55 protein-coding genes and 4 pseudogenes (1 of these 59 cut by a window edge) are annotated in these 56,263 nt (G+C 59.1%); 40 read left to right on the top strand and 19 right to left on the bottom strand.

What is annotated here, in order from left to right:
• Positions 1 to 63: 63 nt before the first annotated feature.
• From AC1Q5O_RS25635 to repC, 6 genes are all read left to right on the top strand, one after another.
• Positions 64 to 1,212, top strand: coding sequence for a tyrosine-type recombinase/integrase (locus tag AC1Q5O_RS25635; protein ID WP_492566982.1), 1,149 nt, complete (start codon positions 64 to 66; stop codon positions 1,210 to 1,212).
• A 204-nt stretch (positions 1,213 to 1,416) separates the two neighbouring features.
• A complete protein-coding gene (locus AC1Q5O_RS25640; protein ID WP_082129065.1) occupies positions 1,417 to 2,028 on the top strand; it encodes a helix-turn-helix domain-containing protein in 612 nt (203 codons plus the stop codon).
• Positions 2,029 to 3,381, top strand: a complete 1,353-nt coding sequence (locus tag AC1Q5O_RS25645) for a HipA domain-containing protein (RefSeq protein ID WP_046802262.1) — start codon at positions 2,029 to 2,031, stop codon at positions 3,379 to 3,381.
• A gap of 394 nt (positions 3,382 to 3,775) precedes the next feature.
• Positions 3,776 to 4,990, top strand: coding sequence for a plasmid partitioning protein RepA (repA, locus tag AC1Q5O_RS25650; protein ID WP_046802261.1), 1,215 nt, complete (start codon positions 3,776 to 3,778; stop codon positions 4,988 to 4,990).
• Positions 4,987 to 5,952 (top strand): plasmid partitioning protein RepB, encoded by a 966-nt coding sequence (gene repB, locus AC1Q5O_RS25655; protein WP_046802260.1) that lies wholly within the window; start codon positions 4,987 to 4,989, stop codon positions 5,950 to 5,952. The genes repA and repB overlap by 4 nt, the downstream gene beginning before the upstream one ends.
• A 152-nt stretch (positions 5,953 to 6,104) precedes the next feature.
• Positions 6,105 to 7,316 carry a plasmid replication protein RepC gene (gene repC, locus AC1Q5O_RS25660; RefSeq protein WP_046802259.1) on the top strand — a complete coding sequence of 404 codons (1,212 nt, stop codon included), beginning with the start codon at positions 6,105 to 6,107 and terminating at the stop codon, positions 7,314 to 7,316.
• Positions 7,317 to 7,343: 27 nt separating this feature from the next.
• On the opposite strand, the pseudogene AC1Q5O_RS25665 reads toward repC, so the two are convergent.
• Positions 7,344 to 8,103 (bottom strand): annotated as a pseudogene (locus AC1Q5O_RS25665) (integrase core domain-containing protein).
• A 355-nt stretch (positions 8,104 to 8,458) separates the two neighbouring features.
• Positions 8,459 to 9,597, bottom strand: a protein-coding gene (locus AC1Q5O_RS25670) for an IS3 family transposase (RefSeq protein ID WP_479341649.1) whose coding sequence is annotated in 2 segments (ribosomal slippage) — positions 8,459 to 9,339 and positions 9,339 to 9,597 — 1,140 coding nt in all. Because the reading frame shifts where the segments join, the coding sequence is not laid out codon by codon here.
• Between the two features lie 157 nt (positions 9,598 to 9,754).
• Here AC1Q5O_RS25670 and AC1Q5O_RS25675 point away from each other — a divergent pair.
• Positions 9,755 to 10,255 carry a hypothetical protein gene (locus AC1Q5O_RS25675; protein WP_492566930.1) on the top strand — a complete coding sequence of 167 codons (501 nt, stop codon included), beginning with the start codon at positions 9,755 to 9,757 and terminating at the stop codon, positions 10,253 to 10,255.
• A 1,188-nt stretch (positions 10,256 to 11,443) separates the two neighbouring features.
• Here AC1Q5O_RS25675 and dinB read toward each other — a convergent pair.
• Positions 11,444 to 12,420 (bottom strand): annotated as a pseudogene (gene dinB / locus AC1Q5O_RS25680) (DNA polymerase IV).
• A 499-nt stretch (positions 12,421 to 12,919) separates the two neighbouring features.
• On the opposite strand from dinB, the gene AC1Q5O_RS25685 reads away from it, so the two are divergent.
• Both AC1Q5O_RS25685 and AC1Q5O_RS25690 read left to right on the top strand, forming a co-directional pair.
• On the top strand, positions 12,920 to 13,576 hold the full coding sequence (locus AC1Q5O_RS25685; protein WP_046802257.1) for an MreC domain-containing protein: 657 nt from the start codon (positions 12,920 to 12,922) through the stop codon (positions 13,574 to 13,576).
• Between the two features lie 109 nt (positions 13,577 to 13,685).
• Complete coding sequence (locus AC1Q5O_RS25690) at positions 13,686 to 14,165, top strand: hypothetical protein (RefSeq protein WP_245423627.1); 480 nt, start codon at positions 13,686 to 13,688, stop codon at positions 14,163 to 14,165.
• A 457-nt stretch (positions 14,166 to 14,622) separates the two neighbouring features.
• Here AC1Q5O_RS25690 and AC1Q5O_RS25695 read toward each other — a convergent pair whose 3' ends face one another.
• A complete protein-coding gene (locus AC1Q5O_RS25695; RefSeq protein ID WP_245423628.1) occupies positions 14,623 to 14,904 on the bottom strand; it encodes a hypothetical protein in 282 nt (93 codons plus the stop codon).
• Positions 14,905 to 15,244: 340 nt separating this feature from the next.
• Positions 15,245 to 16,188, bottom strand: a protein-coding gene (locus AC1Q5O_RS25700) for an IS630 family transposase (RefSeq protein WP_492566932.1) whose coding sequence is annotated in 2 segments (ribosomal slippage) — positions 15,245 to 15,852 and positions 15,852 to 16,188 — 945 coding nt in all. Because the reading frame shifts where the segments join, the coding sequence is not laid out codon by codon here.
• Positions 16,189 to 16,802: 614 nt separating this feature from the next.
• Between AC1Q5O_RS25700 and AC1Q5O_RS25705 the strand changes: the two genes are divergently transcribed.
• From AC1Q5O_RS25705 to AC1Q5O_RS25745, 9 genes are all read left to right on the top strand, one after another.
• Positions 16,803 to 17,777 (top strand): DUF3991 and toprim domain-containing protein, encoded by a 975-nt coding sequence (locus tag AC1Q5O_RS25705; protein ID WP_046802254.1) that lies wholly within the window; start codon positions 16,803 to 16,805, stop codon positions 17,775 to 17,777.
• Between the two features lie 128 nt (positions 17,778 to 17,905).
• Complete coding sequence (locus AC1Q5O_RS25710) at positions 17,906 to 18,511, top strand: DUF1419 domain-containing protein (RefSeq protein ID WP_046802253.1); 606 nt, start codon at positions 17,906 to 17,908, stop codon at positions 18,509 to 18,511.
• An 11-nt stretch (positions 18,512 to 18,522) separates the two neighbouring features.
• Positions 18,523 to 19,551, top strand: a complete 1,029-nt coding sequence (locus AC1Q5O_RS25715) for a DUF1419 domain-containing protein (protein ID WP_052760285.1) — start codon at positions 18,523 to 18,525, stop codon at positions 19,549 to 19,551.
• A 95-nt stretch (positions 19,552 to 19,646) separates the two neighbouring features.
• Positions 19,647 to 20,066, top strand: a complete 420-nt coding sequence (locus AC1Q5O_RS25720; protein WP_046802252.1) for a hypothetical protein — start codon at positions 19,647 to 19,649, stop codon at positions 20,064 to 20,066.
• On the top strand, positions 20,060 to 20,719 hold the full coding sequence (locus AC1Q5O_RS25725; protein WP_046802251.1) for a hypothetical protein: 660 nt from the start codon (positions 20,060 to 20,062) through the stop codon (positions 20,717 to 20,719). Before AC1Q5O_RS25720 ends, AC1Q5O_RS25725 begins: the two co-directional genes overlap by 7 nt.
• Positions 20,716 to 21,354: a hypothetical protein gene (locus tag AC1Q5O_RS25730; RefSeq protein WP_479341287.1), complete on the top strand. Its 639-nt coding sequence runs from the start codon at positions 20,716 to 20,718 to the stop codon at positions 21,352 to 21,354. Before AC1Q5O_RS25725 ends, AC1Q5O_RS25730 begins: the two co-directional genes overlap by 4 nt.
• A complete protein-coding gene (locus AC1Q5O_RS25735) occupies positions 21,344 to 21,532 on the top strand; it encodes a hypothetical protein (RefSeq protein ID WP_147182085.1) in 189 nt (62 codons plus the stop codon). Before AC1Q5O_RS25730 ends, AC1Q5O_RS25735 begins: the two co-directional genes overlap by 11 nt.
• A gap of 453 nt (positions 21,533 to 21,985) precedes the next feature.
• On the top strand, positions 21,986 to 22,387 hold the full coding sequence (locus AC1Q5O_RS25740; protein WP_055971803.1) for a DUF3085 domain-containing protein: 402 nt from the start codon (positions 21,986 to 21,988) through the stop codon (positions 22,385 to 22,387).
• A gap of 103 nt (positions 22,388 to 22,490) precedes the next feature.
• Positions 22,491 to 27,599: a helicase-like domain-containing protein gene (locus AC1Q5O_RS25745; protein WP_055971807.1), complete on the top strand. Its 5,109-nt coding sequence runs from the start codon at positions 22,491 to 22,493 to the stop codon at positions 27,597 to 27,599.
• Between the two features lie 155 nt (positions 27,600 to 27,754).
• Here AC1Q5O_RS25745 and AC1Q5O_RS25750 read toward each other — a convergent pair whose 3' ends face one another.
• Complete coding sequence (locus AC1Q5O_RS25750) at positions 27,755 to 28,492, bottom strand: NYN domain-containing protein (protein ID WP_055971810.1); 738 nt, start codon at positions 28,490 to 28,492, stop codon at positions 27,755 to 27,757.
• A 268-nt stretch (positions 28,493 to 28,760) separates the two neighbouring features.
• Between AC1Q5O_RS25750 and AC1Q5O_RS25755 the strand changes: the two genes are divergently transcribed.
• The 14 genes from AC1Q5O_RS25755 to AC1Q5O_RS25820 all read left to right on the top strand — a co-directional run bounded on the left by AC1Q5O_RS25755 (position 28,761) and on the right by AC1Q5O_RS25820 (position 39,774).
• Positions 28,761 to 29,015, top strand: a complete 255-nt coding sequence (locus tag AC1Q5O_RS25755; protein WP_055971985.1) for a type II toxin-antitoxin system Phd/YefM family antitoxin — start codon at positions 28,761 to 28,763, stop codon at positions 29,013 to 29,015.
• Entirely contained in the window at positions 29,015 to 29,440 is a 426-nt protein-coding gene (locus tag AC1Q5O_RS25760; RefSeq protein WP_479341284.1) for a type II toxin-antitoxin system VapC family toxin, read from the top strand. Before AC1Q5O_RS25755 ends, AC1Q5O_RS25760 begins: the two co-directional genes overlap by 1 nt.
• Before the next feature lie 685 nt (positions 29,441 to 30,125).
• Positions 30,126 to 31,916, top strand: coding sequence for a ParB/RepB/Spo0J family partition protein (locus AC1Q5O_RS25765; RefSeq protein WP_055971816.1), 1,791 nt, complete (start codon positions 30,126 to 30,128; stop codon positions 31,914 to 31,916).
• A 91-nt stretch (positions 31,917 to 32,007) separates the two neighbouring features.
• On the top strand, positions 32,008 to 32,481 hold the full coding sequence (locus AC1Q5O_RS25770; RefSeq protein WP_055971819.1) for a UCP036055 family protein: 474 nt from the start codon (positions 32,008 to 32,010) through the stop codon (positions 32,479 to 32,481).
• A gap of 98 nt (positions 32,482 to 32,579) precedes the next feature.
• Complete coding sequence (locus AC1Q5O_RS25775) at positions 32,580 to 33,053, top strand: UCP036055 family protein (protein ID WP_055971821.1); 474 nt, start codon at positions 32,580 to 32,582, stop codon at positions 33,051 to 33,053.
• On the top strand, positions 33,050 to 33,940 hold the full coding sequence (locus AC1Q5O_RS25780) for a DUF7007 domain-containing protein (RefSeq protein WP_055971824.1): 891 nt from the start codon (positions 33,050 to 33,052) through the stop codon (positions 33,938 to 33,940). Before AC1Q5O_RS25775 ends, AC1Q5O_RS25780 begins: the two co-directional genes overlap by 4 nt.
• Positions 33,937 to 34,272: a hypothetical protein gene (locus AC1Q5O_RS25785; RefSeq protein ID WP_055971827.1), complete on the top strand. Its 336-nt coding sequence runs from the start codon at positions 33,937 to 33,939 to the stop codon at positions 34,270 to 34,272. The genes AC1Q5O_RS25780 and AC1Q5O_RS25785 overlap by 4 nt, the downstream gene beginning before the upstream one ends.
• A gap of 410 nt (positions 34,273 to 34,682) precedes the next feature.
• Positions 34,683 to 35,282, top strand: coding sequence for a hypothetical protein (locus tag AC1Q5O_RS25790; protein WP_055971830.1), 600 nt, complete (start codon positions 34,683 to 34,685; stop codon positions 35,280 to 35,282).
• 111 nt (positions 35,283 to 35,393) lie between these two features.
• Positions 35,394 to 35,855, top strand: a complete 462-nt coding sequence (locus tag AC1Q5O_RS25795; protein ID WP_278556184.1) for a ProQ/FINO family protein — start codon at positions 35,394 to 35,396, stop codon at positions 35,853 to 35,855.
• 301 nt (positions 35,856 to 36,156) lie between these two features.
• Positions 36,157 to 37,083: an ArdC family protein gene (locus tag AC1Q5O_RS25800; protein WP_055971832.1), complete on the top strand. Its 927-nt coding sequence runs from the start codon at positions 36,157 to 36,159 to the stop codon at positions 37,081 to 37,083.
• Positions 37,083 to 37,628: a hypothetical protein gene (locus AC1Q5O_RS25805; protein ID WP_055971835.1), complete on the top strand. Its 546-nt coding sequence runs from the start codon at positions 37,083 to 37,085 to the stop codon at positions 37,626 to 37,628. Before AC1Q5O_RS25800 ends, AC1Q5O_RS25805 begins: the two co-directional genes overlap by 1 nt.
• Positions 37,628 to 38,569, top strand: coding sequence for a hypothetical protein (locus AC1Q5O_RS25810; protein WP_055971837.1), 942 nt, complete (start codon positions 37,628 to 37,630; stop codon positions 38,567 to 38,569). The genes AC1Q5O_RS25805 and AC1Q5O_RS25810 overlap by 1 nt, the downstream gene beginning before the upstream one ends.
• Entirely contained in the window at positions 38,562 to 38,801 is a 240-nt protein-coding gene (locus AC1Q5O_RS25815) for a hypothetical protein (protein WP_492566942.1), read from the top strand. Before AC1Q5O_RS25810 ends, AC1Q5O_RS25815 begins: the two co-directional genes overlap by 8 nt.
• Before the next feature lie 658 nt (positions 38,802 to 39,459).
• Positions 39,460 to 39,774, top strand: a complete 315-nt coding sequence (locus AC1Q5O_RS25820; RefSeq protein WP_035226669.1) for a DUF736 domain-containing protein — start codon at positions 39,460 to 39,462, stop codon at positions 39,772 to 39,774.
• Positions 39,775 to 39,884: 110 nt separating this feature from the next.
• Here AC1Q5O_RS25820 and AC1Q5O_RS25825 read toward each other — a convergent pair whose 3' ends face one another.
• Positions 39,885 to 40,163: an HU family DNA-binding protein gene (locus AC1Q5O_RS25825; protein WP_055971840.1), complete on the bottom strand. Its 279-nt coding sequence runs from the start codon at positions 40,161 to 40,163 to the stop codon at positions 39,885 to 39,887.
• A 344-nt stretch (positions 40,164 to 40,507) separates the two neighbouring features.
• Here AC1Q5O_RS25825 and tnpA (AC1Q5O_RS25830) point away from each other — a divergent pair, with 344 nt between their 5' ends.
• The 5 genes from tnpA (AC1Q5O_RS25830) to AC1Q5O_RS25850 all read left to right on the top strand — a co-directional run bounded on the left by tnpA (AC1Q5O_RS25830) (position 40,508) and on the right by AC1Q5O_RS25850 (position 44,153).
• Complete coding sequence (gene tnpA / locus AC1Q5O_RS25830; protein WP_162244898.1) at positions 40,508 to 40,990, top strand: IS66-like element accessory protein TnpA; 483 nt, start codon at positions 40,508 to 40,510, stop codon at positions 40,988 to 40,990.
• Positions 40,983 to 41,336 (top strand): IS66 family insertion sequence element accessory protein TnpB, encoded by a 354-nt coding sequence (gene tnpB, locus AC1Q5O_RS25835; RefSeq protein WP_055971843.1) that lies wholly within the window; start codon positions 40,983 to 40,985, stop codon positions 41,334 to 41,336. The genes tnpA (AC1Q5O_RS25830) and tnpB (AC1Q5O_RS25835) overlap by 8 nt, the downstream gene beginning before the upstream one ends.
• Before the next feature lie 85 nt (positions 41,337 to 41,421).
• On the top strand, positions 41,422 to 43,074 hold the full coding sequence (gene tnpC / locus AC1Q5O_RS25840) for an IS66 family transposase (RefSeq protein WP_235916843.1): 1,653 nt from the start codon (positions 41,422 to 41,424) through the stop codon (positions 43,072 to 43,074).
• Between the two features lie 97 nt (positions 43,075 to 43,171).
• Positions 43,172 to 43,726, top strand: a complete 555-nt coding sequence (locus AC1Q5O_RS25845) for a GNAT family N-acetyltransferase (RefSeq protein ID WP_082496420.1) — start codon at positions 43,172 to 43,174, stop codon at positions 43,724 to 43,726.
• A 256-nt stretch (positions 43,727 to 43,982) separates the two neighbouring features.
• Positions 43,983 to 44,153, top strand: coding sequence for a hypothetical protein (locus tag AC1Q5O_RS25850; RefSeq protein WP_011982966.1), 171 nt, complete (start codon positions 43,983 to 43,985; stop codon positions 44,151 to 44,153).
• Between the two features lie 634 nt (positions 44,154 to 44,787).
• Here the strand turns inward: AC1Q5O_RS25850 and AC1Q5O_RS25855 are convergent.
• Both AC1Q5O_RS25855 and AC1Q5O_RS25860 read right to left on the bottom strand, forming a co-directional pair.
• Positions 44,788 to 45,048 (bottom strand): annotated as a pseudogene (locus AC1Q5O_RS25855) (WGR domain-containing protein); the annotation flags it as partial.
• Positions 45,049 to 45,057: 9 nt separating this feature from the next.
• A complete protein-coding gene (locus AC1Q5O_RS25860; RefSeq protein WP_284727932.1) occupies positions 45,058 to 45,513 on the bottom strand; it encodes a thermonuclease family protein in 456 nt (151 codons plus the stop codon).
• 555 nt (positions 45,514 to 46,068) lie between these two features.
• Here AC1Q5O_RS25860 and AC1Q5O_RS25865 point away from each other — a divergent pair.
• Entirely contained in the window at positions 46,069 to 46,503 is a 435-nt protein-coding gene (locus AC1Q5O_RS25865; protein WP_055971850.1) for a DUF3846 domain-containing protein, read from the top strand.
• Between the two features lie 394 nt (positions 46,504 to 46,897).
• The gene (locus AC1Q5O_RS25870; RefSeq protein WP_055971852.1) at positions 46,898 to 47,221 is read left to right on the top strand and encodes a hypothetical protein; all 324 of its coding nucleotides are present in this window, start codon (positions 46,898 to 46,900) and stop codon (positions 47,219 to 47,221) included.
• A gap of 1,352 nt (positions 47,222 to 48,573) precedes the next feature.
• On the opposite strand, the gene AC1Q5O_RS25875 is transcribed toward AC1Q5O_RS25870, so the two are convergent.
• On the bottom strand, positions 48,574 to 48,987 hold the full coding sequence (locus tag AC1Q5O_RS25875) for a winged helix-turn-helix transcriptional regulator (RefSeq protein ID WP_055971855.1): 414 nt from the start codon (positions 48,985 to 48,987) through the stop codon (positions 48,574 to 48,576).
• Positions 48,988 to 49,077: 90 nt separating this feature from the next.
• Here AC1Q5O_RS25875 and AC1Q5O_RS25880 point away from each other — a divergent pair, with 90 nt between their 5' ends.
• The gene (locus AC1Q5O_RS25880) at positions 49,078 to 49,917 is read left to right on the top strand and encodes an NmrA/HSCARG family protein (RefSeq protein WP_055971858.1); all 840 of its coding nucleotides are present in this window, start codon (positions 49,078 to 49,080) and stop codon (positions 49,915 to 49,917) included.
• Here AC1Q5O_RS25880 and AC1Q5O_RS25885 read toward each other — a convergent pair.
• The 9 genes and pseudogenes from AC1Q5O_RS25885 to AC1Q5O_RS25925 all read right to left on the bottom strand — a co-directional run.
• A pseudogene (locus AC1Q5O_RS25885) lies at positions 49,905 to 50,138 on the bottom strand (transposase domain-containing protein); the annotation flags it as partial. The gene AC1Q5O_RS25880 and the pseudogene AC1Q5O_RS25885 sit on opposite strands and share 13 nt — an antisense overlap.
• Positions 50,139 to 50,167: 29 nt before the next feature.
• A complete protein-coding gene (locus AC1Q5O_RS25890; RefSeq protein ID WP_055971996.1) occupies positions 50,168 to 50,467 on the bottom strand; it encodes a hypothetical protein in 300 nt (99 codons plus the stop codon).
• Positions 50,467 to 52,104 carry an IS66 family transposase gene (tnpC, locus tag AC1Q5O_RS25895; protein WP_055971861.1) on the bottom strand — a complete coding sequence of 546 codons (1,638 nt, stop codon included), beginning with the start codon at positions 52,102 to 52,104 and terminating at the stop codon, positions 50,467 to 50,469. Before tnpC (AC1Q5O_RS25895) ends, AC1Q5O_RS25890 begins: the two co-directional genes overlap by 1 nt.
• Positions 52,105 to 52,163: 59 nt before the next feature.
• Entirely contained in the window at positions 52,164 to 52,514 is a 351-nt protein-coding gene (tnpB, locus tag AC1Q5O_RS25900; RefSeq protein WP_055971864.1) for an IS66 family insertion sequence element accessory protein TnpB, read from the bottom strand.
• The gene (gene tnpA / locus AC1Q5O_RS25905) at positions 52,511 to 52,879 is read right to left on the bottom strand and encodes an IS66-like element accessory protein TnpA (protein WP_492566948.1); all 369 of its coding nucleotides are present in this window, start codon (positions 52,877 to 52,879) and stop codon (positions 52,511 to 52,513) included. The genes tnpB (AC1Q5O_RS25900) and tnpA (AC1Q5O_RS25905) overlap by 4 nt, the downstream gene beginning before the upstream one ends.
• A 372-nt stretch (positions 52,880 to 53,251) precedes the next feature.
• Positions 53,252 to 54,166 carry a nucleotidyl transferase AbiEii/AbiGii toxin family protein gene (locus AC1Q5O_RS25910; protein WP_244487767.1) on the bottom strand — a complete coding sequence of 305 codons (915 nt, stop codon included), beginning with the start codon at positions 54,164 to 54,166 and terminating at the stop codon, positions 53,252 to 53,254.
• Complete coding sequence (locus AC1Q5O_RS25915) at positions 54,156 to 54,566, bottom strand: DUF6088 family protein (RefSeq protein ID WP_052820911.1); 411 nt, start codon at positions 54,564 to 54,566, stop codon at positions 54,156 to 54,158. The genes AC1Q5O_RS25910 and AC1Q5O_RS25915 overlap by 11 nt, the downstream gene beginning before the upstream one ends.
• A gap of 404 nt (positions 54,567 to 54,970) precedes the next feature.
• Positions 54,971 to 56,092 (bottom strand): SAVED domain-containing protein, encoded by a 1,122-nt coding sequence (locus AC1Q5O_RS25920; RefSeq protein WP_156381130.1) that lies wholly within the window; start codon positions 56,090 to 56,092, stop codon positions 54,971 to 54,973.
• A gap of 11 nt (positions 56,093 to 56,103) precedes the next feature.
• Positions 56,104 to 56,263: the final stretch of a Mov34/MPN/PAD-1 family protein gene (locus AC1Q5O_RS25925; protein ID WP_197283355.1), read on the bottom strand. It continues 302 nt past the right edge of the window; 160 of the gene's 462 nt are visible here — the last part of the coding sequence; its start codon lies beyond the right edge, outside the window; it ends in the stop codon at positions 56,104 to 56,106.

Consider the following 56,263-nt stretch of genomic DNA (forward strand, 5'->3'; position numbering starts at 1 on the left):
AGCGGGTGCAGAGCTTCTCAGAGCGCGGATGATGCCCATCCAATTGTCCGATCTCCACACAAAGTGAGGCAGACCCCGAAAAACGGTCAACTGACACAGAACACCGAAAATCACGTCGAGGAGACCTCAGCGCCGTCTCTCAGCACAGCCTCCGGCGGTGATGTTTCCACGCCGGAGGTGTCGGACGGAAGCCCCCTCCCCCCTCTTGTCGGCGAGGACCAGACATCAGCTCACCTCGCCACTCTTGCCGATCGTGCCCGGGGCTACGTGGAGGCGGCCAGTTCCGCCAATACGCGAAAAGCCTATGCCTCCGACTGGAAGCATTTTGGGGCCTGGTGCCGTCGGTCGGGTCTTACCCCCCTTCCGCCGCATCCGCAGACTGTCGGCCTCTACATCACCGCCTGCGCTTCCGGCACGGCCGAGCGCGGCACCAAGCCGAATTCCGTATCGACGATCGAGCGGCGCCTCTCCTCCCTTTCATGGAACTACGCTCAACGCGGGCTGACGCTTGATCGCAAGGATAGGCATATCGCCACCGTCATGGCCGGCATCCGCAACAGCCACGCCCGCCCCCCGGTGCAGAAGGAAGCGGTCATGGCGGAAGACATTATCGCAATGATCGAGACGCTCGAGCGCGGCACCCTGCGCGGCATGCGTGACCGCGCCATGCTGCTGATCGGCTATGCCGGCGGCTTGCGCAGATCTGAAGTCGTTGGCCTCGACCTCAAGGCGGACCAGACGGAAGACGGTCGCGGTTGGATCCAGATCCTTGACAAGGGCATGCTGATTACCCTGCGCGGTAAAACCGGATGGCGGGAGGTGGAAATCGGCCGAGGTTCCTCCGACGCCACATGCCCCGTCGCTGCTATTGAGACCTGGATGAAGTTCGCGAAGCTCGCTCATGGCCCCCTTTTTCGCCGCATGACCGGGCAAGGGAAAGCTGTTGGGTCGGAGCGGCTGAACGACAAGGAGGTCGCTCGGCTTGTGAAACGGACGGCCATGGCCGCCGGCGTCCGGGGCGATCTGAGCGAGATCGAGCGCGCCTTCAAGTTCTCCGGTCATTCCCTTCGTGCTGGCTTGGCCTCGTCCGCCGAAGTTGATGAGCGGTACGTCCAGAAACAACTTGGTCATGCATCTGCAGAGATGACCCGGCGATATCAACGCCGACGCGATCGGTTCCGTGTGAATCTGACCAAAGCGTCGGGTCTTTAAGACACCCTCCTCTGTTACCTGTTACGGCACCTCAATATCTGGGCGCACGCTGCTCCCGAACGGTAACGAGCGGACCTAAATGTAGGGGGGGCGTCGTCCCGGTGATCCTGTACAGGATCATCACACCTGCCCTGCTCCCGTAAGGGTGCAGGAGAGCTTGAAACGATCCTCTAATATTGATATGTTCCCGATCGGGAGCAAAGGATGATGACATTGCCAAAGAAACCGCTCGATTCGCTAGTCGACATCCAGAAGTTGGTCAAACAAACTAGTCCGGCAATTGATCTGGCTCGGACTCTGGCTTCGATCGAAGCGCCTGCGAAAACTTTACGTGATCTCGGCAAGACATTAACTGTAAACTCTGATCTTATGAAGTCGATCGAGTCTGCCTCTGACATTGCTAGGCGATTGATGCAGCATTCGGATCTGGCGGCCAAGCTGACGGAAGGGTTGCCGAAGATTGATCTAAACCTTCCTGATATCTCCACCTCGATAAAGGCGTCCTTGCCCAAGCAATTGCCGGATTTTTCAGCTCTCCCGCCTGCGCCTTCCCCGGTCGCTATGCCAAAAGCAAGTCCAGAGACTTTTGTACAAGCGGATTTTCAAATCGACAGCATCGCAGATTTGGGACGCATGGTCCGTCGCCTACGAGAGCGCCGAAAACAGTCGCAGCAGGAATTCGCAGATCTGGCAGGCGTGGGACGCAGGTTTATCTCTGAACTCGAAAACGGCAAGCCGACGCTGGAATTTGCAAAAGTTCTCCAGGTCGCTCGAGCGGCCGGCATTTCCTTTATCGCGCGCGACCGGTCACTGTAAATGGAAGTGCTAGCTCTCGATGTCCGCCTTGACACATCCCCCGACCCGGTGGGAGTTCTCGTGCGAGATCAACGCGGCGGTCTGGCATTCGCCTATAGCGAATCTTATGTCTCGCAACCTGGTGCCATAACTTTGTCGCTGTCCCTGCCCTTGACACCAGAGCCGTTCGAGGAGGCCGTGACCCGTCCCTTCTTTGACAACCTGCTCCAAGAGCGGGATGGCGCGCTTTCCGACATTATGGCTCGCGAGGGCATCGCTCGTGACGATATTGCGAGCTTGTTGTTTCATCTCGGCAAGGATTGCGCAGGTGCCATCTCGGTTCTACCCTCTGGCTCACCTCCGACCAAGGTGCCCGGCGATTATCAGAAAGACTACCAGCGCATCGACGACGACCGACTGATCGCGATCGTTGACTCGCTCCACAAGCGACGGCGGCTGCCTCCGGGTACGGATGACCCCTCCCCTCTTGCAGGCATGCAGAGCAAAATCGCTCTTACTCTCCTGCCGGACGGCTCTCTGGCCGAGCCGATACCAGGTACTGGCGCGCCGACGACGCATATCCTGAAAGTTCCTGACCAGGACCATATCCACGACGGGACTCTCGAACATGAGGTAATGCGACTTTCTCAGGAGGTAGGGTTTTCGACCGCTGATGTCTCGCTCCTCCCAATCGCTGGCGTCAACGTCCTTCTGGTCACGCGGTTCGATCGTGCTCGCGACAGAGACGGCCGCATCGTGCGAATTCATCAGGAGGATTTCGCGCAGGCCCTTGGCCTGCCGTCGGCGCTCAAATACGAACGCCGAGGAGTTCCCGGCCGGCGTTTCGACGTTGATGCGGTCCGGCGAATACTCGATGCAACAGTTGATCCCGCCGTAGAAAGAGAACTCTTCATTCAAGCGACACTTTTTGACTTGTTCGTCGGCAATGTGGATGCCCACGCAAAGAACTTCGCGCTTCTCCATGAGCCAGGTGTGAGGATCCGTACTTCACCCCGTTACGACATTCTCCCTACGCGCCTCGACGATACACTCACAGATGAACTCGCTTACCGAATTGGTGATGCCACGACCCTGGACGAGATAAGTGGAGAAGACTTTGATCTCTTCCTCCAGACTGTTGGCATTTCGAGCGCCGCGGCGCGCCAGCGCCTTTCGAAAAGATACGCCACAGAGATTGCCGCCAAGCTTGCCGGACATTTGGACCGACTTGGTAGGGGTGGGCAAAAGCCGCTCGCCGATCTCATTGCATCCAACATGCGCACACTTCTAGGTGCACTGGATATCGAAGTCCCCGGTCCAGCGAAAGACCGTGACGCGTACATCGGACGAGCCGGTGGATGGCTGTTGAGTTAAGCGTATCCAGAGAGGTGGGTCGAAAGATCAGGTTCATAGTCGAACCGATAAGCGCCGCGAAAGCTGCCCCCCGTTGCTCAAATCGGGAAAAGCAACGAGCGATTCTATTCGTCTGGCTCGCGTAATTGATCGCGAGCACGTGAATTTAGACCCCCTAATGGATGTTTTCGACTCTTATTTTCCCTAACCGCGCGAACGAGGTCCTTCGACAGGAAGTCGCTAGCCCATTGCATTTCCAGTATGTTTTGGGGCCAGGCCCTTGGCTTCCGTTTTTCGGTAAGGGTTTGTTAACCTTAAAGAGCTTGCCCAATGGCCAGAATCGAGGCTTATTGCAACAGCGGTTGAAAAAGGGTTTTGCCGCGTTGAACCGCTGTTACTGAATTTTGGGTTAGGCATGAAAACCAAAGCTGACGCGCAGGCATCATCACGAGAAACACTCGTAAGCCTTATAGACCGGCATTCGTCGGCTCTTGCTGTTCAGTTACAAGCGCATCATGTGAGCACGTTCCCGCCGACGGCGCAAAAGGGAATACGCCATTTCCAACCGTCAGAAGCTGCGAAACTCGTGGGTGTGAAGGAAGTCTATCTTCGTCAGGTCTCTAACGACATAGACAATCTAGAGGTAAGCACGACACCTGGCGGTCGACGCTCCTATTCCGTCGTTGATATCGACAAGATCCGCCGGCATCTCGACAAGGTCGGCAGAGCAGACCGTAGATATTTGCCTCACCGCCGCGACGACGAAGAACTGCAGGTTATTTCCGTCATGAACTTCAAGGGTGGTTCGGGCAAAACGACCACGTCCGTTCACCTCGCCCAATACCTGGCGTTAAAGGGCTATCGCGTACTCGCTATCGATCTTGATCCGCAGGCAAGTATGTCAGCCTTGTTCGGGCATCAGCCCGAAATCGATGTGCACCCGAACGACACGATGTACGGCGCAATACGGTATGACGACGGGCGTCGGCCGGTGAAAGACATCATCCGGAGAACCTACATTCCGGGACTGGACCTTGTCCCCGGAAACCTCGAACTGATGGAGTTCGAACATGACACCCCTCGCGCGCTGATGACGCGGCAGCCGGGCGATGTGATGTTCTTTCAACGTCTCAGCGGTGCAATCGATGATGTTAGTGATAACTACGATGTCGTCATCATCGATTGCCCTCCTCAGTTGGGCTACCTCACGCTCTCCGCCCTCACCGCGGCGACATCGGTTCTCGTGACGGTCCATCCGCAAATGCTGGATGTCATGTCGATGAATCAGTTTCTCGCAATGGTCGCTGATCTGCTGCGAGAAGTCGCCGCCGCCGGCGGCAATGTTGATTTTGCCTGGCTGCGTTACCTCATCACTCGGTTTGAGCCGTCCGACGGACCTCAAAATCAGATGGTCGGCTATCTTCGTTCTATTTTCGGCGCCCATGTGCTGAATTTCCCGATGCTGAAGTCGACCGCCGTGTCAGATGCGGGGCTTACGAATCAAACTCTTTATGAAGTCGAACGCGGCCAGTTCACACGCAGCACCTATGACCGAGCCATTGAGTCGATGAACAGCGTCAATGACGAGATTGAAACCCTGATCAAGAGAGCTTGGGGACGAGCGACATGAGCAGAAAGAACCTCCTGAACTTAATCCAGGTCGATGCCGACATGCCCGGAAAGGTTGCCACATCCGACAACAAGCTTGTCGGGCAAGTCGCCAGCACAATGCGAGAAGAGAAAGCCCGGCAGGCACGCGCCGACGACATCGAGCGGCGGCTTGGTGAGGGTCAGTCTGTCATCGACTTGGACACCGCTCTCGTCGAGCCCTCTTTCGTTCGTGACCGGATGCCTGGCGATATCGATGGTCTGCTTTCGTCGATTCGCGAGCAGGGTCAGCAGGTGCCAATCCTGGCACGTCCCCATCCTGAGAAACCGGGACATTATCAGGTCGCCTTCGGTCATCGTCGTCTGCGCGCGCTCCAACAACTCGGCTTGCAGGTAAAGGCGGTTATCCGTGCCTTGACGGACGAGGAACTGGTGATCGCCCAAGGGCAAGAAAACAACGAACGCGAGGACCTCACCTACATAGAGAAGGCACGGTTCGCTCAGCGACTGAAGGAGCGTTTTGCCCGCGAAGTGATCACATCGGCGATGTCTGTCGACAAGGCCGAGTTGTCGCGAATGCTTTCCGTAGTTGAAGCTATTCCCGCCGATCTGATCGATGCTATCGGACCTGCCCCCGGCGTTGGACGGCGAAGCTGGCAAGAGTTGGCGGATTTGATCCATAAGGACGAAAACAAGAATCGTCTGGAACTGGCGCGATCGGACGAGTTGCAGAGCATGACTTCGCAGGATCGCTTTAAGGCGCTTCTTAGCGCCTTAAAGCCCCGCCGTGTTGTTCGTGGTTTGCCTGAAGTTCTCTCGACGTCGTCCGGTCAGCGACTGGGCCACGTCAAACAGAGCAAGTCAAAAATCGAAATTACACTCGACAGGAAGGAAGCGGGGGAGTTCGCGGCCTTCCTGCTCAATGACGCGGTTGCTCTTTTCGAAGAACGCCGTGCGAAGTCCACTGGAAAAGAGGAAGCATAACCGCAAAAGAAAAGAGCCCCCAAAACGTCGCCGTCTCGGAAGCCCCTATCTGTCTAAGCATCAGTAGAATCGCATTTCCGGGATTCATCGTCAAGAGTCTAGGCGCCGTTTCGGCGAACGAATTTCTTTTGCCTGTTAGAAGGTGAAGAACGATGCGTACGGAAAGTGTGACGACGCCTTTTGGGCGGCGGCCGGCAACGCTTGCCCTTGTCAGGCGGCAACAGGCGGCCGGCGAAATACCGACAAGCAAATCTGCTGACAAGTGGAGGGTCTTCCGCGATGCGTCTGCAGCGATGGAACTGCTGGGGCTGCAGTCGAATAGCCTGTCTGTCCTCGACGCGCTGTTGAGCTTCTTCCCCGAAAAAGAACTGCGAGGGGATGCGCAGTTGGTGGTTTTCCCGTCGAACATGCAACTGTCACTGCGAGCGCACAGCATGCCTGGATCGACCTTACGGCGCCATTTGGGTGCGCTGGTTGATGCCGGTCTGATCATCCGCAAGGATAGCGCCAACGGCAAACGCTTTGCGCGCAAGGGTGCTGACGGGGATGTTGAAAGCGCGTTTGGCTTCGATCTCTCTCCTTTGCTCGCCCGTGCGGAAGAACTCGCGCTTCTGGCGCAGCAGGTGATCGCGACGCGTGCAGAGTTCAGGAAAGCCAAAGAGAAGCTCACAATTTGCCGACGAGACACCCGCAAGCTCCTAACGGCTGCCATCGAGGAGGGCGCTGATGGTGATTGGCAGGCGATCGAGGAGGTCTACGTCGGACTGATCGGCAACCTCCCGAGGACGCCAACACTCGTTGAGGTGAGGAAAGTACTTGAAAGCATGGAAATGCTGAAGGAAGAAATCCTCAATCGCTTGGAAACAAACGGAAAAGCAGAAAATAATAGCACCAATGATGCTCAAAATGAGCGCCACATACAGAATTCAAACTCCAACTCCACTACTGTATTTGAACCTCGCTCTGAAAAAGAGCAGGGCGAAAAGTTGAGCAAGCCAGCAAAGCCGAGCGAGCCGCTAAAGGTCTTCCCCCTCTCCGTTGTGCTGAGGGCTTGCCCGCAAATCTCCGATTATGGCCCGGGCGGAGCCATCGGGAACTGGCGCGATCTCATGTCTGCGGCCGTGGTGATCCGCTCGATGCTCGGCGTGAGCCCCTCGGCCTATCAGGAGGCCTGTGAAATCATGGGACCCGAAAATGCAGCGGTGGCAATGGCCTGCATCTTCGAACGGTCGAATGTGATCAATTCTGCCGGCGGCTATCTGCGCGACCTTACACGACGCACCGAGCAGTCGGAATTCTCGCTCGGTCCGATGATCATGGCGCTTTTGAAGTCGAACGCTGGCGGGCAACTGAAAGCCGGATAAGGCGACGCGTCTTCCCTGAGGCTTGTTTTAGCTGTGGAGCCTCAACAGGTTATCCGCGGTTAGGCCGAGACGGCTGATTGGGGTTTTGGACTTTAGGCTGCTGTGAGGGCGATGCCAATTGTAGCGGTGGGGCCAGATTGGCAGTTCTGCAGCGCGGCGCTCCGAGGTTGGATAGGCGACAGCGTAGGCCCATTCGCGCAGCGCCGTCTGGATGAAGCGCTCCGCCTTTCCAATGGTCCTGGGCGTGTAGGGCTTTGTTCTGACATGCCTGAGGCCGAGCTTGCGGCAAGCCTTTCCAAACGCTTTCGATCGGTAGCATGAGCCGTTGTCGGTCATAACGCGGGTGACGGTGACGCCGAGGCTGGCATAGTAGGCGATTGCGGCGCCGAGGAAGGCGACGTGGGCCAGCCGGCGCCACGCGACTTGCCCTTTTATGGATCGCCCGTGCTGCGGTGTCCGACGCGGTCGGCGCGATATCCTTCAGGCGCGACAGCCCGGCACTCCTGAGCACCCGGCTGACGGTGGCCGGCGAGACGCCGACCTCGAGCGCGATGTGCTGGCCGGTCCAGCGCTGACGGCCCAAAGCAACCACACGCGCGGCAACCACCGGATCGGTCATGCCTGCGCGACCATGGGCCTTGAAGCGCTCGACCCAGCGCGCCACGATCTTCGCCGATACACCAAAGAGCCGTGCTGCCTGGACTTGGGAAAGACGACCCGCAATCACCGACAACGCCATCTCCTCTCGACGCAAAGGCGTCAGACGGGCATTCTTATGGATGTTCATTCAGACCCTCCGATGGATACTGAAGCTTGGTAACTCCAGTCTCCCCGGTCCAGTCCGAATGGACAACCTCCTGAGAGCTTACACTTAGCAAACATCCAATCTGTGAGTGGCACTCAGTTTGCTCATAATTTGGGGGTCCATCCCGGCTAAGACCGTCTTCCGACGTACACTATCGACGTGACCCAGGATCCTGTTTGCGCTGGGGTCTGATTAAAAATCTGAGAGATCCTGTTTCACCAAGATCTCAAGGCGGTCATCGCCTCTTTTGGTAGCGCTCTGCGATTGAATGCCGACAGAGGTGGCTCGGTTTGTCTGAACAGTTTCGGGCGTTTTGTTAAGTGGATTTCCGCCTCGATTATGCTGCCACCATCATTGGTGCCAGCGCGTTGAAGTAGGCCTGATCCGGCGTCTGCCGGTCAAGGGATGAATGTGGGCGTCGGCTATTGTAAAAAGTCAGATATCGGCCAATGCCGATGCGGGCCTCCGACACGGTCTTGTAGGCGTGGAGGTAGACCTCCTCATATTTGATCGACCGCCAGAGGCGTTCAACGAAGACATTGTCCCGCCAAGCGCCCTTGCCATCCATCGAGATGGCGATTTCCGCCTTCTTCAGCAGCGCCGTGAAGTCCATCGAGGTGAACTGCGAGCCCTGATCCGTGTTGAAGATGTCGGGCTTGCCATAGCGGGCGAGCGCTTCCTCGACCGCTTCGATGCAGAAGGCCGCTTCCATCGTGATCGACAGCCGCCATGACAGGACCTTCCGGCTGAACCAGTCGACGACGGCACAGAGATAGACGAAGCCCCGCGCCATGGGAATGTAGGTCAGGTCCATCGCCCAGACCTGGTTGGGTCGGGTGACCGCCAGCTTTCGCAGGAGGTAGGGATAGATTTTGTGCCCGGGTGCCGGTTTCGATGTGTTCGGGCGACGATAGATCGCCTCGATGCCCATCTTCTTCATCAGCGTGGCGACGTGCAGCCGCCCAGCCTCCAGCCCTTCTCCTCTCAAGAGCCCTTGCAACATCCGACTTCCCGCGAACGGGTAGTCGAGGTGCAGTTCGTCGATCCGCCGCATCAAGGCCAGATCGCCGTCGGACACTGGACGAGGCAGATAATAGACGCTTCCACGGCTGAAGCCGAGAAGCTTCGCCTGACGCACGACGGATAGCTTGTGCTCGCGGTCGATCATTTCTTTCCGCCCAGCAATCCCGCCTTGCCGAGCGCACCGGATAAAAAATCGTTCTCCAGTGTCAGCTCGCCGATCTTGGCATGCAGCGTTTTGACGTCCACAGTTGGGCCCGCCGATTCAGTCTTCGCTTCATCGCCGAAAACGCCTGTCGCCCCCTCAAGGAGCTGGTCTTTCCATTGCTTGATCTGGTTGGCGTGCACATCGAACTGCTGGGACAACTCCACCAGCGTCTGCTCACCTCGGATAGCGGCAAGTGCCACCTTCGCCTTGAAAGCCGGGCTGTGGTTCCGGCGCGGTCGTCTCGTCATGGTATCTCCTGTTCCCGGCATCTAAGCCGAAGTCAGGCAGAAATTCCACTTATCCCCGCTGTTCAAATTTCCCGAGCCAGCTCTGTGGACGCGCGCCCTGGAGGGTCGCTCAACTCCCCTCGATATTATCGCCACCGGAAATTACCGGTGGGAGCGGTTGAACCAGCAACTTGCCACTATTGAGGAGGCGCTCAATTCGGACACGCCCGATCTTTCCGAATCACTCGGTCTTCCGATGAGCGAAGCAATGGCAGCTCACGCGGCGCGGGCCGAGATCGTCGAAAGGGGGAAGGGCCTCCTTCGAGGTGAAAAGCTTCGTGCGAGAGCTTTACAGAAATTTGACACGGAGATCGCGGCGATATGGCTTGGGACGAGAGCATCCAGAAAAGGGCTTTCGCCGCTCGAGTTTGCGATGGCATCGGACAGCGGCCTGCGGATTTCTCTTGAGGAGCTGGAGCAGCGGCTTGTGAACAAGAATCGTATCCCTGTGATCCAGGAAGAGCTTCGAATTTGGGTGGAGAAGAAATTTGGCATTAAGGGGCTCAGGTTCATCCAAAGAGGAAATGACGGTCTTCCCGACCGACGAACGCCCCTGCAATGTTGTTATGACGAAGTCAGCTTGGCCAAGATGCAGGAGCTGACCACACTTTGGGTCTAGTTGAGTGGGGGAATTGTCCTGGAAATGCTGCGCCGTTTCGCGCTGCCCCTCAGTCAGGGCGCATTGAGAGCACGCGCCTGCCCATGAGACCAGGTCGTGGCGGATATCATAAGTTCGGGGAGGCGGAAGATATGTTGACCGCGGTCATCAGCAATAACTAATTGATATCAATTGTTTTTTTGTGCCGATGTTTTCGCTCTGTGCCTTCGGTCTCTTTTTCTTTTGATCGGATAGTTCAAATCAGACCCCTGGTACAGCGGACGCAGTCCGTAGCTACAACGTCATACAAAGCCGATCTGGCGCGAACTCCGATGGCAGGCTTGCCTGGTAAAGATTGTCGTTGACCGCGGTCAACAATCATAACTTACGGGTTTGTATAGGTTTTTCGGCGCGGGTCACAATGGAGGACCGATTGCGTCGGCACAGCTGGCTAGAACCATCGAGCTAGGCGCTTTGATCAACCAGGCCTCGCCAGTTGAACGCCCTCCCCGCTCATACGCCGCCTTGATGCCGCTTTGTGCCCGCAACGCGCGGCACTTAGAAATTGGAGCTCTTATCAGCGGCCCTGCTCCGGCTCGATCTTCTTGGCCGGCGGTGACTGCGTCTTGTGCGCTGTGTTGTTACACTAAACCGGACGCCGGCATCTCGAACCTGAAGGGTCCCGCCAGCAGCTTCTCGTCGGGTCTGTTCCAACTTTTGCCGCTGTCGGGGCCCGACGGCACGCGTGGTAGAAACAATGGTCCCCTGCTCCATGCCAGAAGTTGCTTAAGCGACGCGGAGTTCAAAGGTCACTCAAGTGGCGGCGGTGACATAGTATCGGGCATTGCCCGATGGGCTGGCAGACCCATGTCAAGGCCATCCGGCATTCGTTGGTATCAGAAGCATCTGATTGGAGAACCTCGGGAGTTCGGTCATACTCGGAGAGCGCAATTCCAACTGCAGATCCAATGCGCGATGGCCTGCCAGATCGGACGCCTTCGGGTGGGCGTGGAACGCCAGGTGCAATATCTTTCCAGAGAGGGTTCGGCGTTCCTCATTGACGCGCCAATTCAAGCGGTGCTGAGAGATCGCGTCTTACCATCCAATCTCGCAATCGGTCGATCCGTTACCGCCCGTCTCGAAATCAATGACACGAACGCACAAAACTCTGATGGCTCAATCCTTGCTGACCGCTCGTCTGTCTTCTGTTCACAAGTCCAGATCGAGGAGCGATTGGTCCACCTCCCCAGAACGTGCGCCAGTCAGCGATGCGAGAGAAACTTCGAGATGCCGGGAAGTTCTCCTGAATGGGTGGACAGTCGCAAGAAGCGTCGAGTAATTCGTCTACCGTCAAGATGGGGAGGGCGACCGTGCGACTGCGAGTTGCCTGCGTGAAGTCCGAATATTTGATATTTACGATGACAGTCTTGCCGCTAATGTGGTTTGCCTCGCAATGGCTCCAAACCTTTTCCGGCGAGGGCCCTCAGTTCAGCCGACGCAAGACCGAGGTCGTCTATGTCCTCGATGAACGTATTTTCGGCACCAACAGATTTCCGAATCCTATCGGGGCGAACTTGCCGTTGGTCGATGCCCCGGGCAATGCCGTTTAAGTTCGGCCCCGACTTCCCGAATCAATTCCTTGGCTCTTCATGCGTTCTCCCGTCGCCGGACGAACACCATTGAACTTCTTGTCAGGGAGGCCCTCGATTAAACCGGGCCCCTGTTTTGGGGCACTGACAGCCTGGCCATTTGGCTCATTCAAGTCGCTTGAGGAGTTTGTTGTAGGAATTGCCGGCTGATGCATTCAAACCAGTCATCGCGTTGATCTTGGCCCGGATCTCCAATGCGATGTCGGCAGCACTGTTCATCCCCTTCAAGTTTTCAGTGACATCGAGATAGGTCTCGTCGAGAGAGAGCGGTTCGATCAGAGGCATGTATTCGGCAAAGATCTTGTGGAATTGCCTGGAGACGGATTTGTAGACATCAAAACGTGGGGGCACAAAAATCAGGTCGGGGCATTTTCGCTTGGGAGTTATCGAGGGCATCACAGAATGAATACCGAATTTACGTGCTTCGTTGCTGGTCGTGGCAACCACGCCCCGTGCGGCGGAACCGCCAACGGGGAGCGGCCGCCCGCACCGCAACGGATGATCGCGCTGCTCAACGGACGCATAGAAGGCTACCATATCCACATAGATGATTTTGCGGATCGGCGAGGCGGTCCTCGTGCGCTTGGGCGTGCTCTCATGGATGAGCGAAACAAAAAGAGAGCATAGCGGCGGCTGCGAGAATATCCAAGCGTCATGCCGATCTCTGTTTCCGCGGGTGGCGCCGTTGGATGCCGAGTGACGAGGTAAGATTAGCTTCGGTCGATCTCATCACCGATCACAGCTCATTTGCCCAATGGAGGGTAGGGGAGGGGGCGCCCCTCTCGTTTCACTATGCAGGACATCGTTTGGATTTTGAACCGCACCCAAACATTGGGAGTTTTCCGGTTCAGATCAATCTGGCCGAAAGCGCATCGGGCACCTGACGCGCGCCGATCCCATCGGGCCGGTCGCGCAGTCTTGAATGGCTAAAAACACGGGAGCGCGCGCCTTCCCAGTAAACGCCCGCCCGCCGTGCGGTCTTGCGATCACCTATGGATAGCTGGTACAGCAGCGATAGACATCGAGGCATCATCCTGTGAAGAAAATCAACCGCAGCTTCACCGTCGAGTACAAGAACGCACGGCGTAGGTCGGAGCGCAAACCGGATTCGATATGGGGAGACCTCGATTTGAAGTCAGTGGCTCGGCAGGCAAACGAAGCGGCATTTTCCTCAGCCCGTGAGCATAGTGACGCCTCCCGGGTGGACGAGCCTATCGGGCAGGACAGATCGATAGAGCCGATGTTGACACCGGCGCTGCCGCAGCAGAACAATGCATCGGCGATAGAGGAGATCCATATGCCCGACGAAATAGAAACCGCGACGGAAACCAATACGCAGGAGCCCGTCGTGACGATTGCTGCGCCGGTCAAACAGCGCAAGCCGCGAACAAAGAAGGCGGACGCAGATCAGTCGCAAAGGGCGGCCGTATCGGGCCGCACCGATGCGACAGAGGGCTGGGGCAAGCGCGGTCGCAAAGCCGGAACGATCGTGGCTGCAAGAACTCCAAGGAGCAAGCTTATCAAGAGCGAGAGCAATACCTCTGTTGCTTCACCGACCGCCCCGGTGGACGCGATCGACGACATGGCGGAGCTCCTGCGGCTCGAAGACGAAAACCGCAGCCTGCGCAGGCAGCTTTCCGAAAAGCTGAGGGCCGAAAATGCGGATCTGCGAAAGCGGCTCAATCTCGCTTGACGGGCGAAGGCATCCTCTGCCAGCCGTGACGGTCATCTCGGCGAGGTCACGGCGACCGCCCGGTTCGCGCTCGCTTTGTGTATGCGGGTAGAACACGAGGTTAATGACAATGGCATCCTTATGGAATTTCGTCGCCCGTTTTACGTCAAGACGGCGCCAAGAGCCGCAACAGCGCCTGCAGGCTCCCGACGATGAGCAACAGGACGACGCAAGTCTGCTCGGTGCCAATGCGGTCTCTGACGACGGGGCGGCCGTGAGTGATCTGCCGCAAGCTGGGCTGATCGCGGGGGAGGCGGCGAAAGCGGTCGCCGCAGTCGACCTCGCGGTGGGACCCTGGGCGGCACAGGCTACGGATTTTGCTGCTCCTTCCGTGTCGTTTCACGACGATGTTGTCGCTGCAGAGCGAAGGCGAGGCAAGAACAAGACCGATGAATCAGTCGCCCGACGCCAGCTTGCGAACGCTGTCACCGTAATCCCTCTGGCGATCACCCTCGATGACGAGATAAAGCTCTTGCGTAGCGAGCTTATCGGCAAACTTCGGCTGCAGAACTCTCAACTCAAAACCATGCTGGAGCGTTTCAAATGCTAACTCGCGCCCTGCGGTCATGCGGGGCCAACCGGTGACCGTACGGTCGCGTCACCTCAGATAACGATCCGGGCGCTCGGCGCTTTTCCCATGATTGCGAGGTGAGATCACCAAACCAGGTGCGCGGACAATGCTCCCCAGACTGCGTGCTGGGTTGGAGGACACAAGCCCGTTCAACTGCATTGCGCGTACGGTGATGGCGTGCAGGAGGATGGGCACCGACGCGACGATCATCCGGTAGATTCAGAAATTGGAGACGGAAGTAAAAAACGGAGTCGGAGGTACCGATATGCGTTCAGCGACTCAAGAGTGAAGGTACCGTTGAAATGTCGCAGCGGACAGAATCTAGAATATTGAAAGGGAAAATCGAACAGGTAGCGACGTATGCCAATAGCAAAAGATCGGTGTCTGTTTGGACGCGTTCATTCATGCTTTTTCACATCATTTGGGGCCAATGCTTTCAACAACTTCGTAACTTTGGATAAATGCACTTCCCGTCGTTCAGCAGGGCAAGAATACTTTTCTGGCTGATAGGAACCGTTAGCACCTTTTCCACTATCATGACCGGCCACTCGATTTCCGGATCGGCTGTTATATCGTCACGCATCTCTAGCACGGCGCACTGAGCCTCCTCACGACTATCGAAGAAAATATCTGGTATGCCTGTTGGCTTCCAACGCTCCTCGGCTGGAGTACCCGCATTTGAGTACGTGTAGAAAGTAAAGACAGTGTCCTGTGCCAACGGTTTCTCCTAAAGCAACCGCGGCGGTACGCCCCCGCCGTCCGATGCTCATTGACCCCCGGTGATCGGCGGATTCGAAACCGCATACCACGGCCCCATGGCCTTTAGTCCCGGAGAACCTATTGCATACGCCACAGGTCCCCCGACCGCAAAGGTCAAGGAGTCTGATGCCTTACGGGTGGCACCAACCGGGTATGAGGGGTTTCGACGCCCCGAAGCGGCGCGTACCGCTTCGTAGCGGAAGATATGCGATCCCGTTGAATTTGTCCTGATATTTTTCCGCTCGTGCGCGCTCATCGCGACACTCTTTGAGCATCAGGTACACTAGAGCGCATCCATTTTACTCGGGGTCATATCCGCATGATTTGAAGTAGTTTGCGCATTCTTGCTGCTCGAACAGTGTGACGATCTGGCCGACCGTATTCCATAAGCCCTCGACCGTTCGCTCTGCTTTTGCGCGCAAGACAGCTTTGAGCTTGGCGAACGCCTTCTCGATGGGGTTGAAGTCCGGGCTGTAGGGAGGAAGGTAGAGCAACCTGCATCCAGCACCTTCGATTGCGTGACGCACGCCCTGCGCCTTGTGTGCGGGTAGATTGTCCATGATGACGATGTCGCCCGGTGCCAAGGTTGGAATGAGAACTTGCTGGACATAGGCCTGGAATGCGACCCCGTTCATCGCACCGTCGAGGACCATGGGTGCGGTCATGCCGGATAGTCTGAGTGCACCGGTAAACGTCGTTGTCTTCCAATGGCCGTGCGGGACCGGTGAGCGGCATCGATCTCCGCAAGGGGCTCGCCCGCGAATCCGTGACATCTTCGTGCTCAGGCCTGTTTCATCGATGAAGACGAGCCGCGCCGGATCGAGATCGAGTTGGCCGTCGAACCAGTCCTGGCGACGCTTCAGGAGATCGAGACTCTCCTGCTCCAGTGCATGTGCGGTCTTTTTTTGAATGTCCAGCCGCGCTTTCGCAGCCAGGCGTCAAGCGCGCTGCGACCGATGGAAACGGCTCTCTCCTCCTGCAATCGCAGGACCATCTCGTTGAGCGTGATATCCTTTGCCTCTTCGATCATGCCGATGATGAAGTCCTCGTGAGCATCGAGGCGTGAGCCAACGCGTCGGCCCTGCTTCACAGGTGTCAACCGACCCGCCCGTGCGCTGGCGATCCAAGCGATGGCTGTCGAAATGCCAATCCCAAATCGGGCCGCCGCTGATCGCGCCGACATGCCATCCCGTGACGCAGCCAGAACGCGGCTACGCAAATCATCGCTGAAAGCTCGGGTCATATTGCCTCCGACCAAATCACCAGTCGCAGCGATGGAATCAGAATTCGGCGACCAAGGGAATCCTCAACGCGATTCCGCGTTCAATGGACGTGCTCTAGCACCGAAGCGTGAGGGGAGGGGAGGCGACTAAGGACATGTAGCTGAGCCATGGGCTGTATTCACCTCAGCTTAGACGATCGGGCCACGAAAACTACACCATGCGGGATCAATCACCGCGCCCAGAACCAGGCAGTCCATTGTAGAGACCCTCGCCAAACTGCGTTGGATCGAGAACCAGGACTGACTTGGACTACAGATATTTTGGGCGGCTTTGACCGAGCTCCGGGCGCCTTGATCTTTCAACCCCTTTCCGCTGCGCGATCAAGCTTGCTCGTAGACGAATGAGGCCGGCTTAAGAGCCGGCCTGCCCCTTTGGGTGCCGCTTGCGAGCCGGCGGCGGCAAGGGAAGCTTCGCCGCGGCGGACAGGCGGCGCTTGTGGCTCACGATTTCCCAGCAACTGCCTCCGCGCCCTTGCCTCCGCATGCTCTTCGCGGTCGCTAGATGGGGTCCCGCGAAATGTACGGGAAGGTATTTCGAGTGGAAAAGAGGGCGGCTGGAAAAGGCCGGAAAAAGAATGGAAAAGAAAGAAATCGAGGAACTGCGCAACCGTGTGCCATGCTCTGCCGTGCTGGAAAAGGCGGGCTTTTCCATTGATCTGAAGGAAAGCACCAGACGAGCGGTAAAATATCGCCGTGGCAGCGAAATCATCATCACGATTCACGACGGCCATGGTTGGTTCGACCCGCTTTCCGAAGCCAAGGGTGATGTATTCTCGCTCGTCGCCCATCTGGATGGTGGAGGGTTCAAGGCAGCACGCGATCGCGTTGCCGAGCTGATCGGCTATGTCCCGCAAGAAGCCGCCAGACGCACGCTTAGTCGCGCCCGAGGACCAAACCTTGCAATTGCCGAACGATGGGACCGCCAACGCAGACCGTGGCCGGGCTCGCAGACATGGGACTATCTCGCGAGGAACAGATTGCTGCCTCCCCATACACTCACAGCTGCCATATCGCAGAACCTTCTTCGGGAAGGCCCCTTTGGCAGTATGTGGGCGGCCCACACGAATGATGTTGGCGTCATTGCCGGTTGGGAGGAGCGCGGCCCGCAATGGAGAGGATTTTCGACCGGCGGGACCAAAATCCTGTTTCGCCTCGGCGGGTCTGCGGCTTCCAGGCTCTGTGTCACTGAAGCGGCGATCGATGCCATGAGCCTTGCTGCCTTCGAGGGTCTGCGTGATGGTACCCTCTATCTCAGTACCGGCGGGGGGTGGTCTCCGGCAACAGATGCGGCGCTGCGCGTACTTACCGGTTCTTCCGGCGTCCAGTTGGTCGCGGCAACTGACAATGACACGCAGGGCGACACGTTCGCCGATCGGCTTCGAACCCTTGCCGAAGAAGCGGGCTGCGGCTGGCAGCGATTGCGGCCTCCTGCAGACGACTGGAACGAGGCTCTGCAAGAGGGGGAGGCGGAACGAAGAAAAAGAAGGGGGGAAAGGGAAGGCGTGCGGCATACGCGCCGGCCACATCAAGGGAAGCTTCGCCCGGCCTGAAGCCGGCCCTTGACCCTGCCGATCGCGATGCCGGCGGCTGGGGAGGGGTGGTGAAGGACTGAAGAGGATGGTGAGGTCGAGAGGACAGCGCCGCGCATCGGTCCGGAACAACTCACAGGGAGCCGAAAATGAATACCTCACCCGCAATCCGCAAGGTCTATCAGGGGGTCGCCGACCGCCACCAGATGTTCCGCATGTTCGACCGCCACGCCCAGCGACCTGATCGTTGGAATGGCGATGCAACATCGCTCTACAGCGGAGAATGGTTCGAGATCCGCGAGAACGAACACGATTACATGTTCGAGATCCTGCCACCCCTGTGGATCTGCGGGTCGATGTTCGCCATGCGCGAGTTTCTGACCGGATCGATCACCAGTGTCTTCTTCGCGCTGCGCATAGACGGAGCCATCCGCCACTTCCACGGCTATTGCGATCTCTCTGATACCTCTTCAGTCGAGAACATGCGGCTTGCCATCACCGAGCGCGAAACCCGGCCGGTGCGTGCCATGACCCGGGATGAGCGCCTGAACCATATCTGGAGTAGCACGGCCGATGATTATCGCGGCTATGCCGGCGACCGTTGGCCATATGCCTTACGCGGCAAGAAAACGATCATCCTCTATGGTGGCGCGGCAGGCACCACGCTCAAGCTGCTGGAAGACCTGACCGACGACGAGATCGCCGCGAAACTGCCCGTGCATCTGCGCCACCTTCCCGTTTTCATCGCAGCGTGAGGGGGCGTGACATGGCAGACTACCGCACCGAGACTGTCGTGACGCCGGACATCCCGGCAAGCGACATGACACCGCTCGAGCGTCTGATGCTCTCTCTTGTTTTCGATGAAGAGGCGTGGAGCGACGGGACCTTCTTCAGCACCTGGAACAGTCCTAACGAACTGATCTCGCCACGCGAAGACGAACTGCGCGTGGCGCTTGAAGGCTCTCCTGGATCGGAAAGCCGGTTCAACGAGTATATCGCCAACCTGCTTGCGGCATTCGATGCCAAAGACGAGGCCGAGCGTGGCTTCTATATCGAGATCGACCTGACCACCAGCCAGGGTGGTTGGCCCGAGATCCTGCAGGATATTGTGCGGCGCTCCAATACCATCGAGGAAATCGTGGTCTGGGCGGCGTTTACCTGCTCGAAGATGTGCGCAGACGGCTTTGGCGGCAGTGTCATGCGCATTACCGGCACGGCAATCCAGTATTCCTCGACGACGGACCGGATCCACACGGGGACGGCGTCTGCAACTGAAGTTCGAGCGCTGCTGTCGAGGCACGATACAGCACCCATGTCCCTGCGACGATTCACCGGTATCCTGCACGCTGGTGAGTGGTTCGAGCTGCAGGAGCCCGCGGCGCGCGCGATGGCCGGTTTGTTTCTCGCCAGTCTACGGCCCGGAGGTCTGACTGTTCTCCCCGGACGCCGTCCCGAACAGATCCGGTCCGTCCTCTTCAGCCTCGTGACCGGTGATGGCGAACGCTGGTTCCACGGTTTCGTCAGCGTCACCGATCCCGCCGTGACGCCTGAAACCATGCGGGCGGCGATTGTTGCGCGCGAATCCGGCAAACCTGTCCTCGACATCCGCCAGGAAAAGCTCGAACGCATCTGGAATGCTGCGGGTGCAGACCGCGGCTATGCCGACGAGATCTGGCCGCCCGGCAATGAAGGCTTCAGGACCATCGTTATTCGCAGGCCCGGCTTCCGGCCTGTTCTCAAATTGCTCGCGCATCTTTGTGCCGAGGAGGTGCAGCAGCTGTTGCCCGAGGACTGACTGACACCAGCAACGCGGCGGTCAACAAACTTCATTTCGATCAGCTGGCCCGGAGCATCGCTTCGGGCCTGTCCGTTTCCAAAAAGGAGAGTTCCATGGGCGACCTAGAAACCACCATTGTCATCGACCCGGCGATCCCACTTACCGATATCACCGAACTTGAACGGCTGGTTCTCTCCAGCGTGTTCGATGCAGGTGAGGTGGACAACGCGCTGTTGCTCTATACCGACAGTGGCGCTGCCCTGACGTTCAGCCTGGCCGCGGGCGATCTATCGGTGGCCTATGAAACGTCTCGCCGCTCACCGAAGAGCGAGCTGAACCGGATCGTTGCCGAATGCTGGCGCGACCAGATCGATGGTCGGGACCGGATCGAAATCGATCTGCGACCAAGCTCCTGGGAGTTCATTCTACAGGACATTGTCGCACGCTCCGAAACGCTTTCGGAAGTCCGCGTACTCGAATGGTCCCGCATCCATCGCAGAGACCCGACAGTTTCGCTGCCTGCATCATGCTGATCACCGCAACGGAATGCGCAGGCCGTTCCAGCGGTGATCTCTTCGAGGAACTGCGCGCAGCAAACGAGATACAAAGGCCGGCCGAGGGCCTGAGATACCTGCCCGGCATGCCTGATCTCTCAAAAGCCGATCCGGTTCTTGAGCGAATGCGCAGTGCGATCGACCGCCAGATGACAGGGCGTTTGCCGCACGACCAGTTCCTGCTCGATGCGGGCGGTCGCAACTCGCTGACCACGATCCGCCGGTTCATCGAGTCCTTCGCCACGCCTGCGCCGGCCATGGCCGACATCCATAGCCGACAACTCGATGCCGCCCTGTGCTGCTGGGAGGCCATGCAGGACTACCGTATCCTCTTCGAACACGACAAGCCGCTGGTGCGGAACATTCACGCTCTGATGTTGCTCTGGACTCATCTCGGTTCGATCGAACTGCGGCGCTGGGCGCGGCCGGCTGCCATCTGCGCGCTCCAGATCCATGACCATCTTGGACGGGAGCTGATCGATCGCCATGCACCGTTCGACTATGGATTTATCCCGGCGGTTCTCGAAGTGCTTGAATGGACAGAGAATGGTCCTGACTTCGCAACACCGCTCGAGGATGCCGCCGCCCGCGTGCTGAAGAAGCTGGAAATGCATGAGGGAGGACGTCGATGAGCGAGAATGCACCATCTTCCATCCCGCCGGCAATTGCAAAGGTTTCTGCCGATCCCGCGTGCAGCAAGCATTTCGTGCATGTCTACGCCGTGGTCCGGGTCAAGGTTGAAGTCGATGCCACAAACCACCGGGCCGCTATGACCGCGGCCGACGAACGTCTGTTTGGTAACGGATTTGCCGTCAGCCTCAATCCCCGCGGTATCGGCGTGATCGAGGCCGGCTATGCCGAGGAAGTGGTCGGCTATCTCGTCGATGAAGCGGACGACCCGGACTATGAGAAAACCCGGAGCTACAGTCCAGACCACGAGCCGCAAATATTGGATGACGGACATCGGCGTCCGCCCTTCGTCTCGCTGGAAGACCGGCGCGTGACACTGACATTCGTGCCCCAGATCTGGCGCCATGATCAGGCGATCGAGGTTGATGTCTCTGAACCAAAAGACTGGACCGTGGCGCTGTCACTGCTCCTCGAACGATTTCCGACAGAGGCAGAGTGGGATGCCAATGCGCAGATCAGGGATGATCTGCGTCACGAAGGTGATGCTCCACAATGGATCCGGGACTGGCCCGGCCCCTTTGAAGTTCGACTGGACGACGACGTTGCGGACGTCTGGAGTGGCTCCGATGAACTATGAGCGTCTTCTGTGGCGCCTCAGGGCCAACCCTGATCTGTTTGGCGATGATGACGAACGGTCGCGCCGTGTGACACGCCTTATCATACGCTGCAAGGCGCGGCTGATGCCAGAATGGGAGGCGTGCGCCAAGCGAGTACGGCTGGAGGCCGACCGTCGCTTCTGGTTCCGGACCCTGTGAAGGGGAAAGGAAGGGGAAGAAAAGAAGACCCCTGCCGCATGTGGCTCCAGCCCGTCAAGGGCGGGCTTCGCCGCTAAAGCGGCCTTTGACCGGCCATCGCCAATGCAGCGGTGAAAAGCTGGATTGGAAAGTCTGAAGAGGCGAGGACAGCGCCGAATTTCTCCAGTCCAAATCCCGAAACTGCGAATGCTATGCTCCGACGGATCGAGATCCGGCGGCATGGTCGTTCGTCCCAACCAATGGTGAAAGACATGCCCATGAAGTTCTTCCCCCCTTCATCGCGCCGACCGTTTGCAGGACGGCCTGGCGGATCGGAAAGCCGCCTCATTCCACTGGCCGCCAATGATGACGATCCGGATCCAACGCCGCCGTCACCTGCGGCCGCCGTAAAACCAGCGTCGGTGGCAAATGAGATCCCGCCGCTTCCCATCGCGGTCTGACGGAGGATCGACCATGCTGACTTTCCCGGTCCAATCCGTCCTCGACGTCATCGCACGTGGTCGCGCCGACGCCGAGGCCAATGGCGGCTTCCGCGATCCCTATTATGGCCTCGAACCCGGAAAGGGCGAAAAGCCCGGCCTCTGGCTTGTTGGAGATCATGGGGTGTATTTGATGTCCAACGGAAAGTTGCCCGAAAACGGCAAGCCATTGGTCGTCTATGCCGAAGAATGCCACCCCGAGCAAAACGACGACTGGTTCGAGGTCAAACGCCAGACCTTCGGGGGCGATGATGGTGTCGATTTCATCGATGCCGAGAGCCTCGAGGCCATGATCGCGGCCAGCCCTGGCGGTACGCATCTGTCTTTCGCCTTTGAGGAAGACGCGATGCAGATCTCGGTCATCCAACGCGGCTGACGCATCATCGTCCGCTGCAACCACAACCTTCCCCCTTCCACGCGAGCGCCACGCCGGTTCATCCGGTCGATGACGCTCGTCTTTTTTCAGGAGCATTCATCCGATGTCCAACGATCCCTTTTCCCTCGATATGTTCGGCAATACTGCGCTCTCTTCCGGGCTTGGTTTTGGCCTTGGCACGACTGAAGAATTTGCCCCCGGACCGGCAGCGCATGAAAACACAGCTACCGCGCCTGAAGCGCATGTCGTCCCGTTACCGGTTGTTGCGGCCAAACCACCCTTGCCAGGCAAGATGGGCGATCGTTTCAACTTCTATCTTGATGACGATGATCGCGACCTTCCGAAAAGCTGGAAGGAGCGCGCCCGGATCAATGTCGCCGCCATCCTCTCCGCCAACGAGATCGAGAAGCTCGACGTTCCGGTCACGCGCGAACACCAGAAGCGCCTGATCCGTTTTACCGGTTTCGGAGCCTCCGAACTGGCGAGCGGCATGTTCCGTCGCCCCGGCGAGGTCGAATTCAGGGATGGCTGGGACGACCTTGGCGGTTCGCTGGAAAGTGTGGTTTCCGAGACGGACTACGCCTCGCTGGCGCGTTGCACGCAGTACGCCCACTTCACACCGGAGTTCATCATCCGTGCGATGTGGGCAGGTCTTCAACGTCTGGGATGGCGCGGCGGCCGCGTTCTTGAACCCGGCATCGGTACCGGTCTTTTCCCTGCATTGATGCCGCAGGCCTTCCGGGCATCCAGCTATGTCACCGGCATCGAGCTTGATCCGGTCACCGCCCGGATTGTCCGTCTCCTCCAGCCGAAGGCCCGGATCGTTAATGGTGATTTTGCCCGCACCGATCTCGGGGTGATCTACGATCTCGCCATCGGCAATCCGCCGTTTTCTGATCGAACTGTCCGCTCCGATCGTAACTATCGCGGTCTCGGTCTCAGATTGCATGACTATTTCATCGCAAGATCGATCGATCTGCTGAAGCCAGGCGCTCTCGCCGCTTTCGTCACCTCCCACGGCACGATGGACAAGGCCGATACGACGGCCCGTGAGCATATTGCGAAATCGGCCAACCTTGTCGCTGCCATTCGCCTGCCGGAACGCGCGTTCCGCGCGGCTGCAGGTACCGATGTCGTGGTCGACATCCTGTTCTTCCGCAAACGCAAGGCCGGTGAGCCCGAAGGCGATGTCACCTGGCTCGACGTTGACGAAATCCGGCCAGCCACCGCCGATGAAGGCGCGATCCGTGTCAATCGCTGGTTCGCCAGACATCCCGTCTTTGTGCTCGGTGACCATGCCCTCACCTCCGGCCCGTTTGGCGAAACCTATACATGCCAGCCGCGTCCCGGCGAGGACCTTGAGATTCTGCTGAAGGCCGCGATCTCTCTGCTTCCCGAACATCTCTATGATGGCGAGCCGAGCATCATCGATCTCGATCTGGAAGAAGAGCTCGCCGAGATCGTCGACCTGAAGCCCGATAACGCCAAAGTCCGCGAAGGCAGCTTTTTCCTCGACGGCCAGCATAACCTCATGCAGTTGATTGACGGTTCCCCCGTTCCGATCGGCATCCGCAAGGGTCGCAGCAGCGACGGTATCCCCGAAAAGCATGCCCGAATCATTCGCAAGCTCCTGCCGATCCGCGATGCCGTTCGTGAGGTGCTGAAGGCCCAGGAGCAGGATCGACCCTGGCGGGATCTTCAGGTCCGGTTACGCATCGCCTGGGGTGCCTTTGTTCGGGAGTTCGGCCCGATCAATCATACCACGGTCTCAATCAGCGAGGACGAACAGACCGGTGAGATGCGTGAGAGCCATCGCCAGCCGAACCTCGCGCCGTTCAGGGACGATCCCGATTGCTGGTTGGTCGCGTCAATTGAGGACTACGACCTCGACACCGACACGGCAAAGCCCGGTCCGATCTTCTCTGAACGGGTGATAGCGCCACCGGTCGCACCTGTCATCACCAGCGCTGGCGATGCGCTGGCTGTTGTGCTTAACGAACGCGGACGTGTCGACCTCGAGCACATCGCCGAACTGTTGCACATGTCCGCCGAGGAGGTGATCGAAGACCTCGGGGAGGCAATCTTCCAAAATCCCGCAGACGGCTCCTGGCAGACCTCTGACGCCTATCTCTCTGGTCCGGTTCGCACCAGACTGACAGAAGCGGAGGCCGCCGCGGCGCTCGATCCAGCTTTCGCGCGGAATGTCCGAGCATTGCAGGCTGTCCAGCCGGCTGATCTTCGGCCTTCCGACATTACCGCCCGCCTAGGCGCGCCCTGGATCCCCGCAGCCGACGTCGTGGATTTTGTCAACGAGTTGATGGGTGCCGACATCCGTATCCATCACATGCCGGAACTGGGAAGCTGGACGGTCGAGGCGCGCCAGCTCGGATACAGTGCCGCAGGTACGTCCGAATGGGGGACCAGCCGGCGCGATGCCGGCGAACTACTCGCCGATGCCCTGAACTCCCGCGTGCCGCAGATCTTCGACGTGATCAAGGATATCGGTGGCGAACGGCGCATCCTGAATGTGGTCGACACCGAAGCCGCACGCGACAAACTCCAAAAGATCAAGGAGGCATTTCAGAAGTGGGTCTGGATCGATCCGGGTCGCACCGACCGGCTGGCCAGAATTTACAACGACCGCTTCAACAACATCGCGCCTCGGGTCTTTGACGGCTCGCATCTGAAACTGCCCGGCGCCAGCGCGGCCTTCCACCTCTATTCGCACCAGAAGCGTGGCATATGGCGCATCATTTCCGCCGGCTCCACCTATCTCGCGCATGCCGTCGGTGCGGGGAAAACCATGACGATGGCCGCCGCCATCATGGAGCAAAAGCGTCTCGGATTGATCGCCAAAGCCATGCAGGTCGTGCCAGGCCATTGCCTGGCTCAGGCCGCGCGTGAGTTTCTTGCGCTCTATCCATCCGCCAACATTCTGGTCGCGGACGAGACCAACTTCAGCAAGGACAAGCGGGCGAGATTCTTATCGCGCGCCGCGACCGCGACCTGGGATGCGATCATCATCACCCATTCGGCCTTCAAATTCATCGGTGTTCCCTCAGCTTTCGAACAAGGCATGATCCACGACGAGCTGGAGCTTTATGAGGAGCTGCTAACCCGGGTCGACAGTGAGGACCGTGTCTCACGCAAGCGGCTGGAACGGTTGAAGGAGGGATTGCAAGAGCGCCTGGAGGCGCTGTCGACGCGCAAGGACGACCTCTTGACGATTTCTGAAATTGGCGTCGACCAGATCGTCGTTGATGAAGCCCAGGAGTTCCGCAAGCTTTCGTTCGCGACCAACATGTCGACGTTGAAAGGCATCGATCCGAACGGATCGCAACGCGCCTGGGATCTCTATGTGAAATCGCGTTACATTGAAACACGAAATCCGGGTCGAGCCCTCGTTCTGGCATCGGGGACGCCTATTACGAATACACTCGGCGAGATGTTCTCGATCCAGCGGCTGCTTGGACATGAGGCGCTTGCCGAACGTGGCTTGCATGAATTCGATGCCTGGGCGAGTTGCTTCGGCGATACGTCAACGGAACTGGAGATCCAGCCGTCCGGCAAGTACCGCCCTGTCAGCCGCTTTGCGAGCTTCGTGAATGTGCCGGAACTGATCGCCATGTTCCGCGCCTTCGCCGACGTCGTGATGCCCGACGATCTTCGCGAATATGTCAGGGTGCCGGCGATTTCGACGGGCCGCCGCCAGATCGTCACCGCTAAGCCGACGCCTGCCTTCAAGATGTATCAGCAAATCCTCGAAGCGCGTATCAAGGCAATCGAGATGCGAGAGGGACCGGCGCAGCCCGGTGACGACATTCTCTTGTCGGTGATCACCGATGGTCGCCATGCGGCAATCGATCTTCGTCTGGTCATGCCGGCGAACGACAACGAGGACGAAAACAAACTCAACATGCTCGTCCGCAACGCTTTCCGGATCTGGCAGGAGACAGGTGAAAGCATCTATAGCCGCCCGGATGGCAAGGACTACGATCTGCCGGGTGCGGCCCAGATGATCTTTTCCGATCTGGGGACCATAAATGTCGAGAAGACACGCCGCTTCTCGGCCTACCGCTGGATACGTGATGAACTGATCCGCCTCGGCGTGCCCGCTTCCGAAATCGCTTATATGCAGGACTACAAGAAGACCGAGGCGAAACAACGCTTGTTCGGCGACGTGCGTGCCGGCAGGGTACGCTTCCTCCTCGGATCCTCCGAGACAATGGGAACAGGTGTCAACGCGCAGTTACGCCTGAAAGCCTTGCATCACCTCGATGTGCCGTGGCTCCCTTCCCAGATCGAACAGCGCGAGGGCCGGATCGTGCGACAGGGCAACCAGCATGACGAGGTCGATATTTTCGCCTACGCGACGGAGGGCAGCCTTGATGCGTCGATGTGGCAGAACAATGAGCGCAAGGCGAGGTTCATCGCTGCCGCGTTGAGCGGCGACACCTCGATCCGCAGGCTTGAGGATCTGGGCGAGGGCCAGGCCAACCAGTTCGCGATGGCGAAAGCGATCGCCAGCGGTGACGAGAGGCTCATGCAAAAGGCAGGTCTGGAAGCCGATATCGCCCGGCTCGAACGGTTGCGCGCCGCGCACGACGACGATCAATATGCTGTTCGACGCCAGATCCGTGACGCCGAGCGTGACATCGAAACCGCGACCCGCCGGATTGGTGAGATCGGTGAGGACTTGAAGCGGTCTATTCCGACCGCAGCGGATTCCTTCACCATGACAGTTCTCGGTGAGGTCCAAGATGAACGCAAGGACGCCGGTCGGGCGCTGATGCGGGAAATCCTGACGCTCGTACAGCTTCGCCAGCACGGCGAGGTTCATCTCGCATCGATCGGCGGGTTCGATCTCGTCTATGAGGGGGAACGGTTTGGAAAAGCCGAGGGCTATCGTTATGCGACGTTGCTGCAGCGCACCGGTGCGGACTACGAGGTCGATCTGGCCGTGACGGTGACACCGCTCGGGGCGATCTCTCGCCTCGAACATGCGCTCGATGGGTTCGAGGAGGAGCGTGATCGTTATCGCCATCGCCTCGAAGACGCTCGCCGACGGCTCGTTTCATATCGCACACGTGAGGGCGGGAGTTTCGCCTTCGCTGAAGAGCTTGCTTTGAAGCGTCGCCAGTTAAGCGATGTCGATGAGGCCTTGGCCGCCTCGATGCGTGAGGACAGCCAAGGTGTTGAACAGGCAGCCTGATCGCTTCCATCTCTTGTCCCCCGCTGATCGTGGGGGACAAATCGTGTTTGATGCCTGTCCTTGGCTGTTCACGCACGCAGAACCGCTGGCATTTGCAAAATAGTCAAATAATTTGTATATTCCGACTAAGTCTCACACGCGGCACACAAGTTCTATCAGTTCTTTTTTCCTGATTTTTGCTTCACCCGGATTCGCAGCGGGCGGCCCTCTGCATACTCCAGATCGAAGGCGTTCGTTTTCCTCACGAGATCGCTCAGCTTGCGAAACCCATAAGTTCGCGGGTCAAAATCCGAAGCGAGATTTGCAAGTTGATTGCCGACGGCGCCAAGCGGTACCCATCCATCCTCGCTCTCCATCTGGGCGATGACCTTCCTGATGATGGGCGTGGCGGCTGTCGGGGGCTGGAGGGAGGCTGTCACCTGTACCGCATCTGTCCCGTTCGCGGCAGCCACGGGCAACAGATTTTCGGTATAGATGAAACGCCGGCAGGCCTGCCTGAAACTTTCAGGCGTCTTCTGCTCTCCAAAACCGAAGACGTCGATGCCTTGTTCACGGATGCGAGAGGCGAGGCGGGTGAAATCGCTGTCGGAAGATACCAGGCAAAAACCGTCGAAGCGACCACTATGCAGCAGGTCCATCGCGTCGATGACAAGCGTGATATCGGAAGCATTCTTGCCGGCCGTGTAGGCGAACTGCTGCTGGGGAATGATTGCGTGTCTTGCGAGAACGTCGGTCCACGCCTTTGAACGGGCATTGGCGAAGTCGCCATAGATGCGTCGAACACTCGCTTCGCCGATCTTGGCAATTTCTTCAAACAGGCCATCAACGATTTTCGCAGACGCGTTGTCAGCGTCGATAAGTACCGCAAGCCGCGGCGAACGGGATTCTGCCATGCTTAAAGCATCCTGCCTATCACAATTGACGGGAATCCAGCATCAACGAGTGGGTGGCGTGTGGCAAGCGCGTTGTTTTTTCTTCACACGCGGTGGCCCGTCTAAGTGATTGGCGAGGGTTGCGCATCCGACAAACGGGAGCGCAATATACCAGTACGCGAGGATTTCGTTCCCGCATTCTATGCGCCAGCTGGCGTGGCTTATCTTGCAATTTAAGGTGATGCGAGCTAAATGTAGTTACGTAACCACGATATTTTGGAGGATTGTCATGACGGTCACCACGCTTTCAGGCCGGGAACTCAATCACGATCTTGGCCGTGCAAAACGCGCGGCCAACGAGGGTCCAGTCATTATCACCGACAGAGGACGGCCAGCGCATGTCCTCTTGTCGTTCGACGAATATAAACGGCTGACCGGAAAAATGCGGACGCTTGGCGACATGCTGGCCGCACCGGGTGCGGGCGAAATTGACTTGCCACTTTCGCCGCGGACGGAACGAGCGCAGGCAGTTGACCTGACCTGATGCTGTTGCTCGATACGAATGTTGTCTCCGAACTGCGCAAGATTGTGAGCGGCAAGGCACATCCCAATGTCGTGGTCTGGAATGAAACCGTAGATCCGGACGAAACGTTCATTTCTTCCGTCGTGCTGCATGAGCTTGAGATCGGCGTGCGGTTGGTGGAACACAATGATAGCGCCGCCGGGAAGGTATTGCGCAACTGGCTGGACAACACGGTTATCACAGCGTTCTCGGGTCGCATTCTTCCCCTTGACGAGGCGGCGGCCTTGCAGGCAGCCGAATGGCATGTGCCTGACCCCAAGCCGATCAACGATGCCTATATCGCCGCGACGGCGCTCACCCGGCGCATGACACTCGTCACGCGCAACAACAAGGATTTTGCGGGTATGGGCGTGAAACTTGTCAATCCGTGGGATCCCTTCACGTAGCAGCGGTGTGGTAGACTTCGTTCGCCCAAGACATCGCGACGAAACCGCGAAAGCGCTCAATCTTCGGGCAAAGCAGCATCCGGACCACAGAATTCCAACCCGTTTCCGGGCATGTGCTCAGCGGAACTGTGCTCGGCAATTGGGTCCATTCATAAAGGCGGTGCAGCATTCGCATGGCTGCATTGCACAATAAATAGTTTCTGTCTGCTCAGAAACTAGCCATAGAGCACACAGCTGATGCATTTGGACGGTCACCTCCCAGTTCCGTCGCATCAGCTGTTCCCCTCTGGAGGTTCAAAATCTCCACACTTCATGGGCCGCGGTTTCCGAGGGCCCATTTTTTTTGTCTTCCGCTCAACTCCGCTGTCGCGCTCCTCGCAAGAGGTGGCATCGCCCTGTCCCTTTCGATCCGTGGGCGCAAAATGAATAGGGAGGAAGAAAAGGGGGAAGAAGAACCGGTCGCAGATCGGTCCTCCCGCCGACGCTTGCGCTCAACTGCCGCCTGCCGCATCCCGGCAACTCGTCCTTCGCAAGGCCGTCGGCCCCGCTTGTCCTTCGCCGCAGGGACGCTCGGCCGCAGTTGCGCCGGTCCGGCCGCCCCGCGGGCCGGAAGGTGTCTTCGGAAAAAAGAAGACGCGAACAGGAGTGGCAAAGGGCCGCTCCGCATCCGGTCAAGGAGAAACCCATGTATCTTGTCACGCTCGATCCACGCGCGCTGAAAGACAATCCCGACAAGACCCGTCAGTCGAAATCATCGGCACAAGCCGATGCGCTTCTTCTGGCCACCATCAAGGCCGTCGGCATTATCCAGCCACCGGTCGTCGAACCCGAGAAGGATGGTGGCAACGGCTATATCATCGATGCCGGCCATCGCCGCGTGCGCCAGGCAATCGCCGCAGGCCTCGAGGAAATTCAGGTTCTCGTCGATGAGGCGGCAAACGACAATGGTGCGATGCGCTCCATGGTGGAAAACACGGCACGCGAGCCGCTCAACCCTGTCGACCAATGGCGCGGCGTCGAACGCCTCGTCGCTCTCGGCTGGACCGAGGAAGCGATCGCGCTGGCGCTCACTTTGCAGGTACGGCAGGTCCGCAAGCTCAGGCTGCTTGCGAATGTGTTGCCTGCGATGCTCGATCAGATGGCGCTCGGCGACATGCCGTCCGAGCAGCAGCTTCGCACGATCGCAGCCGCCAGCGTCGAAGAACAGAAGCAGGTCTGGAAGGCCAACAAGCCGAAGAAGGGCGAGCGGGCATCCTGGCACCAGATCTCCAATGCGCTCGCCAAGAAGCGCATGTACGCCAAGGATGCGAGCTTCGGCGACGATCTTGCGGCCGCCTATGGTGTCGAATGGGTCGAAGACCTCTTCGCTCCCGCTGACGAGGACACGCGTTACACAGCCAACGTTGAAGGTTTCCTCGGTGCTCAGCACGAATGGATGACCGCCAACCTGCCCAAGCGCGGTGCCATCGTCGAGGTCAATTCCTGGGGACAGCCCGAACTGCCGAAGAAGGCAGAGCGTGTCTACGGTAAGCCACAGAAATCGGACCATGCAGGCATGTATCTCGATCGTGACGGGAAAGTGCAGACGGTCCACTATCGTCTCCCCGAGGTGAAGAAGCCGAAGGGCGCCGGTGGTGCGACGGCGGGCGGTGCCGGCGAGGCCGACGACACGATCGTCGGGGCAAAGCCGCGCCCGGATGTCACCCAGAAGGGTCTCGACATGGTCGGTGATTTCCGCACGGACGCCCTGCATGAGGCGCTCGGTCGCGCGCCGATTGAGGACGATACATTGCTTGCTCTGCTCGTCCTGGCCTTTGCCGGGACCAACGTACGCGTCGATTCCGGCGCGGGTGACACTGTCTTCGGCCAGAAGCGTTTCGCCCGTCATGTCGTTCGCCTGATCGACGAGAATGGCAAGCTGTCCTTCGATCTCGACACATTGCGGGTCGTTGCCCGCTCGACATTGGTTGAGGTGCTGTCATGCCGCCGTGGCATGTCGAACAGCGGCGTCATCTCCCGGATTGCGGGCGATGCCATCGGGGCGGATGGCTATCTGCCGAATATGGGAACCGGAGACTTCCTGCTTTGCTTGTCGCGCCAGGCGCTGGAAGCATCCTGCAAGGACGCTTCGGTCGTTCCGCGCCAGAAGGTGAGGGAAACCCGCGCTGCGCTGGTCGACCACTACCAGGACGGCCATTTCGTGCACGCTTCGGCTCTCTTCGCGCCGGAGGCCGGCGACGTGGCAGATCTGATCAAGCGTGGCGAGGTCATCGACGCCGATGACGACGGCTCGGGCAGTGACGAGGAGGAGATTGCCGTCTCCGAGGATGCCGAGGCTGAAACCGAGGTGGCTGACAGCGACCCGTCCGAAGCCGGCGATGATGAACCGGGCGAGGATCCGGCTGACACGGACGACGGATCGCACACTCCGGAGTCCGACGACGAAGACAGTGCCTACGGCATCGCCGCCGAATAGGGGCGGTGCTCTCATCAAGATCGTTTCCGCCGCCGGCCTATCACCAGCGGCGGTTTCGTTTACAGATCCTCAAATCTTCAGGAGAAATCGCATGTCCGCGTCTCTCGTTTTCACGCTCGTTCCGATCGGCTCCATCGTTTCCTGGTCTGATGGAACGCCCAAGCCGCCGGAGCGTCACAAGAAAAAGCTCGCTGCCTGGAAGACCAGAAACAGCTCCGGCCGCCTGATCCGCAAGCAGCCCAGCCAGACCCGTGGCAGCTACACCGCGCCTGACTGCTTCACCATCCATGAAGGTGACCATGGCAGCAACGGCACCATCGTACTCCGCGTCTATCGCACCTTCGATATTGGAGCCTGCTCCCTGAGTTTCTCTGTCGTCGAGCGGCCAGCGATCGGTTCGGTGCGGGTCTTCGATCGCGCCGGCGAGGGCGCGGAGCTCGTTCATATCGCTGACGATCGTCCTGCTGCGGAAGAATGGCTCACCCGCCACCGGCATCCGCACGCCGTGCTGGAAGAGGTAACGCGCAGCCAGGAAAGCCCCTCCGAGGACAAGGCCGCCGCATAGGCCACCATTCCCTTTGTACATCGAAGTCATCTACCGCCGCCGGGCCCTGTCCGGCGGCGCTCTCGTGTTCAATTCCCCTATTGAGAAGGAGGACATAGATGTCCGCACTCATGATCTTCGACCTTGCGCCGGTCGGCGCCGTCATTTCCTGGTCGGACGGCAGGCCTCGTCCTCCCGAGGACAGAATTCACACACTCGCGGGATGGAAACGCGACAATGCCGTTGGACGGCTGGTGCGTAAACGCAGCCATGCTGTCATGGCACAGTCTCGCATTCCCGCATGCTTCAAGGTTACCACCGACGGTGTCGACGATCTCGGTGTCATCATCGGCCCCGACTTCAGGACATTTTCAGTCGATTGCGTGTTGACTTTCGCCGTGCTCGAACGGCCTCAGATCGGCTCCATCCGCATTTTCGATGGCGATGCCGAGGATGCTGAGCTCCTGCATCTTGCAGCCAATCGGGACCATGCCGAGATCTGGCTACGGAGCTGTGGCTTCACCAATACGATGTTGCGCGAGGTCACAGCGGATGAAGTCGCCGCCGACCGGATAGAGGGGAGGGTGGCATGAGCAGGCCAGCCAACTCCCATGATGCAATGACCCCCAAAAATTCAGGGGTCGAGTTCGCGCGCAGTGCTGATGATTTCCCGGTCGCCCGGATCGGCGATATCACCCTCGCGATGCTGTCGTTGGTCGATGGCGGCGGCTTCCTTGCCAGTGCCTGGTGCGTATCCCGGCCACTTGCCGAGATGACGCGCGCTGACTTTTTCGGTCACGAAGGCCGGCTGGACGACGAGGCGGCATTCCGCGATCGGGTGTTCGAGACGGCCGAGCACCGTCGTGAGCTTGCAGCTTTTGCCCGTGTCGAAACGAGGATCGCCTGCAGCACCCCATGGGGCGCCTCGCAAATGGCGACGGTTTATGCCGAGGGCATAACCTCACACATGACGGCCGGCCACGGCGGATTTCACCTGTCGATGGAACGCAATCTGCGGATCCATCCTTCGCTTCGCAAGGAGACCCCGTGGTACGAAGAAGATGCCGAATGGGCGATCGTCGCGCTGACTTTCCCGGATCTCTTCACCACTTACGAGCGCCGGGTCGCCGGCGACGCGATCCGCAATAGCTGGCCGGACGCGTGGGAAACAATCCATGGTTGCGTGCTGGATCCTGGCCAATCCTGGGAAAAGGCCCGCAGGCTTTTCGATGACGCGCATGCCGGCGATTGGGTGGTCATTTCCGCCATCCTCTCTGACCCGCGTCCTGGCATGACCGAAGTGATCGCCACACTCGGCGGGAAACGCGACCATTCTGCCGAGGAGCGGCGCTATCTTGTGCCAAGTCCCGAATATGTCACCCGAAGCCCACTCGGTTTCGTCATCGATCCCGACCGACATCAACTCTACGACGGTCGGTCGAGCTTCGTGGGCTGGGACGCGCGGAGGATGGTCGGATGAAACCCGTCAATCCTCGCGTGCTGTTGAAGCGAATGGAGACTGCGCATCGCGAGACCCGCCGGCACCTCGATCTCGTTCATCGGCAGATCGCAGGCCGCGCCGAACGCATTGCGATCACACAGAAGGCAAAGGCGAGACACCCCTCCCGCAAGCGGTCCGGAACGCGGTGGTGCCGAAACGACCGGATGCTTCTTCAGGCACATCTCGATCGGCTTCAATTCGAACGGCGTCTTGAACTCGATGGGCTCGCCGGCAAACTGGCTCGTCAGGAGCAGGCCATCGACACGCTGCGACGAAAACTTGGCGAAGAGGCCGGCCGCAGGGCTGCGTGAGCGGCTCACAGGGACGGTCCTGCGACGGGGACAAGGAGCGCTGACACGGTGATTGTCAACTGCGGTGAGGGCGCTTCATTGTCGGGCGGGTATCCCATCACGCGTTTCCGATGATGCCTTCAACCTCTTGCCGCTCCGCCCCTCGGTTGTGTTGCGGTCTAAACCGGCGGCCGTCTGCTTCAAGGTCGCTATCGCGCCGCGTGGCGGCCGGAACAGCCTGTCTCACATCACCATCCCGCGTCCCGCGCGGGGCTGCACCCCGCTTGGCCGCAGGCCGATGACGCTCGTCATGGCCGCCCCGGACCCTGAAGCAACCGTCATTCCGCCGGCTTTTCCAGACCGCACCCGAGGGACGGAGCGGCAAGGGGCCGCTTCGGGTCCCCGGAGGAAAACCCGAGAAGGAAACCCTCATGGCAAAGCCCGCTACCCCCTCCCGTCAGTCCCCCCGCCCGTCGGCGCGCGTCGTCCAGCTCCGCAAGGGAGCCACCCTCGAAATGGTTCGGCTCACTTGCCCCGATACCGCGCAGGCGCTACTGATCGCCGAAAGCTTCGGGACCGCCGTCGTCGATAGCGACGGCATCCGCGACCTGCATGAGCGGCTGATCATCGAAACCGCAGACAGCCTTTCCGAGGGCCTGGGCGAGCGGGCGATGCAGATCCATCTCCAGCGTGTCGTCGGCGCCTATGTCGGGTCCGCTCATGGTGCGGGACAGTTTTACAGCCGCGCCGTCACCGAAGCTCGCGATGCGACGGCCAAAGCCGCCAATGACGCCCGCGACGAGGACCTCGATGGTCCGGTCGGTTACGACAGCGCCGCCCAGCGCAAACGGGAGTTTGCCGCGGACATGGCCATACAGTCCCACGCGCTGCGCATGGCGGCCGAAGGTGCCGTCGCAGCCTATGAACAGGTGGTCGGTGAAAGCTGGAAGCCGTTCGACCGCCCGGTCGAAAATCCCGGACAAAATCTCGACCGCAAGGCTGCGGCCGCTCAGTTGGCGGCTTTCGACTGATCCGCTTGATGGCGGGGCTTCGGCCCCGCTTTTTTTGTGCCTATAGCGGTGGCCGCCTCGGCCAGTTTCGCCGTGCAGCCGTTTAACCGTCGCAGTTTGTCACTATATCCCATGGACGGCGTTATCGATGGGGATGACATGAATAACGAACAGGCGTCCGAACTGAAGCCCTGGGCCACCTCGCAAGGCCTGGTTACTGCCAGTGCCAATGATCTCAAAAAAGCTGCTGCCATCAACGAATTGCTGATCGATGTTGCGGCAATCCTTCCGCACAAGGAAACTGATCCGGTTTTGCCATTCGAGATCGGCATCTTCGAGCAATTCAGTGCTCGACTTCAGCCTGGAATCGCCAGGATCCGTCTTCGCCGCGCTGTCGCCGCCTACGCGGCGGCAAAAAATTACTTGCTGGCCTGCGCCCAGCCGGATGCGATGCGCCACGATATTGCCGGGCGCCCGACATCGCCGGTCAGTGCCGATGACAGAATGGCGGCGCAACGGCGCGTGTTGGAAATCCGCCGCGAAAGAAAATTGCAAGCCGATATTGCCGGTATCAGCGGTACCCAACAGGGTTGAACCCATCCACCGCCGTCACGCTGACAGCGCTCGACCCTATTGTGGTCTTCGGTTGACGGCAGTCGTGGGTGCCGCCCCCGCCGTGAACGCATCGATGCACAACCGGCTTTGAACGATCGCTGCAATGCGGCCCCGTCCTTGCTGTCGGTCCTGCAGGAGCCGGCGGCAAGCCGCAACGGCTGCGCCGTCCTCCACTTCGTTCCGGCCGTTCCGGTGCGGCTCACCACCTGACCGCTCCTGCCCTTGTCCCTCCGCGACGGGGCCGCAATGGCGCGGCCTCCTGAATGGAGGTACAAGGAATATGAGCAGGAAAGAACACAGCGATCGAAGCGATATCTATTCACGGATCACCGACCGGATCATCGCCGAGCTGGAGAAGGGCGTCCGGCCGTGGATGAAACCCTGGAGTTCCGCCAACGCGGCTGGTCGGGTTACCCGGCCGCTGCGCCATAACGAACAGCCCTATTCCGGTATGAACGTCCTCCTGTTGTGGTCGGAGGGTATCGCGCGAGGCTTCTCTTCGCAGACCTGGATGACGTTCAAACAGGCTTTGCAGCTTGACGCTGCCGTGCGCAAGGGCGAGACCGGTTCCACCGTCGTTTTCGCCAGCCGCTTCACGAAGTCCGAGGACGATGGAAGAGGCGGCGAGGTCGATCGGGAGATACCGTTCCTGAAGGCCTACAATGTATTCAATGTCGAACAAATCGACGGTCTGCCCGAGCATTATTACCACCGCCCGGTCGCGCAGATCGATCCCGTCGAGCGCCTCGAACACGCTGACCGGTTCTTTCGCCACACCGGTGCCCTTATCCGGCATGGCGGCAACCAGGCCTATTATTCGCCGGTCATGGACTACATACAGATGCCACCCTTCGAGACGTTCAAGGATAGGGCAAGCTACTATGCAACCCTGAGTCATGAAGCAACCCATTGGACGGCAAGTCCGGAGCGGGTCGGACGCGACCTCAGCCGCTATGCCAAGGACAGATCGGAGCGCAGCCGCGAAGAGCTAATTGCCGAGCTGGGAAGCATTTTTCTAGCCGCAGACCTGGGGATCTCGCCCGAGCTCGAACCACGGCCCGATCATGCAAGTTACCTCCACTCATGGTTGAAGGTGTTGGGCGAAGACAAGCGTGCAATCTTCCAGGCGGCGGCCCACGCGCAACGCGCCACCGCCTATCTGCATGGCTTGCAGCCGAACGGCGCTGAACACAGGGAGGCTGCGTGATGGCCATCCCTTGCATAAGATTGCCCATCGTCGCGTGCTCGGCGACCAAACGAGACGGTCCCCGATACATGCCGGCCATCGACTGCTACGATGGCCCGCTCTGGCCAACGCTGCGCACGGTCGATCCGCGAAGGGAAAAGGCGCAAGTCGCCGTTCTTTCCGTCCATCTCGGCTTCGGGGCCGCAGAAATGCCGATCGAGATCTACGATGCCCGTATGACCGAAACGATGGTCGCGGCGATGAAGAGCGGCGATCTCGGAACACGCTGGCCGCGTCCCACTTCTCATGCCCGCGTCATGCCCTCCGGCGAATATCCGGGAATGCACATCGCCTTGTTCACCGAGCATCGGGAATTTGCCTTTTGCGATGTCGGGCTCACCGGCGGGTATCTCTATCTCGACGTCATGCGGCACCTTGTCGATCTGTTTCGCAAAGCGGGCTATGTCGCAGGCGACGCCCGGATCACGGAGATCAATCGATCCATCGGCTTGATGCGACGCGACCTGCGCCGCTGGCTCCGCGACCAGAACGGGGAGGCGGGCTGATGGCGTATTCTCCACTTGTCCCGGACCATGTCACAGGATCCTCCGAAATCAGGCTGAGGACGCTCAGTCTCGGTGCTGGCGTGCAATCGACCACCATGGCCCTGATGGCGGCGCATGGCGAGATTGGCCCGATGCCCGATTGCGCCATCTTCGCAGACACCGGATGGGAACCGAAGGCCGTTTACGATCATCTCGCATGGCTGATGTCATCCAATGTCCTGCCTTTTCCGGTCCATATCGTTTCGAACGGAAACATCCGTAGCCAGCTCATGGAGGCAGGTGCTGGCAACCGCTGGGCCTCCATTCCCGCCTTCACCCGCACGGTAACGCCGGTCGGTTCCTGTGTGCCGATCCTTGATGAAGACGAGGACGGTGAAATCGTCACAGTCGGCACCCGTCGAACCAGGAGCGAGACAATCTCGATCGGCATGATCCGACGCCAATGCACCTCCGACTACAAGATCGTTCCGATCCGCAGGAAGGTACGCGAGCTTGCAGGGCTAACACGCCGGCGGTCTCCCGGCGAACCGGTTGTGGAACAATGGATCGGCATCTCGACAGATGAAGTCGTCAGGATGAAACCAAGCCGGGAGGCATGGCAAGCCAATCGCTGGCCACTGATTGAACAGCGCATGAGCCGACGCGACTGCCTTGCGTGGCTGCGCCGCCATGACTATCCCGAGCCCCCGAAATCCGCCTGCATCGGGTGCCCCTTCCATGACGATGCACGCTGGCGCTTCATGCGCGATCACGACACCGATGCCTGGATCGATGCGGTCGAGGTCGACCGCGCCATTCGCAGCGGATTGCGCGGCATTCGCGGCAAGGTCTTTCTCCATCGCTCCGCCGTGCCACTTGAAGAGGCGGACCTGTCGACGGCCGCAGACCACGGCCAGCTCGATCTGTGGCCGAATGAATGCGAGGGTATGTGCGGTGTCTGATCGATCCTCCAGCGCCGAAGTGCGCAACCCTCTTCTGGGACTGCCCGCGGCGCAAAAAATGCGATCCCTGCCACCGGAAGCGCGTGCGGTTCTGGCAGAGCTTCTGCGGGAACTGTCGTTCGACGCGCGGGAACGCGCCGAACGCAGCTGGCGACAGAACAAGGCGCCGATGGCGGTCTACTGGAAAGCCGTTGCCGTCTATGCCGGCATCTTTGTCGGATCGCACGTCTGACAGGAGCCCGGCGCGAGCGAGCGGGCGCGCCCCATCCCTTAGAGGCGGAAGTCGGCAATCGGGCCGCCGGACATTATACCCCGCGTTCTGATGGGCGGTAGAAGGGACATGGCGGTCTTCATCCCATTCGGCAGGGTTGCCGACGAGAAATTCGGTGCCGCCACTGATGCGTCACATGCATGAGGAGAGCGGACAGTGCGTGGGTGAAGTCCACCTGTGGGCTGCCTCAAACGCCAGGGGAGGGGATGCGAAAAACGCCACGTCCCGGAAAACAGCGTCGCCGGACCAAAGCGCCAGCATGCGGCCGATCCCGAAAGTCCGTGCCACCGAAAGGGTCCGTTCGACGCCGGGGACCGCCGACACCACGCGCCCTGCCAGGTTCCAACGCCCTTGACACCGGCGCACCCACGCAGACCTCGATGGAACTGGTGTGACCGCAAGACGCCTGCGGCTCGATCGGCCGACCGCAACGACCGGCCCGGACTATTTTCCGCCGCCCGGCGAGCCGGGCTTTGCATCGCGAACCAAAATAGCCCGCTCCAGTCGCCCTCCACTGCGTTCCGGCCCCTGAAGGGGTGCAGTGCTGATCGCTCCCGGTCCTTACACCGTCATCGAGGCAGCGATGGGCGCAGCCCGATCACACGAAAGGAACCAAGTCATGGCAGTCATCGGCGAATTCACCACCAACGGCAACACCATCGTCGGCAACGTTCGCACTCTAACCGTCGCAATGAAGGCCCGCCTCAATCCCATCGAGCGCGTCTCCCGCGACGCCCCGGACTTCCGAGTCACCTCCGGCGCCGCCGAAGTGGGAGCCGGCTGGAACTCGGTCTCGGCCAACGGCGAGCCCTACATCTCCTTGAAGCTCGACGATCCGAGCTTCAACGCCCCGATCAACGCCGCCTTGTGGCCGGCAGAAAAGGAAGGCGACTACGTCCTTGTCTGGTCCCGCCCGAACCGCGAGGCCGCATGACCGGAATCCACAAATGGCCCCGCCGCGAGGCGGGGTCGTTCGCAAAACGCAACAAAGCCGGATCCGGGCAGCGTGCACGGTTCCGGCTTTGCCTTAGTCATGGGGATGCCTCAGGCGTTGAGTGCGTCCTTCACGGCCTTGCCCGGCGTAAACGCCAGCTTCTTCGCGGCCGCGATCTTGATCGTCGCGCCCGTTGCCGGGTTGCGGCCCTCGCGCTCCGGCGTTTCCTTCAGCTTGAATTTGCCAAAGCTCGGAATGGACGTCTCCGCACCGGCCAGCGCCGCTTCGGTGATCTGCCGGAAGACGCTCTCCACAATCGCCTTGGCCTGCGCCTTGCTCAGGTTCTGCTCGGACGCGATCTTGTCTGCAATTTCGCTGGTCGTGGTCATAATATAATGGCTCCTCGTGTTTCACAGCTTCCGGTATGAAGTTGAAGATGCCGCAACGATAAGTGCGAAACATCCGCATTCGTTAGATAAGACGCGAAAACCACAGGAAATGTGCCCTCTCCAGGCGTTCCTGACGCCTCGCGAGCGATCCCGCGGCGCTCTATGCTCCAATTCCGGCGAACAGGTCCGGTGTCTCCCGATACGATGAAGATGCAGGCGGGTATCGAACCCGCATGCATCTTGCCGGTGCCATATGGAGAGGTGTAAGCGCTCAATTCGCGGCACCTTCACTGGCTCAAAGGAGTGGTGCAAAGGGTGTCCACCGATTGAAAGGGTGGACACCGATGGGAATTATGGGAGCGGACGGAGCCAAGCCACATGTGCTGTTTGTGGACCGACAAGGGAACCATCACTATGATCGCGCATGGAAACAGCAGGTTGTTGGATTGGCCCTTGAACCCGGCGCTTCTCTATCGCGTGTTGCCATTGATCACGGGATTAATACGAACCTTGTGCGCAAATGGGTGCGTAAGCATAAGGCAACAGAAATGGAGGCCTTGCGGCCTTCGCCATCTTTAGGGTCGGCATTTATTCCGGTTCGGATCGAGGCTGCTGCAAACGATATTGTATCCAGGCATGACGACGCCCACGCCCTGAACTTGAAGGTTCGCGATTCTGGCGAGATGCGGCAGGCTCCTGCGAATGCTGCTTCGTTCTCCTCTGCGGCAAAGCTGCATGTGTCGCTGCCCAACGGTGTGAAGCTGTCACTGGAATGCGACGATGCTCGTGCATTGACGGCAGTCATCGGAGCGGTGAGCGATGTTTAATTTTTCTTCTGACGTTCAGGTCTATCTGCATCGCGATCCTATCGACTTCCGTGGTGGGATCAACAGCCTTGCGGTTCTGGTTCAGGAGGAGATGGAGCTCGATCCGTTTGCACCGGCGATCTTTGCCTTTTGCAACCGACGTCGCGACCGGATGAAGATTTTGTTCTTCGATCGGTCAGGTTTTGTGCTTTTGTTAAAGCGATTGACTGACGACAAATTCCGCTGGCCGCAACGTCAGGACACAATCATGCAGCTTGACGTCGAGCAATTACACTGGTTGCTTGATGGCATTGATATCGATGCGATGGTTCGTCACCCGGTGCGTCAATATAGAATTGCCGGCTGACGGGATTTGAGCCCGGCGCATAAATGTAGACAAAATCTACATTCGTTTATCGACGTCTGGAGCCGCGTTCGATTCAAGCATTGGGATGAATCGAACCGGCAAGCCCACCGTCGAAGATCTGATGGCGCAGATAGTTGCGTTGCAGGCGGAAAATCAGCAACTGAACGAGCGTGTCTTCAAGCTTGAGGAAGAGCTGGCGTTGGCGCGACTGCATCGTTTTGCGCCGCGAAGCGAAAAGGGTGTCGATCGCCTCTTTGATGAAGCCGAACAGGCGGTTCTGGAAGCGGATGAAAGCGACGATCTTGCAGACACCGGGGCGGACCCCGTTGAACTTCCGGATACGGGATTGCCGGAAACAGGACAACCGCTCGGTAAGAAACCTGGACGCCGACCGCTTCCTGCCAATCTGCCGCGCGAGCGTGTCGAATATGATCTTGCCGAAGATCAGAAGAACTGTCCATGTTGTAGTCAGCGGATGCACCGCATGGGGGAACTGGTCACCGAGCAGCTTCACATCGAGGTGAAAGCCAAGGTCCTGCAGAATGCGCGGTTCAAGTACGCGTGCCGCAACTGCGATCGAACCGCGATCAAAACCCCGATTTTGATCGCGCCGATGCCCGCACAGCCCTTGCCGGGCAGCATCGCCACGGCCTCGACGCTAGCCTTTGCGCTCGTTCACAAATATGTCGACGGGACGCCGCTTTATCGTCTGGCAAAAGCCTTCGAGCGTGCTGGCGTTCCTGTCAGCCGTGGCGCTCTTGGTCATTGGGTGATCGGTTCGAGCGAAAAACATCTTTCCCGCATCTATGATGCGCTGAAACTGCAGCTCAGATCACAGTCCCTCATTCATGGTGACGAGACGACGGTTCAGGTGCTCAAGGAGAAGGACAAGGCTGCCACCAGCACGTCCTACATGTGGGCTTACCGCAGCGGCGAAGACAGTTCCGAACCGATCGTGCTGCTCGATTATCAGCCCGGTCGCGGGCAGCAATATCCGCAGGCCTTTCTCGGTGACTTTCGCGGCATACTGATGAGCGATGGTTACACGGCATGGCGCACCCTGAGAGGTGCAACGCATATTGGTTGCATGGCGCATTCGCGGCGGCGCTTTGTCGAAGCGCTGCGCGCCAGAAAGAAAGGCGGCGGACCGCCAGAGCAGGCGCTGAAGTTCTTCGAGCAGCTTTACCGGATTGAAAAACAGGCTCGCAATGAAAAACCGGATGATGGTGAAACGCAGGCTGATTGCATTCGCCGCTTTCGCCAGCAACACAGCGTTCCGGTCCTCAATGCCCTTAAGGAATGGCTCGACAAAATCGCCCCAAAGGTTTTGCCGGAAAGCAAGCTTGAGGATGCGGTCTCATACACGCTCAATCAGTGGCAATATCTGATCCGCTACACCGAAGACGGCAGCATGCCGATCGACAACAATCTTCTGGAGCGCGACATCAGGATTTTTGCCACAGGAAGAAAATCGTGGATCTTCAGCGATACAGTAGACGGAGCCAAAGCCAGCGCTATCGTCTACAGCCTCATGCTGACTTGTCGGGCATGTGGCGTTGAACCATTTGCATGGCTTAAGCACGTCCTCACCGAACTGCCGCAGCGATCCCAAGACGCTAATATCGACGATCTGCTGCCATTCAACTTCGTAGAGCGCACCGATACACAAGAAGCATCTCTGATACGCGAATATCCCACATCTAATCGTATTCAATCGACCCTTGAGCCCGAAAGCTAAGCAATAGTGTCTTGGCAGACGCCAAACTTACAGCGTACCGTCAATCAGCAATATTGCTGTCCTCAAGGTTGTCTCACGTTAGACGGGTAACATTCTTATGCTGAAATATCGTCGGGCATTAGTCTCAGATATCGAAATGATTATCGATCTTCATGTGGTAATGAGCAAAAGCACTTACCCCGGTGTCTTGCCACAAAATTATCTGGATAATGAACTTCCGCTTGAAAAAAGACAGCTGTGGGAGAAGAGGTTCGTTGGGCCGAATACCGACCAACTTATTTTTGTAGCCATGCAGGGCCAGGAAATCGCTGGGTTTTGCTGCTTCGTCTTCAATGAAGAGAAGGAGCACGGTACGTATCTGCATAATCTATACGTCTCGCAGGAATATCAGAAGCGTGGGGTGGCGAAGTCGCTTCTTAAGCAAGCGATCGCAGCATTTGATAGCGAGCGGCAAAAATTGCCAGTTCATTTGCTTGTATTTGCTAAAAACACAAATGCCGTTGCAATATACGAAAAGCTCAATGGCACAGTCATCGAGAAGCGTGATGTATCGCGATGGGGTAACCCTACTGTCGAGCTGCTGCGATACCAATGGCCTTCTGCTGACGCGCTAATTCAAAAACTTGACGATCGTCAGAGCCAAAACACCTGATCTTCACCAAAACGGGTGCGGCGAAACTAGCGCTTACGGAGAGGTGGGGTCTGCTCAGATCGTCCCATTGTGCCGTTCGGAGATGACGGCCTCAAGGACGCATGGTTCCCCCAATTTTCAGCCCCGTCCCGAAGGGCCGGGTCAGAAAATCGGCTCCCCCATGCGCCGGCTCCGCCGGTCGCGTGCCGCGATCCTTGACCCCGCCATCCCCTCACGCCGCGGGTCCTCGTTTTTCACAAACGTCAAGGAGACGACGATGACCTATGCCCTCGAAATCCAGGTTGAAGAGTTGCGCGCAGAGATGCGGGCCGTAGTGGATGCCGCAGAGCGCCGTCAGATCAAGGCCGAGCTCGAACTCGCCCAGGCCGAACTGGCCGCCGCGCTTGCCGAACAGGACGGCAGCCATTCCTCGGAGCCTCCGTTCTGACGGAGGCTTCTGCCGCAGTTGCCGGCCCAGCCCGCCGGATCGACCGGCGGCCAGGGCTCGACGCTCCGCATCGCCACCGACCACACCAACACCGCAGCCTGCATCCCACCGGTAGAGATCGGGGACGTAGCCGCGTCCTTCCTTTCGATCCCCTGTCATCGGCATCGGGGATGTTGCAGCCCGGTCGTCGCACTGCAACCTGCCGGCAACGAAATTTTCCCCGCCTTGGGCTCCTCGCGCCGCAAAATTCCGTCGCCGGCAGGTCCTCCGCATGCGCTGCGGCCCTTTCGGGTGCAGCACGCCTCTCCGGGCCGCGGCCTATCCCCGCAATGACACGTTATCGAAAGGAGTAAACATCATGCGCCAACTCGCCCAATTCCTCACCGCCACGGGTCGCCGGCTGCGCGCACTCGGCAAAGTCGCCGGCCATTTCTTCCGTAAAGGCAAACTCGGCCTCAAGCTCGCAATCAAGATCCCGTTCTTCGTCGAGATCGAGATCGCCTTCGAGACGGACTGGGACCGGCGCCGATAAGGCGCCTGCCGGGGCCCGCTCGCGCGGGCCTCGTTCCACCTGCTGTTCAGCCGGGCGATAGCCGCGTGTCCGCTTCTGGCGAACGAGATCGAGAAACAGAAGTACCGCCTCCTCTTCACGCTGGAAGATATGCACCTTCGACTGGCCGCGCGCGCCGATGCGTCCCCAGCGGCGCGTCAGCCGGGTCTCTCCAAACAGGGTTTCCGAGATATCCATGGCATAGTAACGCGCCATGTTCATCGAGGCGTCCCTGCGTTCTATATAAAGCTGATAGGGCTGCGCCATCATGACGACAGAATCGTCGATTGCCGATTCCGCGTCCAACCATAGATTTGAATCGGTCAGGCCCGACCGATTCATCATGGTGATGGATCAATCGCACCAGTGATGGCGCGCGCCGTCCCAACGCCGCGCTAGACCTTCCGAAATGAGGATCTCGCCGATGGACTGCCCGTCGCGGACAACCCTGCGCAACTTCCGGCCATACCTGTCTTCGTCCCGATCACCCGCCACAAGCGAGAACTCCCCGTCATTGAGGAGGTCGAGCAAACGTATCTTCGCCGCCTCGCCCTTGATCTTTTCCGCCTCGCACCGCGGCGGGCTGAGCTCCGGCGTGTCGATATCCGCAATCCTGATCTTCTGATCACCAAGCCAGAACGTGTCGCCGTCGACCACGCAGTCGCGGTGCAGCCCATCCGGACAGATGCCGAAGCGAACCGAAATCGAACCGCTTGCCCGTGCGGTCATCGGCGGTCCGAGACCAGCGGTGATGTCCTGCGTCGCAACCAGATATCCACCAAGCACCACCAAAGCGATGATGGTCGCCAATACAATGCTGCTGGGTCGGATACGGCTGGGTTTCCACCTCGGCCGTTTTGCCGGTCTGGCCCTTTCGGCTGTTGTCGGTCTTGACGGGTTTGTCCGTTTGCGCCGCTCTTCGTCGAGCTTGACGATTTTGTTCAATGCCTGCCGGTCCTCGCAATCTGTTCTCGTTTCCCGCCTTATCCGAATATCAACGGAATGAAAGGTCATTCAGGGCGAGCCGCTTCGCGGACGGCTCTATTCGCTGCGCGAACGGAGCCCGCAGGCGGTCTCCGCCGATCCCGGTGACGATCCTCTCGCTCGGCTGCGCCGATGGAAATCGCCCCTGGCGATTCATCCCGGTCTGGTCGGGAAAAGAGGGCGCCGCCCTCTCTCCCCAGCAAGGTGCAGGCGCCGGTCTCCCCGTCCTTCCGCGCCGGCTTGTGCAGGACAGGTGATCCCCCTCCGGCGCCTGCGCCTTGCCCCCCTCTCACCCGCCGCTCCGCGCGCACTCGGGAAGCAGGAGCGGGGCCTGCTTCCTGACCAAAGGCCCTTCGCTTCGCGAACCGAAGGAGCTTCAAAATGACCCTCAATGCCTATCTTGTCGAAGTCGAAACCCGCAGCATCCGCATGGTGACGATCGATCCGGCAAACAGCCTCGCCGACATTCGCCGTCATATCGGATGCAACCTCATCGACATGGTGAGGATCGACCGGAACCATTGCATCATCGTCGACGACAACGGTTTGATGGACGAGATCCCATGCTTCACCGAGGTTGCCGATTATGCAAGTCCGCTGGCCGGAAACCTCCTGATCGTCGGCACCGACCAGTTTGGCGAAACCGTATCACCGCAACGGCCGATCGAGGATTTTGCCGGCATCCTGACGATCCGGTTCCCGGTTCTATCACCGACTTTCGAGACGATCAGCGGGCCGCATGTATTCGGCAGCCGCGTCAGCGGTTTTACCGCCACGTTGAAGGCCGCCAATCCGGCCGTGATCGCCACGGCGTGACGACGGCAGAAGGGGGCGGCAATCCCGTCCCCGCTCAACCCATCCGACGCGCTGAGGCCCCGTCGGATGGGTCGGGCCGTCATCGCACCTTCGCCGGGTGGTCCGGATCGACCGGCCCGCCCGGCGGCAAGAGGGCTGGCCCTCTCACACTCTCCCTCCACACGGACACGGCGCCCCTGGCGCCGTGGTCTCTTCTTCTCTGACTTCCCATTTTGCACCCGCCACTCCGGCGTCAAGGACTGCGCGGTTCCCCCAATTTTCAGCCGCCGCCTGCGGGCGTCGTCAGAAAATCGGCTCCCCCGCTTGCCGCCTCCGGCGGTCGCGTGCCGCGCTCCCTGACCCCTCGCGGCTATCGTGCGGTCTCCTTCCGTCAGAAAACGAAAGGAGACTTCTTATGACACAGCGCAAGATCAAATACATCGATGGTGGAAGCCCGGAATACTGGCGGCAGCGTACCGAGGGGTTCCGTCTCATCCGCGAGGCAGAACGGGCACTGGTCCGTGTCAAAAACGCGCCGCAATACATTGCCGGCAGCTGGGACGACGACTATGGCGACTATGAGCCGGTCGAAAATCTCGGCCCCTATGACGATATGGATGAGGCAATCCGAGCCATCGAGGCCAATGAGACGGCCGTCGATATCCTCGTTGCCCAACGCCGGACCCATTTCGGCGACTGGCCTGTCGCCGCCGTGATCCGCGAACTGGGGACCGACTGACATGCAGACGAGAGGCGGCACGGTCGCCTCTCGTCTTTTCCGCGTAGTCCTGACCGCTTGCCGGCATCGAGCCTGCGCGCGGTCTTGAGGGGAGAGACTTGCCGCCTCTCCCCTCAAACACCCCTCTCCCTATTGTGCGTGGCAAGCCCCGCCCGGCCTTTCGGGCCGGTAAACGGACGCTGCCGCGACTTCCCCAAACAATACGGAGAGGATGATCGTCCTGCGCTGCGCCCTCATGCTTCGGGCATCCGCTCCAGACGATCATCCTCTCCTGCGGTGCGCTCGCCGCCCCGTCGTTCGCATGTCATCGATGCCCGTTCCCTTCGGTCACGGGCATCCCGACTGCTCCCGAGGGCGGTTCGCTTCAACATCTTCCACCACCATGTCCGGACCACGTGCTATTCCTCCTCCGCGGATCACAGGTGGTACACCTGTGATCGCTGTCGCATCGTCTGACGACTCGCAACAGCATTGGCGGGTCGGGCACGTGGTCCGGACATGGTGGTGGAAGATGGCAGGATAGGCTAATGGTATACCATTAGCCGTTTCGCCCGAGGGGCGATGGTCGCCAGAGCGACCGGGCATCTCCGTGATCTGCAAACTTTTGCCAGTATTGGACAAGAACGACGGGTGTGAGCGATCGATGTCCGGCCGGAAGTGAGGAGGGCGGTTGCGCCTGTTTTGAGGGGTTCCCGGAGCCTTCATCCGGCTGGAGATATCCCGTAATTCCGGTGATCGGCGATTGTGCAGTTAAGTGAACAAGCGAATAAGTGGGCAGGTGGGTCAGCGAATCCGCGGCTGAGCGATGGTGTGAATGAGTGCTTTGCCGAGTGAGTGCATCGGCAAATAAGCGAATGAGTGGCGCGGTGCTTGGCCGAATAGGTAAATCGGCAGATCGGCAAAGAAACGTATCGGCGAAATGACGCAACGCCTATTCGCCGAATAGGTGAAGGAGTGAACCGGTGTATGCGCGACCAGGCGAATCCGTGATTGGGCAAGTCGGTGAATGAGCGAATCGGTGTTTACGCCAACCGGAGAATCGGTCGATCAGCAAAGAAGAGAAGCGGTGAAGCAGTGAAGCGGTGAAGCACCGGTTGGGCGAAGAGGTGAAACCGTCAAAAGGTTGTTCTGTCATTGAGCAAACCGGCGAACGGTCCAATCGGCAAATAGGTCAATGAGCGAACCGTCATTTTGATACGACAGGCCCAAACATCTCCGCCGGAACGATCGACAGCAACAGATCACAAAATGTGGCTTGCGATTTTGAACGCATCCGTTGAGCGCGGAAAGCGGGCGTGGCGAAACGGTTGCCTGAAGCGGCCTCTCCACCCAGCTCTTCTCGGGGATCTGGTCTAAGACTCTGCCCGGTCGTAAGCGCTCCGGCGCGCTTTGATGGTGTCCAGATTGTCGTGGACCCAGAAGTTAAATTCCTCAAGGGCACGCAAAGCTCCGTGGCCGATCTCTGTCAACTCATATTCGACACGCGGCGGCACTTCGGGAAAGTAGTGACGCACAACAAATTCTTCGCGCTCGAGATTACGCAGCGTGAGCGTCAGCATGCGCTGGGTGATCTCACCGACCTCTTTTTTCAATGTCGAAAAGCGGAGCCGATGATCTTCCGCGAGAGAAAGACGCCAAAGAACCGGCACAGTCCATTTGTCACTCAGCAGGCTGCAGACTCCGTTTGACGGGATGGGTCTGAAGTGTCTGTCGTTTTCTGATCCGCGCGATGGGCCGGCATCGATCTGCTCTTCCAAGGGTATCATCCTTGTGCCTGATGCTGAAAAATGTGCCGTCTTCCGGCAAAATTACATCCGTATATATAGACGGTCCTTGTTTTAACGCGAGGGCTTCAAGTGACCAATAGCAAGCAACCCATTCTGGTTTTCGGCGCTACCGGAAGACAGGGAGGATCTGTCGCCAATGCTTTGCTGAAGGCGGGATGGCCTGTTCGCGCACTCGTTCTGGATTCCACTAAAGCTGCATCGCTGCAATTGCGGAATGCAGGCGTCGAGCTTGTGCAGGGTTCATTTGAAGAGACCAAAGTAATCCGCACAGCGATGAAAGACGCTTACGGTGTCTTTAGCGTGTTGCCAGCCAGCCTGGCTGCCGAAGACGAAGTCCGTCATGGTATATCGATTGCGGATATCGCTGCCGAAACCGGCATCAACCATTTTGTTTATTCTTCGGGCGCCAGCGTGGGGAATGAACTGACAGGGGTTCCGCGTTTCGACGCCAAGCCTCGTATCGAAGCCCATATTCGACAGCTCGACATGACTACGACCATCATCCGGCCGATGATTTTCATGGAAATGCTGGTGAGGCCCGGCTTCGGTCTGGATGAGGGCCGGCTGGTGTCCCTGATCCGACCTGACCATTCCATCCAGCTTACCTCCGTGGAAGACATCGGCAGATTTGTCGCTGCCGTGCTTGCCGACAAGTCACGCTTCGGCGGCGCAACACTTAAGATCGCCAGCGATCGACTGACCGGGCGCGAGCTTGAGGTTCTACTCAGTGAAGCATCCGGTCGCCCGATACGCTACGAACGGTTTCCCGACGACGTACTGGCTGCAAACGCTGATCTCGCGCATATGGCGGAGAGTCTGGAAGGCGGGCCGCTCGCCGAGCAGGTCGATCTGGAACTCATGCGCGAAATAAGTAAGCCTCCGGTGAAGGCCGCAGGTCAAGCCGCTTGAGCGTTGACGGTTGGCGGTGTCCAATTCCACGGAAGCAGTTGTTCCAGCTTGGTCACCGGCGTGTCAGCGATGCGGGCAAGAGCGTCGGCCAGCCACGCTTGCGGATCGATGTCGTTGAGCTTTGCCGTCATGATCAAGGTGGCCATGAAGGCAGCACGATCCGCGCCGCGGTCCGATCCGGCGAAGAGCCACGATTTTCTGCCGAGCGCAAAGCCTCTGAGTGGTAGCCATCCGGCGTAGGCCGCACCGCTTATGATTTTGGCTGGTCTGCCATGATGCGCTCGATCTTTTCCTGGTCGCATTGCTCGTCGACAAGGAACTGGCGAACGCCGCCCTCCCAGGTGCGGATGTCGGCGAGGAATTCCTTCAGGCTCTCGACGCCCCGGTCGGTGAATGTCGTGATGCCCTCTTCGCTGCCGTCATGGGCATGGATCATCTCGCCATAGTCGATATTGTCGGAGTTGCTGGCGATTTCCTGGATGAGTTCGAGGTTTTCGGCGATCAGCGCAGCGACGTAGCCGATCGTGTAGACATGCGTCGGGCGGCCCATCAGGCGGCCATCTGTCGGCCGCTGCCAGCGGCAGACCAGTTCCAAGGCAGCAGATCCGGCAGTCGTGATACGGGAATGTTGGGCATGCGGGCGAGGATATCCGCCAACCAGGCCTGCGGATCGATATCGTTCATCTTAGCCGTGACGATCAGGGAATACATGAAGGCAGCACGCTCGCCGCCGCGCTGGGAGCCCGCGAATAGCCATGCCTTTCTTCCGAGAGCGATCCCGCGCAGGGCACGCTCTGCCGCATTGTTCGACATGCAGAGCCTGCCATCGTCGAGGAACCGGGTGAAGGTTTCCCAGCGCCCGTCCTTTTCGAACATGTAGTTGATCGCCTTGGCAACGGGATTGTGCTTCGACATCTGGGAGCGCTGGGCCATGAGCCAGTCGTGTAGGTCCTCGACAAGCGGATGAGTATGCTGTTGTCGGGCAGCTAATCGGTCCTCTGCGGACGTCCCGTTGATGCCCCGCTCGATGTCGAAGAGCGCATCGATACGGGCTACAGCCTCGAGCGCGACCGGCGATATCTCATGGGCAGGTTTGCCCTTGCGCACGTTGCCGGCGATGTCGGCCAACTCGAAGAACTTGCGTCGCGCATGGCTCCAGCAGAGCGCGCTCTTGATTGGTTCGGGGCTGCGGCCGGCACGATAGAGGTCGTTGTAGCCGCCATAGGCATCTGCCTGCAGTATGCCGTGCCATCCGGCAAGATGCGTGTTGGGATGGGTCTTCTCCCGATCTGGTGAGAAGTAGAAGAGTGCCGCAGGAGGCGCGCCCCCCGCGAAGGGACGATCATCGCGAACGTAGGTCCATAACCTCGCTTGCTTCGTTGCGCCTCTGGCCAGCAGCGGCACGGTAGTGTCGTCGCCATGAAGCCGCCCGGCGGCCAGCACATGGGCGCGGATCAGATCATGAATCGGCTGCAGCGCCGTTGCGCAGGCTCCAACCTGGTCGGCCAGCGTGGAGAGGCTGAGATCGACGCCCTCCCTGGCGTAGCGCTCAGCCTGGCGGTTCAATGGCTGGTGCTGGCCGAACTTCTCGAACAGGATCGTCGCGAGCAAGTTCGGTCCCGCCCATCCGCGTGGTGTCGCATGGAAAGGAGCCGGTGGCTGGCTGATCTTCTCGCAGTCCCGGCAGGTAAACTTCTCGCGCACCGTCTGGATCACCTTCCACTGGCGCGGGATCACCTCCAGCGTCTCGGTGACGTCTTCACCCATCTTCACGATCCGGGCCGAGCCACAGCAGATGCAGGTCGAAGGAGCTTCAATGATCAGCCGTTCGCGCGGCAGGTGCTCGGGAAACGGCTTGCGCACCGGGCGGCGGCGTTCAAAGGCTGGAATTTGTACAACCTCCGCCTCCACGCGTTCCGCGGCGATCTCGTCCTCGGTGGCGTCGGCCTCAAGTTCTTCGAGCTGCAATTCCATCTGGTCGATCAGCCGGGCGCGTCGTTCCGAACTCTGACCATATTGCTCGCGACGCACCTTGGCGATCTCGAGCTTGAGGTGCCGGATCATCGCCTCGGACGTCGTCACGACGGCTCGCACCTGCGCGAGATCAGCCTCGGCGGAGGCGGCACGTGCCTCCGACGCCGCAAGCGCGGCCCGTAACCTGGCTATCTCCGAAGCAGCGTCGTCCATGGCCGAAAGCTACCATGCCGCTTGTTAAAAGCCCAACAAAAACAGAGGAATGTTCGCGATCAGCCTGCCGTTGCAGGTCGCTGCGTCCAGCGTGGATTACGCCAGTCGATCCCTTCCAGAAGATAGCCGAGTTGAGCCGCCGACACCGGCACGGCGGAGCCATTCTGGCTAACCGGCCAGATGAACTTGCCTGCCTCCAGGCGCTTCAGGTAGAGCGAAATGCCGACGCCGTCATGCCACAGGACCTTGATCAGGTCACCTTTGCGACCTCGAAAGCAGAAGACCTCGCCGCCATGCGGATCGCGGCCAAGCCCCTGTTGCACCTTCAACGCCAGGCTATTCATGCCACAACGCATGTCCGTCACACCGCCCCCAATCCACACCTTCACCCCGGGCGGAAAGGCGATCATGACGCGTCCAGAACCGGCAACAGCCGAGCAAGGATAGTTGGATCAAGCGAAGCCGGGATCGTCAGGCGGCGACCGTTCGGCAGGCCGATCTCGATCATCCTGTCGTCTTCAGGCCGCCGCGGGTCCATCTCGAAAGATGCCGCCGGCGGTGGCGAAATCGAAAGCGGCACGAAGCCCGTTGACGCGGAAACGTGCAGAAGCCCGCTTCGGTATTCCCGACGCCAACGGGTCAACAGTGACCGCGACAATCCATAACGCCGCGCCGTTACCGAGCCCTGCCGGAAGCCTTGCAGGCTCTCCTCGACGATCCGAACCTTCTCTTCGTCCGACCAATCCCGCCGGCGACCAACATCGTCGACAGACAAAAGCTCAATGGGGGAAATCAATGTAGCGCATGACATAAGCCATGGACTTAGAGCTAATCACCAACTCAAGACAGACGGCCTTCGCCGCAGGCATACCGAAATAAACCCCGACCTGCTCACTTTCAGGTCCTGGCTTGCGGGCAGTGGGGGCAGGTCGCTCGATGCAGCTTTGTCGGCATCAGCCTCCTGAGACTAGGCAAGCTTCAAGAATTGCAAGCGAGCATCAACGGGACAGGCTTGTCAGGCAGCCTGCTACCCTATTGCCGCCATTTTAGGTCGGGTGACCCGGTAGCAACACCGGCCTTACAACGCGCCTATCGATGAGCTCTGCGTTTCCGGTCAATGTTCCAGTCTGCATCGGCGAAACCGACCTTAGGCTTCTCGGACTTTCTGCGCAAAGCGTTCTACAACGGTGAAGGCCTCCGCGAAACTTGGCCGCGCGCCGTATACCATGTCGCCCATGAGCTTTTCGTAGTGCGCGGCGAATTCGGCATGTGTCGCCATGATCTCAAACGTCTTGAGCGTCTCAGCGCGAGGATCTGACTTGTAGTCCGGGTATTTGTCCGCCCGGTCACCTTTTGCCTCGGCCACCATCGTATCCAGTGCAATTGCAGCTGCTGTATCTAGGTCGTACTTACCGTCCATGCGTGAAATGTCATAGACATGACGGACCAGCGTATGGTCTAGCGGCTCGTGCCCGGCAAAAGCAAAGCCTGCCCGGCGCCCGAGCGCGACGAACTTGTCGGCAGCCGTTTCCACCAGACGAACGCATTTAACATCGTTGGCCTCGGCCGGCCGGCCGGTGGCTTCCCCGACGAATGAGGTGACCGAACACAACTCCGGGGCGGTGCAGATCGGAAAAGCCGCAATTTCGATCTTGATCTCCGGGCGTAGGACACCCTCGCCCTTGGCGATCGGATCGTAGGGCAGGTCGTATCGTACATAAGAGCCGTTCTGGAGGACCAGCACGTGCCCTTCAACCGTGAAGCCGGCGTCTTCCAGACGTTTGCTGACCGCGCGTCTCATACGCTTGAGGGACCCGCGCTCACCGGCATTTTCCCCTACGATGCGCAAGTCTATGTCTTCTGACATGCGTTCGAGCAGACGATATGCCCGGCCAAGCGCCGTCCCGCCACCGAAAGCCAACGTCAATCCGTCGACCTCTACGTCGTGGATCGCCGCGAGGGCACGCACGACGAACCAATCCTTTTCGACGAGGGCCGTCGAGGGCAGGGCGAAGTGGTCCTGCACCTCGAGCAGCGTCTGCAGGTCCGGCTTATCGCTCAACGCGAAGCTCCGTACGGCCGTCGGATAGCCGGCGGCTGAAGCGTTTCCCGACCTTGACGGTAAGATTAACCGGGACCTGGGTGGACTGCCCCAGATTATAGGCCTGGGTGCTGTCACCTTGCTCCCAAGGGACCCCAAGTTTGTTCAGGGCCTGGAGGGCAGCACCGTGAAACCCGTTTGAACTGGAGACCATAACGCGCCCCGACAGCCGTGACCGTACGGCCCGCGCATAGACACCATAGCCCAAGCGTATGAGCGCGCCATCCTTCACCAACGCCCTCAGGGCCCGAAGAACCTGATCGCCACCGCTCAGGTCAGCAAAGTCGCGCGGAATGAAGACGTCGGTCTTTTTCGTCCGGCTAACTCTCGTCCTGATCCGTTGCTTCAATGTCTGATCCATGATCGGTTTCCCGTTACAAAAACCCGACACTGAATATATGCAAAAACCCGACACATGGCAACCTTGTCCCATTACGTGATACACTGACCAGGCCCCACCAATGCAGCGATGCGGGGCTGTTCCAGCTAGCATCGGTTGCGATACAACACCGTTCAAAGAACAAAAGTTTCAAGCGGTCACGCTGGCGATTGCTGAACGCACGGATGATGGGCAAGCCGGTCCATCCCCATCACCTCTTGCAGCAGGACCGCAAGACTGTTGATCCCCACGCGGAATAGACCGGCTCCTATCGAGGTCGGCCTTGAGGTCAGCGCCCGGTCCGAGGATGAGCCAAAACTTCTCAAGTGTCAGGACACCATACGCTCAGGTGTTCGCCATATCCCAGCTGTCCTCGAGGCTCACCCTTACGTCCGTTCCGGAAATCGCGCAGCGCCTTCATCCGTCTGAATCACACGGGCAACATTTACCCCGGCAACAGGCATCTCGATCCCCCACGGGTATCGCCTTTCCTGGGAACGTTCAAACTGATAGACCGCGACCCTCGGTAGATTTCGCTTGTCATAACGACGAGCGAGATTGAACACGACACTGTTCTGGGCTGCCAGAACCAGATGGACTTGCTCCACGCCCATTGCATCGAGCTTTTTCAAGACGCCGAGGAACTGATCGGCTAGCTCTGACTGCCTCGCCTGAGACCAATGAGATGATTGCAGGTCAGGCAATGTCATTCTGACAATCGGGCAGTCAAACGTCGTCGCGAGATCTTCGGTTTTCACCATATACGAAGCTGAGATCGCGAGAACGACTTCCCGCTGTGCCCCGGCCTGTTCCATACCGGTAATTTCAAAACGTGATGCATCGTCTTGACCGTCAAGCAGGCGCCAACGGCTTGCAACCCGATCCCAATCCATGACGACAATATCGCCTTCGTCGTCCAGAAGCAGACCGGTCAAAAAGGTCAATGGGACGGCCGTCAGGCCGCCATAGACTGTCGTAAGGTCGCTACGTTCGTTGCCCTTCTGCGCCTGATGGACCCAGGTTTTCATTGCGGCAACAGGTGGAAGGAGATCTTCCGGCTCGACGATTACGCCATCTTTGCGCTGCCGCAGATCGAGCATGTAGTCGATACGCGTGCCCGTTATGCTTTCGGGTACGGCGGATTTGAGCGATGATCCATCGTCATCGCGCAAACCTCTCCCTTCGATGACAAAGACCTTTTTCCGCGCAAGACGCTTTTGCTCGTTCGCATAACGTATCCAGGCCCACACGGCCGATCCCAACATGAGGGCAATGCAGACGACCGTGATGATCCAGAGAATACTATCGGGCACAGCACCTGCCGTTCCGAACTCTATCGATCCGGACTCCCCTCCGATGGTACCGGAATATTTGAAGACCCAGTTTGCCCCGTGGATTGCAACCAAGGCCGCAACGGCTCCGCGGAAAATCCAGCTTTCAGCATGACGGGCTCGCACGAACCACGAGACCAACGATCGAACGACAAAATCCAATGTATTCCAGTTCATCGCGATGCCCTTCAATTTGCGCGCAGGTCGATCATTTCAGGCGGGAGTGCACGCCGGTGCAGGCTCGCTGATGCATTGAAACGGCCCCAAAACCCAAGCTTCACAATCAGGAGCACGGCAAAACCGATACCTCTTTCACCGTCAACCAGTTCCTGCATGGAGCGCACGTCA

This window comes from Phyllobacterium sp. MT110, assembly GCF_058792715.1.

What these genes read in the sequence shown, in the direction of transcription:
- AC1Q5O_RS25640 (WP_082129065.1), top strand. Translation starts at nt 1,417, where the DNA reads ATGATGACATTGCCAAAGAAACCGCTCGATTCGCTAGTCGACATCCAG.
- AC1Q5O_RS25645 (WP_046802262.1), top strand. Translation starts at nt 2,029, where the DNA reads ATGGAAGTGCTAGCTCTCGATGTCCGCCTTGACACATCCCCCGACCCG.
- repA (WP_046802261.1), top strand. Translation starts at nt 3,776, where the DNA reads ATGAAAACCAAAGCTGACGCGCAGGCATCATCACGAGAAACACTCGTA.
- repB (WP_046802260.1), top strand. Translation starts at nt 4,987, where the DNA reads ATGAGCAGAAAGAACCTCCTGAACTTAATCCAGGTCGATGCCGACATG.
- repC (WP_046802259.1), top strand. Translation starts at nt 6,105, where the DNA reads ATGCGTACGGAAAGTGTGACGACGCCTTTTGGGCGGCGGCCGGCAACG.
- AC1Q5O_RS25690 (WP_245423627.1), top strand. Translation starts at nt 13,686, where the DNA reads ATGGCATCCTTATGGAATTTCGTCGCCCGTTTTACGTCAAGACGGCGC.
- AC1Q5O_RS25705 (WP_046802254.1), top strand. Translation starts at nt 16,803, where the DNA reads ATGGAAAAGAAAGAAATCGAGGAACTGCGCAACCGTGTGCCATGCTCT.
- AC1Q5O_RS25710 (WP_046802253.1), top strand. Translation starts at nt 17,906, where the DNA reads ATGAATACCTCACCCGCAATCCGCAAGGTCTATCAGGGGGTCGCCGAC.
- AC1Q5O_RS25715 (WP_052760285.1), top strand. Translation starts at nt 18,523, where the DNA reads ATGGCAGACTACCGCACCGAGACTGTCGTGACGCCGGACATCCCGGCA.
- AC1Q5O_RS25720 (WP_046802252.1), top strand. Translation starts at nt 19,647, where the DNA reads ATGGGCGACCTAGAAACCACCATTGTCATCGACCCGGCGATCCCACTT.
- AC1Q5O_RS25725 (WP_046802251.1), top strand. Translation starts at nt 20,060, where the DNA reads ATGCTGATCACCGCAACGGAATGCGCAGGCCGTTCCAGCGGTGATCTC.
- AC1Q5O_RS25730 (WP_479341287.1), top strand. Translation starts at nt 20,716, where the DNA reads ATGAGCGAGAATGCACCATCTTCCATCCCGCCGGCAATTGCAAAGGTT.
- AC1Q5O_RS25735 (WP_147182085.1), top strand. Translation starts at nt 21,344, where the DNA reads ATGAACTATGAGCGTCTTCTGTGGCGCCTCAGGGCCAACCCTGATCTG.
- AC1Q5O_RS25740 (WP_055971803.1), top strand. Translation starts at nt 21,986, where the DNA reads ATGCTGACTTTCCCGGTCCAATCCGTCCTCGACGTCATCGCACGTGGT.
- AC1Q5O_RS25745 (WP_055971807.1), top strand. Translation starts at nt 22,491, where the DNA reads ATGTCCAACGATCCCTTTTCCCTCGATATGTTCGGCAATACTGCGCTC.
- AC1Q5O_RS25750 (WP_055971810.1), bottom strand. Translation starts at nt 28,492, where the DNA reads ATGGCAGAATCCCGTTCGCCGCGGCTTGCGGTACTTATCGACGCTGAC.
- AC1Q5O_RS25755 (WP_055971985.1), top strand. Translation starts at nt 28,761, where the DNA reads ATGACGGTCACCACGCTTTCAGGCCGGGAACTCAATCACGATCTTGGC.
- AC1Q5O_RS25760 (WP_479341284.1), top strand. Translation starts at nt 29,015, where the DNA reads ATGCTGTTGCTCGATACGAATGTTGTCTCCGAACTGCGCAAGATTGTG.
- AC1Q5O_RS25765 (WP_055971816.1), top strand. Translation starts at nt 30,126, where the DNA reads ATGTATCTTGTCACGCTCGATCCACGCGCGCTGAAAGACAATCCCGAC.
- AC1Q5O_RS25770 (WP_055971819.1), top strand. Translation starts at nt 32,008, where the DNA reads ATGTCCGCGTCTCTCGTTTTCACGCTCGTTCCGATCGGCTCCATCGTT.
- AC1Q5O_RS25775 (WP_055971821.1), top strand. Translation starts at nt 32,580, where the DNA reads ATGTCCGCACTCATGATCTTCGACCTTGCGCCGGTCGGCGCCGTCATT.
- AC1Q5O_RS25780 (WP_055971824.1), top strand. Translation starts at nt 33,050, where the DNA reads ATGAGCAGGCCAGCCAACTCCCATGATGCAATGACCCCCAAAAATTCA.
- AC1Q5O_RS25785 (WP_055971827.1), top strand. Translation starts at nt 33,937, where the DNA reads ATGAAACCCGTCAATCCTCGCGTGCTGTTGAAGCGAATGGAGACTGCG.
- AC1Q5O_RS25790 (WP_055971830.1), top strand. Translation starts at nt 34,683, where the DNA reads ATGGCAAAGCCCGCTACCCCCTCCCGTCAGTCCCCCCGCCCGTCGGCG.
- AC1Q5O_RS25795 (WP_278556184.1), top strand. Translation starts at nt 35,394, where the DNA reads ATGGACGGCGTTATCGATGGGGATGACATGAATAACGAACAGGCGTCC.
- AC1Q5O_RS25800 (WP_055971832.1), top strand. Translation starts at nt 36,157, where the DNA reads ATGAGCAGGAAAGAACACAGCGATCGAAGCGATATCTATTCACGGATC.
- AC1Q5O_RS25805 (WP_055971835.1), top strand. Translation starts at nt 37,083, where the DNA reads ATGGCCATCCCTTGCATAAGATTGCCCATCGTCGCGTGCTCGGCGACC.
- AC1Q5O_RS25810 (WP_055971837.1), top strand. Translation starts at nt 37,628, where the DNA reads ATGGCGTATTCTCCACTTGTCCCGGACCATGTCACAGGATCCTCCGAA.
- AC1Q5O_RS25820 (WP_035226669.1), top strand. Translation starts at nt 39,460, where the DNA reads ATGGCAGTCATCGGCGAATTCACCACCAACGGCAACACCATCGTCGGC.
- AC1Q5O_RS25825 (WP_055971840.1), bottom strand. Translation starts at nt 40,163, where the DNA reads ATGACCACGACCAGCGAAATTGCAGACAAGATCGCGTCCGAGCAGAAC.
- tnpA (WP_162244898.1), top strand. Translation starts at nt 40,508, where the DNA reads ATGGGAATTATGGGAGCGGACGGAGCCAAGCCACATGTGCTGTTTGTG.
- tnpB (WP_055971843.1), top strand. Translation starts at nt 40,983, where the DNA reads ATGTTTAATTTTTCTTCTGACGTTCAGGTCTATCTGCATCGCGATCCT.
- tnpC (WP_235916843.1), top strand. Translation starts at nt 41,422, where the DNA reads ATGAATCGAACCGGCAAGCCCACCGTCGAAGATCTGATGGCGCAGATA.
- AC1Q5O_RS25845 (WP_082496420.1), top strand. Translation starts at nt 43,172, where the DNA reads ATGCTGAAATATCGTCGGGCATTAGTCTCAGATATCGAAATGATTATC.
- AC1Q5O_RS25850 (WP_011982966.1), top strand. Translation starts at nt 43,983, where the DNA reads ATGACCTATGCCCTCGAAATCCAGGTTGAAGAGTTGCGCGCAGAGATG.
- AC1Q5O_RS25865 (WP_055971850.1), top strand. Translation starts at nt 46,069, where the DNA reads ATGACCCTCAATGCCTATCTTGTCGAAGTCGAAACCCGCAGCATCCGC.
- AC1Q5O_RS25870 (WP_055971852.1), top strand. Translation starts at nt 46,898, where the DNA reads ATGACACAGCGCAAGATCAAATACATCGATGGTGGAAGCCCGGAATAC.
- AC1Q5O_RS25875 (WP_055971855.1), bottom strand. Translation starts at nt 48,987, where the DNA reads ATGATACCCTTGGAAGAGCAGATCGATGCCGGCCCATCGCGCGGATCA.
- AC1Q5O_RS25890 (WP_055971996.1), bottom strand. Translation starts at nt 50,467, where the DNA reads ATGGGCCGCCCGACGCATGTCTACACGATCGGCTACGTCGCTGCGCTG.
- tnpC (WP_055971861.1), bottom strand. Translation starts at nt 52,104, where the DNA reads ATGGACGACGCTGCTTCGGAGATAGCCAGGTTACGGGCCGCGCTTGCG.
- tnpB (WP_055971864.1), bottom strand. Translation starts at nt 52,514, where the DNA reads ATGATCGCCTTTCCGCCCGGGGTGAAGGTGTGGATTGGGGGCGGTGTG.
- AC1Q5O_RS25915 (WP_052820911.1), bottom strand. Translation starts at nt 54,566, where the DNA reads ATGGATCAGACATTGAAGCAACGGATCAGGACGAGAGTTAGCCGGACG.
- AC1Q5O_RS25920 (WP_156381130.1), bottom strand. Translation starts at nt 56,092, where the DNA reads ATGAACTGGAATACATTGGATTTTGTCGTTCGATCGTTGGTCTCGTGG.